The 55,943-nt window shown below is 72.6% G+C and carries 52 protein-coding genes (1 of these 52 running past the window's edge); 19 read left to right on the forward strand and 33 right to left on the reverse strand.

All coding sequences use genetic code 11. The features are described 5' to 3' along the window. Together ACFVGW_RS33840 and ACFVGW_RS33845 are read right to left on the reverse strand one after the other, a co-directional pair. Window positions 1-32, reverse strand: partial view of a carbohydrate ABC transporter permease gene (locus tag ACFVGW_RS33840; protein ID WP_385854662.1) — the beginning only. 868 nt of this gene lie to the left of the window's left edge; only the first 32 of its 900 coding nucleotides appear in the window; its start codon is at window positions 30-32; the stop codon falls past the left edge of the window. Next, entirely contained in the window at window positions 29-1,285 is a 1,257-nt protein-coding gene (locus tag ACFVGW_RS33845) for an extracellular solute-binding protein (protein WP_385854663.1), read from the reverse strand. Before ACFVGW_RS33845 ends, ACFVGW_RS33840 begins: the two co-directional genes overlap by 4 nt. A gap of 182 nt (window positions 1,286-1,467) precedes the next feature. Between ACFVGW_RS33845 and ACFVGW_RS33850 the strand changes: the two genes are divergently transcribed. The 3 genes from ACFVGW_RS33850 to ACFVGW_RS33860 are packed head-to-tail and all read left to right on the forward strand — an operon-like array spanning window position 1,468 to window position 3,275. Next, the gene (locus ACFVGW_RS33850; RefSeq protein WP_352189684.1) at window positions 1,468-2,235 is read left to right on the forward strand and encodes a GntR family transcriptional regulator; all 768 of its coding nucleotides are present in this window, start codon (window positions 1,468-1,470) and stop codon (window positions 2,233-2,235) included. A 30-nt stretch (window positions 2,236-2,265) separates the two neighbouring features. After that, entirely contained in the window at window positions 2,266-3,030 is a 765-nt protein-coding gene (locus tag ACFVGW_RS33855) for a GntR family transcriptional regulator (protein ID WP_352189685.1), read from the forward strand. A 26-nt stretch (window positions 3,031-3,056) separates the two neighbouring features. After that, the gene (locus ACFVGW_RS33860; protein ID WP_383220391.1) at window positions 3,057-3,275 is read left to right on the forward strand and encodes a dodecin; all 219 of its coding nucleotides are present in this window, start codon (window positions 3,057-3,059) and stop codon (window positions 3,273-3,275) included. 114 nt (window positions 3,276-3,389) lie between these two features. Here the strand turns inward: ACFVGW_RS33860 and ACFVGW_RS33865 are convergent, their stop codons facing one another. Continuing rightward, window positions 3,390-3,878, reverse strand: a complete 489-nt coding sequence (locus tag ACFVGW_RS33865) for a hypothetical protein (protein WP_385854664.1) — start codon at window positions 3,876-3,878, stop codon at window positions 3,390-3,392. Between the two features lie 192 nt (window positions 3,879-4,070). On the opposite strand from ACFVGW_RS33865, the gene ACFVGW_RS33870 reads away from it, so the two are divergent. Continuing rightward, window positions 4,071-5,090 carry an MsnO8 family LLM class oxidoreductase gene (locus ACFVGW_RS33870; RefSeq protein WP_385854665.1) on the forward strand — a complete coding sequence of 340 codons (1,020 nt, stop codon included), beginning with the start codon at window positions 4,071-4,073 and terminating at the stop codon, window positions 5,088-5,090. A 9-nt stretch (window positions 5,091-5,099) separates the two neighbouring features. After that, window positions 5,100-7,451, forward strand: coding sequence for an ATP-binding cassette domain-containing protein (locus tag ACFVGW_RS33875; RefSeq protein ID WP_385854666.1), 2,352 nt, complete (start codon window positions 5,100-5,102; stop codon window positions 7,449-7,451). A gap of 177 nt (window positions 7,452-7,628) precedes the next feature. Here the strand turns inward: ACFVGW_RS33875 and ACFVGW_RS33880 are convergent, their stop codons facing one another. Further along, a complete protein-coding gene (locus tag ACFVGW_RS33880; RefSeq protein WP_385854667.1) occupies window positions 7,629-8,180 on the reverse strand; it encodes a YceI family protein in 552 nt (183 codons plus the stop codon). 146 nt (window positions 8,181-8,326) lie between these two features. On the opposite strand from ACFVGW_RS33880, the gene ACFVGW_RS33885 reads away from it, so the two are divergent. After that, window positions 8,327-9,181: a helix-turn-helix domain-containing protein gene (locus ACFVGW_RS33885; protein ID WP_385854668.1), complete on the forward strand. Its 855-nt coding sequence runs from the start codon at window positions 8,327-8,329 to the stop codon at window positions 9,179-9,181. Between the two features lie 79 nt (window positions 9,182-9,260). Here the strand turns inward: ACFVGW_RS33885 and ACFVGW_RS33890 are convergent, their stop codons facing one another. Genes ACFVGW_RS33890 through ACFVGW_RS33900 form a run of 3 tightly spaced genes read right to left on the reverse strand, consistent with a single transcriptional unit; the run spans window position 9,261 to window position 12,578 of the window. Continuing rightward, window positions 9,261-10,010, reverse strand: coding sequence for a succinate dehydrogenase/fumarate reductase iron-sulfur subunit (locus ACFVGW_RS33890; RefSeq protein WP_385854669.1), 750 nt, complete (start codon window positions 10,008-10,010; stop codon window positions 9,261-9,263). Further along, window positions 10,007-11,950, reverse strand: a complete 1,944-nt coding sequence (locus ACFVGW_RS33895) for a fumarate reductase/succinate dehydrogenase flavoprotein subunit (RefSeq protein WP_385854670.1) — start codon at window positions 11,948-11,950, stop codon at window positions 10,007-10,009. Before ACFVGW_RS33895 ends, ACFVGW_RS33890 begins: the two co-directional genes overlap by 4 nt. Before the next feature lies 1 nt (window position 11,951). Further along, the gene (locus tag ACFVGW_RS33900; protein WP_383220990.1) at window positions 11,952-12,578 is read right to left on the reverse strand and encodes a succinate dehydrogenase; all 627 of its coding nucleotides are present in this window, start codon (window positions 12,576-12,578) and stop codon (window positions 11,952-11,954) included. 168 nt (window positions 12,579-12,746) lie between these two features. Between ACFVGW_RS33900 and ACFVGW_RS33905 the strand changes: the two genes are divergently transcribed. After that, on the forward strand, window positions 12,747-13,625 hold the full coding sequence (locus ACFVGW_RS33905; protein ID WP_352189695.1) for a LysR substrate-binding domain-containing protein: 879 nt from the start codon (window positions 12,747-12,749) through the stop codon (window positions 13,623-13,625). Between the two features lie 52 nt (window positions 13,626-13,677). Here ACFVGW_RS33905 and ACFVGW_RS33910 read toward each other — a convergent pair whose 3' ends face one another. From ACFVGW_RS33910 to ACFVGW_RS33920, 3 genes are all read right to left on the reverse strand, one after another. Next, the gene (locus ACFVGW_RS33910; protein ID WP_385854671.1) at window positions 13,678-15,843 is read right to left on the reverse strand and encodes a putative bifunctional diguanylate cyclase/phosphodiesterase; all 2,166 of its coding nucleotides are present in this window, start codon (window positions 15,841-15,843) and stop codon (window positions 13,678-13,680) included. Further along, window positions 15,840-16,652 (reverse strand): SAM-dependent methyltransferase, encoded by an 813-nt coding sequence (locus ACFVGW_RS33915; protein WP_385854672.1) that lies wholly within the window; start codon window positions 16,650-16,652, stop codon window positions 15,840-15,842. The genes ACFVGW_RS33910 and ACFVGW_RS33915 overlap by 4 nt, the downstream gene beginning before the upstream one ends. Before the next feature lie 270 nt (window positions 16,653-16,922). Next, window positions 16,923-17,906, reverse strand: coding sequence for an SCO0930 family lipoprotein (locus ACFVGW_RS33920; protein ID WP_383220381.1), 984 nt, complete (start codon window positions 17,904-17,906; stop codon window positions 16,923-16,925). A 794-nt stretch (window positions 17,907-18,700) separates the two neighbouring features. On the opposite strand from ACFVGW_RS33920, the gene ACFVGW_RS33925 reads away from it, so the two are divergent. Beyond that, window positions 18,701-19,465, forward strand: a complete 765-nt coding sequence (locus tag ACFVGW_RS33925; RefSeq protein WP_385854673.1) for a hypothetical protein — start codon at window positions 18,701-18,703, stop codon at window positions 19,463-19,465. A 186-nt stretch (window positions 19,466-19,651) separates the two neighbouring features. Then, a complete protein-coding gene (locus tag ACFVGW_RS33930) occupies window positions 19,652-20,209 on the forward strand; it encodes a hypothetical protein (RefSeq protein WP_383220378.1) in 558 nt (185 codons plus the stop codon). Window positions 20,210-20,347: 138 nt separating this feature from the next. Here ACFVGW_RS33930 and ACFVGW_RS33935 read toward each other — a convergent pair whose 3' ends face one another. Beyond that, the gene (locus ACFVGW_RS33935) at window positions 20,348-20,866 is read right to left on the reverse strand and encodes a hypothetical protein (RefSeq protein ID WP_385854674.1); all 519 of its coding nucleotides are present in this window, start codon (window positions 20,864-20,866) and stop codon (window positions 20,348-20,350) included. A 389-nt stretch (window positions 20,867-21,255) separates the two neighbouring features. Here ACFVGW_RS33935 and ACFVGW_RS33940 point away from each other — a divergent pair, with 389 nt between their 5' ends. After that, window positions 21,256-21,918: a class F sortase gene (locus ACFVGW_RS33940; RefSeq protein WP_383220376.1), complete on the forward strand. Its 663-nt coding sequence runs from the start codon at window positions 21,256-21,258 to the stop codon at window positions 21,916-21,918. A 66-nt stretch (window positions 21,919-21,984) separates the two neighbouring features. On the opposite strand, the gene ACFVGW_RS33945 is transcribed toward ACFVGW_RS33940, so the two are convergent. Then, window positions 21,985-22,854 (reverse strand): polysaccharide deacetylase family protein, encoded by an 870-nt coding sequence (locus ACFVGW_RS33945; RefSeq protein ID WP_385854675.1) that lies wholly within the window; start codon window positions 22,852-22,854, stop codon window positions 21,985-21,987. A gap of 102 nt (window positions 22,855-22,956) precedes the next feature. Continuing rightward, complete coding sequence (locus tag ACFVGW_RS33950) at window positions 22,957-24,144, reverse strand: CapA family protein (RefSeq protein WP_385854676.1); 1,188 nt, start codon at window positions 24,142-24,144, stop codon at window positions 22,957-22,959. A 275-nt stretch (window positions 24,145-24,419) separates the two neighbouring features. Between ACFVGW_RS33950 and ACFVGW_RS33955 the strand changes: the two genes are divergently transcribed. From ACFVGW_RS33955 to ACFVGW_RS33965, 3 genes are all read left to right on the forward strand, one after another. Then, window positions 24,420-24,983: a sigma-70 family RNA polymerase sigma factor gene (locus tag ACFVGW_RS33955; protein WP_385854706.1), complete on the forward strand. Its 564-nt coding sequence runs from the start codon at window positions 24,420-24,422 to the stop codon at window positions 24,981-24,983. A gap of 4 nt (window positions 24,984-24,987) precedes the next feature. Further along, window positions 24,988-25,407: a PaaI family thioesterase gene (locus ACFVGW_RS33960; RefSeq protein ID WP_352189442.1), complete on the forward strand. Its 420-nt coding sequence runs from the start codon at window positions 24,988-24,990 to the stop codon at window positions 25,405-25,407. Window positions 25,408-25,604: 197 nt separating this feature from the next. Beyond that, a complete protein-coding gene (locus ACFVGW_RS33965) occupies window positions 25,605-26,102 on the forward strand; it encodes a hypothetical protein (RefSeq protein WP_352189441.1) in 498 nt (165 codons plus the stop codon). Here the strand turns inward: ACFVGW_RS33965 and ACFVGW_RS33970 are convergent. The 8 genes from ACFVGW_RS33970 to ACFVGW_RS34005 all read right to left on the reverse strand — a co-directional run bounded on the left by ACFVGW_RS33970 (window position 26,096) and on the right by ACFVGW_RS34005 (window position 36,291). Beyond that, entirely contained in the window at window positions 26,096-27,319 is a 1,224-nt protein-coding gene (locus ACFVGW_RS33970; RefSeq protein ID WP_385854677.1) for a sensor histidine kinase, read from the reverse strand. The genes ACFVGW_RS33965 and ACFVGW_RS33970 overlap by 7 nt on opposite strands. Next, a complete protein-coding gene (locus ACFVGW_RS33975; protein WP_385854678.1) occupies window positions 27,316-29,082 on the reverse strand; it encodes a cation acetate symporter in 1,767 nt (588 codons plus the stop codon). Before ACFVGW_RS33975 ends, ACFVGW_RS33970 begins: the two co-directional genes overlap by 4 nt. Before the next feature lie 15 nt (window positions 29,083-29,097). Then, entirely contained in the window at window positions 29,098-29,451 is a 354-nt protein-coding gene (locus ACFVGW_RS33980; RefSeq protein WP_385854707.1) for a hypothetical protein, read from the reverse strand. Window positions 29,452-29,694: 243 nt separating this feature from the next. Further along, entirely contained in the window at window positions 29,695-30,447 is a 753-nt protein-coding gene (locus ACFVGW_RS33985; protein ID WP_385854679.1) for a LytR/AlgR family response regulator transcription factor, read from the reverse strand. A 23-nt stretch (window positions 30,448-30,470) separates the two neighbouring features. Next, window positions 30,471-31,343 (reverse strand): Fpg/Nei family DNA glycosylase, encoded by an 873-nt coding sequence (locus ACFVGW_RS33990; protein ID WP_385854680.1) that lies wholly within the window; start codon window positions 31,341-31,343, stop codon window positions 30,471-30,473. A gap of 37 nt (window positions 31,344-31,380) precedes the next feature. Then, window positions 31,381-32,847 carry a wax ester/triacylglycerol synthase family O-acyltransferase gene (locus ACFVGW_RS33995; RefSeq protein ID WP_385854681.1) on the reverse strand — a complete coding sequence of 489 codons (1,467 nt, stop codon included), beginning with the start codon at window positions 32,845-32,847 and terminating at the stop codon, window positions 31,381-31,383. 88 nt (window positions 32,848-32,935) lie between these two features. Beyond that, complete coding sequence (locus ACFVGW_RS34000) at window positions 32,936-35,041, reverse strand: SpoIIE family protein phosphatase (RefSeq protein WP_385854682.1); 2,106 nt, start codon at window positions 35,039-35,041, stop codon at window positions 32,936-32,938. Window positions 35,042-35,091: 50 nt separating this feature from the next. Next, window positions 35,092-36,291 (reverse strand): DUF6777 domain-containing protein, encoded by a 1,200-nt coding sequence (locus tag ACFVGW_RS34005; protein ID WP_385854683.1) that lies wholly within the window; start codon window positions 36,289-36,291, stop codon window positions 35,092-35,094. Between the two features lie 184 nt (window positions 36,292-36,475). Between ACFVGW_RS34005 and ACFVGW_RS34010 the strand changes: the two genes are divergently transcribed. Genes ACFVGW_RS34010 through ACFVGW_RS34025 form a run of 4 tightly spaced genes read left to right on the forward strand, consistent with a single transcriptional unit; the run spans window position 36,476 to window position 39,592 of the window. Continuing rightward, entirely contained in the window at window positions 36,476-37,372 is an 897-nt protein-coding gene (locus ACFVGW_RS34010; RefSeq protein WP_385854684.1) for a YndJ family protein, read from the forward strand. After that, window positions 37,360-37,914 carry a DUF1990 family protein gene (locus ACFVGW_RS34015; RefSeq protein WP_383220365.1) on the forward strand — a complete coding sequence of 185 codons (555 nt, stop codon included), beginning with the start codon at window positions 37,360-37,362 and terminating at the stop codon, window positions 37,912-37,914. Before ACFVGW_RS34010 ends, ACFVGW_RS34015 begins: the two co-directional genes overlap by 13 nt. Before the next feature lie 52 nt (window positions 37,915-37,966). Next, on the forward strand, window positions 37,967-38,137 hold the full coding sequence (locus ACFVGW_RS34020; RefSeq protein WP_352189451.1) for a hypothetical protein: 171 nt from the start codon (window positions 37,967-37,969) through the stop codon (window positions 38,135-38,137). 33 nt (window positions 38,138-38,170) lie between these two features. Continuing rightward, window positions 38,171-39,592 (forward strand): lipase maturation factor family protein, encoded by a 1,422-nt coding sequence (locus ACFVGW_RS34025; protein ID WP_385854685.1) that lies wholly within the window; start codon window positions 38,171-38,173, stop codon window positions 39,590-39,592. A gap of 102 nt (window positions 39,593-39,694) precedes the next feature. Here ACFVGW_RS34025 and ACFVGW_RS34030 read toward each other — a convergent pair whose 3' ends face one another. The 3 genes from ACFVGW_RS34030 to ACFVGW_RS34040 all read right to left on the reverse strand — a co-directional run bounded on the left by ACFVGW_RS34030 (window position 39,695) and on the right by ACFVGW_RS34040 (window position 42,391). Further along, on the reverse strand, window positions 39,695-39,865 hold the full coding sequence (locus ACFVGW_RS34030) for a hypothetical protein (protein ID WP_352189430.1): 171 nt from the start codon (window positions 39,863-39,865) through the stop codon (window positions 39,695-39,697). A gap of 270 nt (window positions 39,866-40,135) precedes the next feature. After that, the gene (locus tag ACFVGW_RS34035) at window positions 40,136-41,611 is read right to left on the reverse strand and encodes an SDR family NAD(P)-dependent oxidoreductase (RefSeq protein ID WP_385854686.1); all 1,476 of its coding nucleotides are present in this window, start codon (window positions 41,609-41,611) and stop codon (window positions 40,136-40,138) included. Window positions 41,612-41,665: 54 nt separating this feature from the next. Continuing rightward, window positions 41,666-42,391: a (2Fe-2S)-binding protein gene (locus ACFVGW_RS34040; RefSeq protein WP_385854687.1), complete on the reverse strand. Its 726-nt coding sequence runs from the start codon at window positions 42,389-42,391 to the stop codon at window positions 41,666-41,668. Window positions 42,392-42,792: 401 nt separating this feature from the next. Here ACFVGW_RS34040 and ACFVGW_RS34045 point away from each other — a divergent pair, with 401 nt between their 5' ends. Further along, window positions 42,793-43,821, forward strand: a complete 1,029-nt coding sequence (locus ACFVGW_RS34045) for a DMT family transporter (RefSeq protein WP_385854688.1) — start codon at window positions 42,793-42,795, stop codon at window positions 43,819-43,821. On the opposite strand, the gene ACFVGW_RS34050 is transcribed toward ACFVGW_RS34045, so the two are convergent. The 4 genes from ACFVGW_RS34050 to panD all read right to left on the reverse strand — a co-directional run bounded on the left by ACFVGW_RS34050 (window position 43,702) and on the right by panD (window position 46,787). Next, complete coding sequence (locus tag ACFVGW_RS34050) at window positions 43,702-45,012, reverse strand: transglycosylase family protein (RefSeq protein ID WP_385854689.1); 1,311 nt, start codon at window positions 45,010-45,012, stop codon at window positions 43,702-43,704. The genes ACFVGW_RS34045 and ACFVGW_RS34050 overlap by 120 nt on opposite strands. A 339-nt stretch (window positions 45,013-45,351) precedes the next feature. Then, window positions 45,352-45,993 carry an arylsulfatase gene (locus tag ACFVGW_RS34055; RefSeq protein ID WP_385854708.1) on the reverse strand — a complete coding sequence of 214 codons (642 nt, stop codon included), beginning with the start codon at window positions 45,991-45,993 and terminating at the stop codon, window positions 45,352-45,354. After that, a complete protein-coding gene (locus ACFVGW_RS34060; RefSeq protein ID WP_352189425.1) occupies window positions 45,990-46,334 on the reverse strand; it encodes a GNAT family N-acetyltransferase in 345 nt (114 codons plus the stop codon). The genes ACFVGW_RS34055 and ACFVGW_RS34060 overlap by 4 nt, the downstream gene beginning before the upstream one ends. Window positions 46,335-46,361: 27 nt before the next feature. Further along, on the reverse strand, window positions 46,362-46,787 hold the full coding sequence (panD, locus tag ACFVGW_RS34065; protein WP_385854690.1) for an aspartate 1-decarboxylase: 426 nt from the start codon (window positions 46,785-46,787) through the stop codon (window positions 46,362-46,364). 818 nt (window positions 46,788-47,605) lie between these two features. Between panD and ACFVGW_RS34070 the strand changes: the two genes are divergently transcribed. After that, the gene (locus ACFVGW_RS34070; RefSeq protein WP_385854691.1) at window positions 47,606-48,781 is read left to right on the forward strand and encodes a helix-turn-helix domain-containing protein; all 1,176 of its coding nucleotides are present in this window, start codon (window positions 47,606-47,608) and stop codon (window positions 48,779-48,781) included. 52 nt (window positions 48,782-48,833) lie between these two features. On the opposite strand, the gene ACFVGW_RS34075 is transcribed toward ACFVGW_RS34070, so the two are convergent. Genes ACFVGW_RS34075 through ACFVGW_RS34095 form a run of 5 tightly spaced genes read right to left on the reverse strand, consistent with a single transcriptional unit; the run spans window position 48,834 to window position 55,936 of the window. After that, the gene (locus ACFVGW_RS34075; RefSeq protein ID WP_385854692.1) at window positions 48,834-50,303 is read right to left on the reverse strand and encodes an aldehyde dehydrogenase family protein; all 1,470 of its coding nucleotides are present in this window, start codon (window positions 50,301-50,303) and stop codon (window positions 48,834-48,836) included. Beyond that, window positions 50,300-51,430 carry a Zn-dependent alcohol dehydrogenase gene (locus ACFVGW_RS34080; RefSeq protein ID WP_385854693.1) on the reverse strand — a complete coding sequence of 377 codons (1,131 nt, stop codon included), beginning with the start codon at window positions 51,428-51,430 and terminating at the stop codon, window positions 50,300-50,302. The genes ACFVGW_RS34075 and ACFVGW_RS34080 overlap by 4 nt, the downstream gene beginning before the upstream one ends. After that, the gene (locus tag ACFVGW_RS34085) at window positions 51,427-53,853 is read right to left on the reverse strand and encodes an AMP-binding protein (protein WP_385854694.1); all 2,427 of its coding nucleotides are present in this window, start codon (window positions 53,851-53,853) and stop codon (window positions 51,427-51,429) included. The genes ACFVGW_RS34080 and ACFVGW_RS34085 overlap by 4 nt, the downstream gene beginning before the upstream one ends. 2 nt (window positions 53,854-53,855) lie before the next feature. Further along, complete coding sequence (locus ACFVGW_RS34090) at window positions 53,856-54,632, reverse strand: gamma-glutamyl-gamma-aminobutyrate hydrolase family protein (RefSeq protein WP_385854695.1); 777 nt, start codon at window positions 54,630-54,632, stop codon at window positions 53,856-53,858. After that, a complete protein-coding gene (locus ACFVGW_RS34095) occupies window positions 54,629-55,936 on the reverse strand; it encodes a glutamine synthetase family protein (protein WP_385854696.1) in 1,308 nt (435 codons plus the stop codon). The genes ACFVGW_RS34090 and ACFVGW_RS34095 overlap by 4 nt, the downstream gene beginning before the upstream one ends. Window positions 55,937-55,943: the final 7 nt, after the last annotated feature.

Here is a 55,943-nt window from a genome sequence, read left to right on the forward strand (position 1 = left end):
GGCCAGAGAGCGGCCCGGCGCCGCCCGCTCACGAGCCGAGGGTCTTGGTGATGCTCTCCGACGCGTCCTTGGCGGCCTTCGCCGGATCGGTACCGGTGAGCACGGCGGTCAGGTACTGCTTGATCGGGTTGGTGGCCTCGACGGCCGCCCACTGGGGGGAGTTGGGCGTCGCACGGCCCTGCGCGGCCCCGGCGGCCATGGCGGCGGTGCCGGGGTCGTCCTGGATGACCCGGGCGAGCGAGGTGCGGTTGGGAACGTAGCTCATCGTCCTGGCCATCTCCGTCTGCCACTTCTCACCGGCCAGCGCCTTGATCACCTCGTAGGCGCCGTCGGGGTGGGCGGAGGCCTCGGGGACGATGAGATCCGAACCGCCGGTGAAGACGGCGCCGGGCCTGTCGGCCGACTTGCCGGGGATCGGGAAGAAGCCGAGCTTGCCCTTGAGCGCGGGGTTGGCCTCCTCGACGATCTTCGCGCCGCCCGGTACGGCGATGATCTGGGCGACGTCGCCCTTGGCGAAGACGTCGGCCTGCGGGGGCTTGGCCTCGTCGGAGTCCTTGGGCCCCTTGCCGAGGGCCTGGAGCTGCCGGTAGAAGTCCATGCCGGCGAGCGCCTCCGGGGTGTCGAGCGCGCCCTTCCACGTCTCGCCGTCGCGTACGGCGAGGTCGCCGCCGTCCTCCCAGACGAAGCCGGCGAGGGCGTACCAGTTCTGGCCGGGGAGGTAGATGCCCTGGGTCGGGCCCTTGTCCAGCTTGGCGGTGACGGCGAGCCACTCGTCGCGGGTCTTGGGCGGAGCGGTGATGCCGGCCTGCGCGAAGAGGTCCTTGTGATAGATGACGACCCGGCTGGCGGCGTACCAGGGGATGCCGTACTGCTTGCCGTCGATCCTGCCGGGCTCGGCGAGTCCGGGCAGCCAGTCGGCGCCGTTCAGCGCGTCGACCTTGTCGCTGAGGTCGCGGACGCCGCCGCTCGCCGCGTACTGGGCGATCTGTGTGTTGCCGACCTCGATGACGTCCGGGGCGTCGTTGCCGGCGAGGGCGGCGGTGACCTTCTCGCCGATGCCGTCCCACTCCTGGATCTGGATGTCGAGGGTGGTGCCCCGGTGCGTCGCCTCGAAGTCGGTACGGAAACGGGTGAGGAAGTCGTCGGTGACGCTGTCCTTCATGATCCACACGGTGACCTCGCGGGAGTCCGCGGCCTGCGGGTCGTCGGTCGAGCCGCAGGCGGTGGCGCAGAGGGCGAGGGTCGCCGCGACGGCGACGGGCGCTGCGAGGGATCTGGTCTTCACGGGCACCTCGGAGAAAGGGAATTGACCAATTGGTCAAGTGGTCAGCTGCGTGACCAGAAGGTGGCATGGACCAATGAGGCCGTCAACCCCTAGAAAAATATGCGTTGTTCACAGACCTCCCACCCGAGAGCCTGGCTAGGATGGGGCTTACCAGTTGACCAGTCAGGAGTCAGGGAGAGCGCATGAAGGACAGCCCCTCGGGCGGGGTGCTGAAGCGGGAGCGGGTACGGGAGCATCTGCTGGGCCTGATCGAGGCGGGCGGCCCGGGTGACCCGATCCCCTCGGAGCGCACCCTGTGCGCCGCCCTCGGCGTCTCGCGCCCCACCCTGCGCGCGGCCGTCGACGAGCTCGTGGCCACAGGGGCGCTCGTACGGGAACACGGGCGCGGCATGTTCGTCGCCCCCGCCAAGATCACCCAGCAACTCGCCCCGGACGACACGGCGTTCGCCGTGCCCCGGGCGGCCGGCAGCTGGTCGAGCACGGTGCTCGAGTCCGCCAGGACGCGGGCGGGGGCCCGGATCGGACGCAAGCTCCGGGTCTCCCCCGCCGCCGAACTGCTCTACATCGCCCGGCTCCGCCTGGTCGACGGCTCCCCCATGGCCATCGAGCACCTCCACATCCCGGCAGACCTGGTGCCCTCCGCACTCACCGCCGAGGAGCTGGAGGCCGGCGATCTCTACGACCATCTGCGCGAGCACCATCGCGTCCACGTCCGGGAGGCGACGCAGTCCATCGAACCGACCGTCGTCAGCGAGGCGGAGGCGCGCCTGCTCGACGTCCCCGTCCTCTCCCCCGCCCTGCTGATCGAGCGCCTCACCCTGGACACCTCGGCACGGCCCGTCGAGTACGTCCACTCCGTCTACCGGGGCGACCGCTACCGGATCGTCTCCCGCCTCGACTTCACCCGCGACGGCGTCGTGACCTCCTCGACGGAGGGCGATGCATACTGACCGCCGGAACCACGGCGGGGAGGGCACGGGATGGAACTCAAGCGGGAGCGGGTACGGGAGCATCTGCTGGCCGTGATCGACGGACGCCGCCCGGGCGACGCGATCCCCTCGGAGCGCACCCTGTGCGCGACCCTCGGCGTCTCGCGCCCCACCCTGCGCGCGGCCGTCGACGAGCTCGTGGCCACGGGAGCGCTCGTACGGGAACACGGGCGCGGCATGTTCGTCGCCCCCGCCAAGATCACCCAGGAGCTGGTGGCCGAGGACCACGCGGCGGGAGCGCCCCCGAGCCGGGGCAGCTGGACGAGCACGGTGCTCGAGTTCCGAACCGTGCGGGCGGGCGCACGGATCGGCCGGAAGCTGACGGTCTCCCCGGCGGCGGAGCTGGTCTACGTGGCGCGGCTGCGGCGCGTGGACGGCGCGCCGATCGCCCTGGAACACCTGCACGTCCCGGCCGAACTGGTCCCGGGTCTGACGCCGGCCGACATGGAGCGCGGCTTCTACGCGCATCTGAGGGAGAAGTGCGGCATCCGGACGGCGCGGGCCGTGCAGTCGATCGAGCCGACGGTCCTGAGCGAGGAGGAGGCCGCACTGCTCGACGTCCCCGTCCTCTCCCCCGCGCTGCTCTTCGACCGGATCACGTCGGACACGGGCGGGCGCCCGGTCGAACACGTCCGCTCGCTGTACCGGGGCGACCGCTACCGGATCGTCTCCCGCCTCGCGCTCACCGACGGCGCGCCCGACCACCCGGAGCCCGACGTGTCGCGGACCGGGGCGTGGTGGGGCACCGTGGAGTGACCCCCACCGAGAGGAGTTCGGCCGCCATGTCGAACCACACGTATCGCGTCACCGAGATCGTCGGCACCTCCCCGGACGGCGTCGACCAGGCCATCCGCAACGGCATCCAGCGTGCCGGGCAGAACCTCCGGGGTCTGGACTGGTTCGAGGTGACGCAGGTCCGCGGCCACATCGTCGACGGGCAGATCGGCCACTACCAGGTCGGTCTCAAGGTCGGCTTCCGGCTGGAGGAGGACGGGGCCTGACGGGGGCACGTCGTGAGGGCAGCCCCGTCGTGAGGGCAGCCACGTCGCGAGGGGTGCCACGTCGCCAGGGGGCAGCGCCCGGCGAGGGAGGGCGGCTGACGCGGCCTTCCGCGGTCAGGTACGGCCCTCCTTCTCCTGTGCGTCCTTCAGCGCCTCCGAAGCGGTCGCCCAGCGGGCCCGTACGACCGTGAAGCCGGCCTCCTCGGCCGCGTCGCAGACCAGCTCGTCGTCGTCGACGAGCATCCGGATCTCACGCTCGCGGCCGAGCCGGCGCAGGATCTCCAGCTTGGTGTGGCGCGCGGGGCGGAAGTCGCGGTCGCGCCGCATGTGGAGGGCGCCCTCCGGCAGCCCCTGTGCGGCCAGCCATGCGACGGTGTCCCGGCGGCAGCGCTCGGGGCGCCCGGTGAGATAGACGATCTCGCATTCCTCGGCGGCCTCGACGCACAGCGCGACGCCCTCCGCGAGCGGCGGGTCGTGCGGCGCCGCGGCGAAGAACGCCGCCCAGTCGCGCGGCCGGCGCTCCAGGAACCGCTGCCGGTGGGCGGTGCCGGCGAGGGTGTTGTCGAGGTCGAACACGGCGAGGGGGCTGCGGTTGCGCGTCACACGGACAGCGTAGGCAGTACGGGCCGGGCCAGGGCACACGGCCCGCCCGGAGCGCCGGGGGTCGCCGGGAGGCCGGCGGGCAACGCCGAGGTGCCGGCGGGCGGGAACGCCGAGGTGCCGGCACACGAGTCACCGAGTCTCCGAGCCTCACCCCTCCGGGAATCCTCCGCGCCCCCGCGCGTTGAACCCTGCGTGACCTCTTCTCTCGGCGGCATCCGCTTCTCCGTCCTCGACCGCTCCCGGACCCGGGAGGGTGAGGACGGGGCGCTCGCCCTGCGGGCGAGCGTGGAGCTCGCGCGGGAGGTGGAGGCGCTCGGGTACCACCGGTTCTGGGTCTCGGAGCACCACAGCGTGCCGGGCGTGGCCGGTTCCGCGCCGACCGTGCTCGCGGCCGCCGTGGCCGCCGCGACCTCGGCCATCCGGGTCGGGACCGGCGGGGTGATGCTCCCCAACCACCAGCCGATGGTCGTCGCCGAACAGTTCGGCGTCCTGGAGTCGCTGTTCCCCGGCCGGATCGACATGGGCCTCGGCCGCTCCGTCGGCTTCACCGACGGGATCCGGCGCGCGCTCGGCCGGGACAAGGAGGACGCGGACCGGTTCGGCGAGCAGCTGTCGGAACTGCTGGGCTGGTTCGAGGGCACCCAGACCGCCCACCCCCAGGTGCACGCCCGCCCGGCGGAGGGCCTGCGGGTTCCGCCGTACGTCCTCGCGACCGGCGCGGGCGCCTCGATCGCCGCCGAGGCGGGGCTGCCCCTGGTGATCGGCGATCTGCGCGGCAGGGAGCGGATGCTGGGCGCCGTCGACGCCTACCGGTCCGCGTTCCGGCCGTCGGCGTGGGCCGAGGAGCCGTACGTCGTGGTCGCGGGCACCGTCGCCGTCGCCGCGACCGAGGAGGAGGCGCGGAGCCTGCTGATACCGGAGGCGTGGTCGCTCGCCCACTCCCGCACCCAGGGCGTCTTCCCGCCCCTCAGGCCCGTGGAGGAGGTCCTGCGGCTCCCCATGACCGACAAGCAACGCGGCTTCTTCGAGTCGGGGCTGACGGGGCACGTGTACGGCACGGAGGAGCAGGTCGGCGACGCGCTGGAGCGGGTGGTGAAGGAGAGCGGGGCGCAGGAAGTGCTGGTGACGACCAGTACGTACGACCGCGCGGCGCTCCTCGACTCGTACCGCCGTCTGGCGCGCGTGGCGGGCCTGACCAGCGCAAACACCTAGAATTACGGAATGCCCGACACACGCAACGACGGCCACGACCCGTACGTCCGCGTCCGCGGCGCCCGCGAGCACAACCTCGCGGGCGTCGACGTGGACGTCCCGCGTGACGCGATCGCCGTCTTCACCGGGGTGTCCGGCTCCGGCAAGTCCTCGCTCGCGTTCGGGACGATCTACGCGGAGGCCCAGCGCCGCTACTTCGAGTCGGTCGCGCCTTACGCCCGGCGGCTGATCCATCAGGTGGGGGCGCCGAAGGTCGGCGAGATCACCGGGCTTCCCCCGGCGGTCTCCCTCGAACAGCGCCGTTCCTCGCCGAACACCCGCTCCTCGGTCGGCACGGTCACGACGCTCTCCAACTCGCTGCGCATGCTGTTCTCACGCACCGGGACGTATCCGAAGGGGGCCGCGCGGCTCGACTCCGACGCGTTCTCACCGAACACCGCCGTCGGCGCCTGCCCCGAGTGCCACGGTCTGGGGCTCGTCCACGAGACCAGCGAGGAACTCCTCGTACCGGACCCGGAGTTGTCGATCAGGGAGGGGGCGATCGCCGCGTGGCCCGGCGCCTGGCAGGGCAAGAACCTCCGCGATGTGCTGGACGCGCTCGGCCACGACGTCGACCGCCCGTGGCGGGAGCTCGACGCGAAGGACAGGGAGTGGATCCTCTTCACCCAGGAGCAGCCGGTCGTCACGGTCCACCCGGTACGGGAGGCCGACCGCATCCAACGCCCTTACCAGGGAACGTACATGAGCGCCCGGCGCTATGTGATGCACACGTTCTCCGACTCGAAGAGCGCCACCCTGCGGGCGAAGGCCGAGCGCTTCCTGACCAGCGCGCCGTGCCCGGTGTGCGGGGGCGGCCGGCTGCGTCCGGAGGCGCTCGCGGTGACCTTCGCGGGACGGACGATCGCCGAGCTGGCCGCTCTTCCGCTGACAGCACTTGCGGGGCTCCTGACGGAGCACGACGGATCGGAGACGGCGCGGTTCCTGACCGAGGACCTCGTCGCGCGGATCGGCACGGTGACCGAGCTGGGCCTCGGCTATCTCAGTCTGGACCGCACCACCCCGTCGCTCTCCAGCGGCGAGCTCCAACGGCTGCGCCTGGCGACCCAGTTGCGCTCGGGCCTCTTCGGTGTCGTGTACGTACTCGACGAGCCGTCCGCGGGCCTGCACCCGGCCGACACCGAGGCGCTGCTGGTCGTCCTCGACCGGCTCAAGGCCGCCGGCAACACGGTGTTCGTGGTGGAGCACCATCTCGACGTGATCCGCCATGCCGACTGGATCGTGGACGTCGGCCCGCGCGCGGGGGTGCACGGCGGCCGGGTGCTGCACAGCGGTCCGCCGAGGGAACTGGCAGGGGTGGAGGAGTCGGCGACCCGCCGCTTCCTCTTCGACCGCGCGCCCGCCCCCGGGCGTACGGTGCGCCGGCCCACCGGCTGGCTGCGCACCGGACCGGTCTCCCGGCACAACCTCAAGGCGGTCGAGGCGGCCTTCCCGACCGGTGTCCTCACAGCAGTGACCGGGGTCTCGGGATCGGGCAAGTCGACCCTGGTCGGCACGCTCGGCGAGGAACTGGAGGGTGTGGGACGGCTGGTGACGGTGGACCAGAAACCGATCGGGCGGACACCGCGTTCCAACCTCGCCACGTACACGGGTCTCTTCGACGTGGTGCGCAAACTGTTCACGGCCACCGAGGAGGCCCGGGAGCGTGGGTACAGGGCGGGGCGGTTCTCGTTCAACGTGCCCGGCGGGCGGTGCGAGACCTGTCAGGGCGAGGGCTTCGTCTCGGTCGAGCTGCTGTTCCTGCCGAGCACGTACGCCCCCTGCCCCGACTGCCGGGGCGCCCGCTACAACCCGGAGACCCTGGAGGTGCGGCTGCGGGGTCTGACGATCGCGGAGGTCCTGGATCTGACGGTCGAGTCGGCGGCCGGCTTCTTCGCCGGCATCCCGGCGGCCGCCCGCAGTCTGCGCACGCTGCTCGACGTCGGCCTCGGCTATCTGCGGCTCGGACAGCCGGCGACCGAGCTGTCCGGGGGCGAGGCCCAGCGCATCAAACTCGCCGCCGAGCTCCAGCGGCTGCGCCGCGGGCACACCCTCTACGTCCTGGACGAGCCGACGACCGGCCTCCACCCGGCCGACGTGGAGGTGCTGATGCGCCAGCTCCACGGACTGGTCGACGCCGGGCATTCGGTGGTCGTCGTGGAGCACGACATGGACGTGGTCGCCACGGCGGACTGGGTGCTCGACCTCGGTCCGGGCGGCGGCGAGGAGGGCGGCAGGATCGTGGCGCAGGGCCCGCCGCACACGGTGGCCGCCTCGCCAAAGAGCCGGACCGCGCGCTATCTCGCGGCCCGGCTCGGCGGCTAGGGTCTTTCGTTTGGATCAGGCCGGATCAGTGAGCGGGGTCTGGTGCCGTGGATCGCAAGGCGGAGGAGGGAGGCATGGCGGAGCCATGCCGACCGACGACAACGCGGCGAGGCGCGGCACCAGGGCACGCGAGCCCGGCAAGATCCAAACGAGAGGCCCTGAGGCCCCCTGCGAGTCCTACGCGGGCTCGACGAACTGGACCTCCAGGCTCACCTTGATCACGTCGCCGAGGAAGCCGGGGGCGAAGTCCAGGCCGAAGTCGCTGCGGCGGAACTCACCCGTGGCGTCGAAGCCCGCGTGCCGGCTGCCTTCCATCGGCACCTCCACGACTCCGCCGAACTCCACCTCGAAGGTGACGGGCCGGGTGACGTCCCCGATCGTGAGGTCGCCCTGGAGTGTCCATTCCTCGCCCGCACCGCCGATCCGGGTCGAGCGGAACGTCATCGTGGGGCGCTTCTCCACGTCGAGCATGTCCGCGGCCCGCACATGCGCGTCCCGGTCCGCGTTCCCCGTGTCGATGGAGGCCAGCGCGACGGTCGCGGTGATCGACGAGTCCGCCAGGCTCTCGCCGACGACGAGCTCCGCGTCGAGCTCGTTGAAACGGCCGCGCACCTTGGAGATACCGAGGTGGCGGACGGTGAAGCCGACGGCGGAGTGCAGCGGGTCGAAGGCCCAGCGGCCGGCGGTCAGCGGAAGTGCGGTCGGGCTGGTCTGCTGTTCAGTGGTCATGGCTCCACGCTGCGGCCTCGCCGTCCCGCGAGGAAGGCCGCGCCCGGACGGGTAGTGCGGAGCCTCGTAGCGCGGAGCCTGGTAGTGGCGGAGCCTGGTAGTGACAGGGCCACCCTCTCCCCGCCCCGCGCTCGTACGATCGTGGGGTGAGCGACAACGAACTGGGAGCGTTCCTGCGCGCCCGACGCGAGGCCCTGACCCCCGCCGAGGCCGGGCTGCCGTCCGGGACCCGCCGGCGGACCCCGGGGCTGCGGCGTACGGAGCTGGCGATGCTCGCCGGGATCAGCGTCGAGTACCTGGCCCGCCTGGAGCAGGGCCGGGACCGCAATCCGTCGGCGCAGGTCCTCGGCGCGCTGAGCGACGCCCTGCGGCTGCCGCTCGACGCCCGGGTCCACATGCGGCGGCTGCAGAAGCACGGGCAGGACCAGCACATGTGCTCGGTCGCCCCGGCCCCCGCCCGTGAGGTGCGGTCCACGGTGCGCGCTCTGGTCGACCGGCTCGGCGAGACGCCGGCCGCGGTGACGAACCTGCTGGGTGAGATCGTCGCGTACAGCGACGGCTTCGCGCGGCTCGCGGGGCCGGTGGGCCTGCTCGACGGCGATCCGCCGAGCATGCCGCGGTACGTGCTCACCGATCCGAGGGCCCGGGAGGTCTACCCGGACTGGGACCGGGTCGCCGACCAGCAGGTGGCGGGGCTGTACTTCGGCGTCACCGGCTCCGATCCCGCGATGGCCGAGCTGGCCAGGGAGCTGACGGTCACGGCCGGCGCGGCCTTCTCGGACCGGCTGGCCTCCGCCGGTGTGCTGCCGGAGCGCTCGGGGGTCGAGCGTCTGGTGCACCCCGAGGCCGGCGAGCTGAGGCTCGCGTACGAGGTCCTCGATCTGGCCGAGGCCGACGGGCAGCGGCTCGTGGTACGGCTGCCCGCCGACGAGGCGTCCTCCGCCGCCCTGGACCGGCTGGTCGGCCGCCGGCCGGGCACCTTGCGCGCGGTCGGCGACTGACCTGGGAGGCCGGGCCCTTGGTGGCCACTGACCGGGAAGGCCGCGTCCTCACCGGCGACCGACCGGGAGGGCCGTGCCTCTACCGGCGGCCGGACTTGCGCGTCGCGCGGAGCCACTCCTTGTTCATGGCCGCGATCGACGGGAGCGGGATCCCCTTCGGGCAGGCCGTGGCGCACTCCCCGGTGAGGGTGCAGCCGCCGAAGCCCTCGGCGTCCATCTGGCCGACCATGTCGAGGACTCGGGTCTCGCGCTCCGGGGAACCCTGGGGCAGCACGTTCAGATGGTTGACCTTCGCCGAGGTGAACAGCATCGCCGAGCCGTTCGGACAGGCGGCCACGCAGGCACCGCAGCCGATGCACTCGGCGTGCTCGAACGCGAAGTCGGCGTCGGCCTTCGGCACCGGCGTCGCGTGCGCCTCGGGGGCCGCGCCCGTGGGGGCGCTGATGTAGCCGCCGGCCTGGATGATGCGGTCGAAGGCGGAGCGGTCGACCACCAGGTCCTTGACCACGGGGAAGGCCGAGGCCCGCCACGGCTCGACGTCGATGGTGTCGCCGTCGCGGAACGACCGCATGTGGAGCTGGCAGGTGGTGGTGCGCTCGGGGCCGTGGGCGTCTCCGTCGATGACCAGGCTGCACGCGCCGCAGATTCCCTCGCGGCAGTCGTGGTCGAAGGCGACGGGGTCCTCCCCGCGCAGGATGAGCTCCTCGTTGAGGGTGTCGAGCATCTCCAGGAACGACATGTCGGAGGAGATGCCGTCGACGTCGTAGGTGGCCATGGCGCCGGGGGCGTCGGAGTTCTGCTGGCGCCAGATGCGCAGGGTGAGCTTCATGCGTAGCTCCGCTGGGTGGGGTGGACGTACTCGAAGACGAGGTCTTCCTTGTGCAGGACGGGGGCGCCGCCCTCGGTGAACTCCCAGGCCGCCGCGTACGAGAACTCCTCGTCGCGCCGCGCTGCCTCGCCGTCCGGCGTCTGGGACTCCTCGCGGAAGTGGCCGCCGCAGGACTCGGCGCGGTTCAGCGCGTCGAGGCACATCAGCTCGGCGAGCTCCAGGTAGTCGACGATCCGGTTGGCCTTCTCCAGCGACTGGTTGAACTCCTCGCCGGTGCCGGGGACCTTGATCCGGCGCCAGAACTCCTCGCGGATCTGCGGGATACGGTCGAGCGCCTTGCGCAGGCCCTCGTCGGTGCGGGCCATGCCGCAGAACTCCCACATCAGTTCGCCGAGTTCCCGGTGGAAGGAGTCCGGGGTCCGGTCCCCGTCCACGGCGAGCAGCAGGTTGAGCCGGTCCTCGGTCTCGGCCAGCACCTCGCGCACCACCGGGTGTTCGTCGGTGACGGGCTCGGCGCCCGGGTGGCGGGCGAGGTAGTCGTTGATGGTGGAGGGCAGCACGAAGTAGCCGTCGGCGAGGCCCTGCATCAGCGCGGAGGCGCCCAGCCGGTTGGCACCGTGGTCGGAGAAGTTGGCCTCGCCGATGGCGAACAGGCCCGGGACGGTGGTCTGGAGGTCGTAGTCGACCCAGAGGCCGCCCATCGTGTAGTGCACGGCGGGGTAGATCCGCATCGGGACCTCGTACGGGTTCTCGGCGGTGATCCGCTCGTACATGTCGAAGAGGTTGCCGTACTTCTCCTCGACGGCCTTGCGGCCCATCCGGCGGATGGCGTCGGCGAAGTCGAGGTACACGCCCTGCCCGCCGGGGCCGACGCCACGCCCTTCGTCGCAGACGTTCTTCGCGGCGCGGGAGGCGATGTCGCGCGGGACGAGGTTGCCGAAGGAGGGGTAGATGCGCTCCAGGTAGTAGTCGCGCTCGTCCTCGGGGATCTCGCCGGGCGGCCGGGTGTCGCCCTTCGCCCTGGGGACCCAGATGCGGCCGTCGTTGCGCAGCGACTCGCTCATCAGCGTCAGCTTGGACTGGTGGTCGCCGGTGCGCGGGATGCAGGTGGGGTGGATCTGGGTGAAACAGGGGTTGGCGAAGTACGCCCCACGCCGGTGGGCCCGCCAGACTGCGGTGGCGTTGGAGTTCATGGCGTTGGTCGACAGGTAGAAGACGTTGCCGTAGCCGCCGCTGGCGAGGACCACCGCGTCCGCGTAGTGGGTGGAGACCGCCCCGGTGATCAGGTCGCGGGCGACGATGCCGCGCGCCCGGCCGTCGACCACGATCAGGTCGAGCATCTCGGTGCGGGCGTGCATCTCGACGTTGCCCGCGGCGATCTGGCGGGAGAGCGCCTGGTACGCGCCGAGGAGCAGCTGCTGGCCCGTCTGGCCACGGGCGTAGAAGGTGCGGGAGACCTGGACGCCGCCGAAGGAGCGGGTGTCGAGGAGTCCGCCGTACTCGCGGGCGAAGGGGACGCCCTGGGCGACGCACTGGTCGATGATCTCGACCGAGATCTGCGCGAGGCGGTGGACGTTGGACTCGCGGGCGCGGAAGTCGCCGCCCTTGACGGTGTCGTAGAAGAGGCGGTGGACGGAGTCGCCGTCGTTTCGGTAGTTCTTGGCCGCGTTGATGCCGCCCTGGGCGGCGATGGAGTGGGCGCGCCGCGGGGAGTCCTGGTAGCAGAACTGGACGACGTGGTAGCCCTGTTCGGCGAGGGTCGCGCCGGCGGAGCCGCCGGCGAGGCCGGTGCCGACGACGATGACGGTGTGCTTGCGGCGGTTGGCGGGGTTGACCAGCTTGGCCTGGAAGCGGCGGGTGTCCCAGCGCTCCGCGATGGGTCCCGCGGGGGCCTTGTGGTCGACGACCGGCTCACCGGTCGTGAAGTCGAGGAAGCTCATGTCAGCTCACCACTCCGGTCATGACGGCTACGGGTACGGAGATGAAGCCCGCGGTCAGGACGAGCGCGAGGCCGTTCGCGAGGGCCTTGAGCAGCCGCTCGCGCCGGGCGTTGCCGACGCCGAGGGTCTGCGCGGCGCTCCAGAAGCCGTGGCGGACGTGGAGACCGACGGCGAGCATCGCGACGATGTAGACGGCGTTGCCGTACCACGTGGAGAAGGTGTCCACGACGTTCTGGTACGGGTGGCCCTCCTGGAAGCCGCCGGGGTGGACGGTGCCGGTGGTCAGGTCCAGGATGTGCCAGACGATGAAGAGGGCCAGGATGATCCCGCCCCAGCGCATGGTGCGCGTGGCGTACGACGACCCCTTGCGGCGGTGCACGTAGCCGGTGGGCCGGGCTTTGATGTCACGCCTGCTGAGCTGGTACGCGGAGACGGCGTGGCCGGCCACGGCGGCGAGCAGCACGATCCGGACGAGCCAGAGAGCCCAGGAGTAGTGCAGGACCGGTGCGCCCATGGTGCGCAGCCAGTGGCCGTAGGCGTTGAACTCCTCGGGGCCGAAGAAGACCTTGAGGTTGCCCATGACGTGCGCCACGAGGTAGCCGAGCATGATCAGACCGCTGACGGCCATGACGGTCTTCTTGCCGATGGTCGAGGACCAGAAGCCGCGGGAGCGGGTGGGCGACGGTGATCGTTCCTTCGATGCCGTCTTCGTTGCCAGAGCCATGCATCCGACGCTAGGGCCGAAGGACCCGAGAGGTCCAAGACATGGTCCGGCTCATCTCGATAGGCTGAGCCTATGCAGTTCCAGCAGCTCCAGTACTTCGTGGCCGTGGCCGAGACCCTGCATTTCACACGTGCCGCCGAGCGCGTGCACGTCTCTCAGCCCTCGCTCTCGCAGCAGATCCGGGCCCTGGAGAAGGAGCTGGGGGCGGAACTGTTCAGCCGGGCGCGAGGGAACATCACGCTGACCGACGCGGGCGAGGCCCTGCTGCCGCTGGCGCGCCGCATCCTGGCGGACACGGACACAGCGCGGCACGAGGTGCAGGAACTGGTGCAGCTGAGGCGCGGGCGGGTGCGGCTCGGTGCGACGCCCAGCCTGTGCACGGGTCTGCTGCCGGACGTGCTGCGTGCCTTCCACGATCTCCACCCGGGGATCCAGCTGCTCATCGAGGAGGGCGGCTCGCACGATCTCGTACGGGAGCTGGCGCGCGGCGCGCTCGATCTGGCGCTCGTGGTACTGCCGCTGCCGACGCCGTCCCCGGCCCTGACGACGGTGGAGCTGCTGCGCGAGGACCTGGTCGTGGTGTCGAGCGCGGCGGCCCGGGCGCCGGCCCGGCCGGTACGGATCGCGGATCTGCGCGACCAGCCGCTGGTGATGTTCCGGCACGGCTACGACCTGCGGGAGCTGACGGTGGCCGCATGCCGGGCGGAGGGCTTCGAGCCCACGTTCACGGTGGAGGGCGGCGAGATGGACGCGGTGCTCGGCTTCGTCCGGGCGGGACTCGGGGTGGCGGTGGTGCCCGCCATGGTCGCGGCCCGCGCGGGCCGCGACCTCCGGGTCACGGCCCTGGCCCGTCCCGGCCTGCGCCGTACGATCGCGCTGGCCCACCGCAGCGACGTGGCGCCGCCCCGGGCGGCGCGGGAGCTGCAGCGCCTGCTCCTCCGCTCCGCCTGACCGCTCCCCGGTCCAGGGCGGGCGCCGGCGGGACGCGTGCCCCCGGCGCGTACTACACCGCGTCCGCGAGGAGCAGCGAGTGGATGCGGTCCGGGGCGCCCGGGCGGGCGTAGTACCAGCCCTGGGCGGTGTCGCAGCCGAGCTCCCTGAGCTGCTGCGCCTGCGCGCCGGTCTCCACGCCCTCCACCGTCACGGCCAGTTCCAGGCTGTGCGCGAGCGAGACGATGCCCTCCACGATCTTGAGGTCGACCGGGTCCGCCGGGTGCTGCTGCATGCCCTGGGTGAAGGAACGGTCCAGCTTCAGGACGCTCACCGGCAGCCGCCGCAGGTTGGCCAGGTTCGAGTAGCCCGTGCCGAAGTCGTCCAGCGCGATGTCCACGCCCATCTCGGCGAGCTGACGCAGCGGCTTCAGCAGGTCGTCGTCCGCGCCGATCAGCGCCGACTCGGTGACCTCCAGGCAGAGCGCTCCCGGTTCGAGGCCCGAGCGCTCCAGGACGTCGACGGTGTCGGCGACCAGGCGCGGGTGGTGCAGCTGGGTCGGCGAGAGGTTGACGTTGATCCGCAGCGGGCCGCCGTCGGCGTGCCGGGCCTGCCAGAACCGGGCCTGGCGGACGGCCTCCTGGAGGACCCAGCGGCCCAGCGGCACGATCAGCCCGGTGTTCTCGGCGAGCGGGATGAACCGGTCGGGTCCCAGCACACCGTGCTGCGGATGGCACCACCGTACGAGCGCCTCGGCGCCGTGCACGCTGCCGTCGCCGAGGTGCACCAGCGGCTGGTACTCGATGAAGAACTCGCCGCGCTCCAGGGCCGCCGGAAGCGCGGTGGTCAGCCCGTGCCGGGTGATCGCCCGGGCGTCGGCCTCGGCGTCGGCGAACTCAAAGCGGTTCCCGCCGGCCGACTTGGCGCGGTACATGGTGATGTCGGCGCTGCGCAGCACCTCGGCCGGTGTCCGCTCCCCCGCCGGCCCCTCGACGACACCGACGCTGCCGCGGACCGTCAGCTCACGGCCGTCGATCCGGACGGGGGTGGCGAGCGTGGCGAGGATGCGGTTGGCCAGCTCGACCACCTCGCGCTCGGTGTGCGGGCCGGTGGTCAGCGCGACGAACTCGTCGCCGCCGAGGCGGGCCACCATCTCGCCCGGCGCGGTGGCGCAGCTCTGCAGCCGGTCGGCGACCTCGACGAGCAGCCGGTCGCCGGTCGCGTGGCCGAGGCTGTCGTTGATCGCCTTGAAGCCGTCCAGGTCGAGGTAGCAGAGGCCGAAGCGGCCGCCGTCGGCCGAGGTGAGCGCCTTCTCCAGGCGCTCGAAGAAGAGGGTCCGGTTGGGCAGCCCGGTGAGCGCGTCATGGGTCGCCTCGTACCGCAGGCGAAGGTTGAGCAGCCGGCGCTCGGTGGTGTCCTCCAGGAGGGCGAGCTGGTACTGCGGGAAGCCCTCGGCGTCGCGCAGCAGCGAGACCGTGAGGTTGGTCCACAGGACCGTGCCGTCGCCCCGGTAGTACGGCTTCTCCACGCGGTAGTGCTCGCGCTCGCCGCGCACGAGTTCGTCGTAGAGCTTCCAGACGTGCGGGCCGTCCTCGGGGTGGGCCCATTCCTTGACCTTGCGGGCACGGATCTGCCCGTCCAGACCGCCGAACATCCGGGTGAGGGTCTCGTTGACCTCCAGGACGTTCCCTTCGAGGTCGGCGATGCCGATCCCCACCGCCGCCCCGTCGAAGACCGCCCGGAAGCGGCTCTCGGTGGTGTGCAGGGCGACTTCGGCGGCGGTGCGGGCGCTGAGCGCGGAGCGGGCGATGGCCTCCTGCTCGGCGCGGGTCCGCTCGCGCAGGGCCTGGGCGAAGCCGGCCGCCATCGCGTGCTGCAGCCGTGAACAGCGGGCCCGCAGCTCCTCCGTGGAGGGGGCGTCCTCGTCGCCGCAGTAGAGCACCAGATACGCGTCGATGACCCCGAGGGTGCGGCTGAGCGCGTCGGGCTCCGTGCAGTGGATGCCGACCAGTGCGGCGCCGACACCGTGCGCGGGCGCCGTGTCCAGGGACCGGTCGTGCAGCGCGGCGCACAGCTCGCGGGCGAGCGGCATCAGCTGCTGCTCGAACTCGGCGCGGGTCATGGAGGTGGCCGTGACAGGGAAGGTGGCCCGGCTCCAGATGGTCACGAACCGCCGGAGTCTGTCCTCGAGGCTGTCCGGTTCCGCGCCGGAGGCCGACGGCTGCGACGGCACCTTCACGCCTTGCGCCCCACACCGGCGAAGCCCGAGAAGGCGTAGGGGTCCTCCTCCTCGACCGGGCTCTCGGGCCGCCACTCCGGCATGGAGACCAGGCCCGGCTCGACCGGCTCACAGCCGTCGAAGAAGCGGCTGATCTCGGCGTGCGAGCGCATCACGAGGGGGTTGCGGATCTGGCGGTACACGCCGACGGTGCCCGAGGCCTCGTCCTGGGTCAGCGGGATGCCCTCGTAGGAGGCGTGGGTCAGCACGAGCAGGCTGCCGGGGGCGAGGGCGTCGAGCAGTTCGGTGACCGCAGCGCGCGGCTCGTCCTCGTCCTCCAGGAAGTGCAGGACGGCCACGAGGAGCAGCGCCACGGGCCGCTCCAGGTCCAGGAGTTGGCGGACCTCGGGGCTCTCCAGGATCTCCCGGGGCTTGCGCAGGTCGGCCGCGACGACGGCGGCGCGCTCCTCGCCCTCCAGCACGGCGCGGCTGTGCGCGACGGCCACCGGGTCGTGGTCGACATACACCACGCGCGCGTCGGGCGAGGCGGCCATGGCGACCTCGTGGACGTTGCCGAACGTCGGTATGCCGGAGCCTATGTCGAGGAACTGGGTGACGCCCTCGGCGACGGCGTAGCGCACGGCGCGGCGCATGAAGGCACGGTTCGCCTGCATGACCTTGGGAAGCCCCGGCATGAACTCCATGGCCTTGCGGGCCGCTTCGCGGTCGACCTCGAAATTGTGTGAGCCGCCCAGATAGAAGTCGTACATTCGGGACACGCTCGGCACCGAAATATCGATGCCCGGCGGGGCCCAGGCGGGACGCTCCATCAATGTCTCCAACGAGTCAACCACGGGGGATACGGCCAGGTGTTCGCGGCCGGTGTTCGAGCAGAGGCTACTGATCGCCCGTCGCGAGAGCGAGTGGAAACGGAAATTCGCGGTCCGTTCTTCGTCACACGCCATTGGCACGTGCGAGCGGAAGAGGAAGAGTTCACGCCTTCAGCTCGTGCATTTTCACGTGCATATGGACGTGCGCCGGCCCGCCGTCACCGGAGAGGTGACGGCGGGCCGGCAGGCCGGAAGCGCGGCGCGGGGGACCTACTTGGGCGCTCCGACCAGCTTTCCCTCGGGGGACACGGCGTACCAGGTGCCGCCCACACCCTGGCCGTTGGTGTCTCCGGGCTCCTCGTCGCCCGCGAAGGTGTAGAGGGGCCAGCAGTCGATGGTCTGCTGCTTGATGCCGTCGGGCCGGGAGAAGGTGACGAAGCCCTTCTTCGTGATGCCCTCGATGTCGTTCTTGTCGACGGGGGCGACAACCGGCCACTTCTCCAGGCACGCACCGGTGCAGGCCGTCTTCATGGGCCAGGCGGAATCCTTCTTGAATCGGTAGACCGTCATCCCTCGCGAATCGACCACGATGTCACCGAGCTTGGGGTCCTTGTGCACCGAGAGGCCGGCCGCGTCCGTCACCGGCTCCTCCTCGGCGCCCTCCTCCGCGGCTCCGCCGTCGGCTCCCGCCGAGGCCTTCTTGCCGTCGGGGGCCGAGGCGAACCAGGTGCCGCCGACACCCTGGCCGTTGACGTCTCCGGGCTTGGTGTCCTTGGCGTACCGGTACATCGGCCAGCCGCCGAGCGTCAGTTGCTTGCTGCCGTCGGCGCGGGTGACCTCGCCCAGCAGTGAGGCGTCCACGCCCGCCGGGGCCTTGGCGCCCTCCGCGCTCACCACGGGCCACGCCTTGACGCAGTCGCCCTCGCAGGTGGCCTTCGGCGGGGAGGCGGAGTCCTTGTCGAAGCGGTAGAGCGTGAAGCCCTCGCTGTCGGTGACCACCTTGCCGAGCTGCTTGGTGGACGCCACCGCCATCTGCCCGGCGGGCTCGGCCTCGCCGCCGCCGCTGTCGCCGTAACCCCCGGAGGCGTATCCCCCGGAGCTGTAGCCGCTGTCGGCGGGGGCTCCGGCCGGGTTGGCGGCTCCCGCGGGCTGACCGCCCAGTGTCTGGTCACCCTGCTCCTGACCACACGCCGTCGTCAGTGCGAGCATCGTCGCCGCCGTCAGTGCGAGCGCCGCGTTCCCCCAGGTCTTCATGTCAACTCCCGTTGCTTCATTGCTTGTCGGCGCAGCCTCCGCGGCCGCTTCACGGCATTGGATACGGGGCTCGGCGGCGTCGCACTCAACGGCGGCGAAGAAAACTTTCGGAGATCGTCAAACCACCGACGGCGAAGATCCCCTCCATCCGGGGAATCCGCACCGGTTCCCGGCGTGCTGGGGCGGGGCTGTGATCATGCTCTTCGGCGTGTCTGTGTCTCTGTACGGATCTCTCCTCGCGCGGTCACTGGCGGCCGCCGCGCTGCTGTGGCTGCTCGCCGCCCCGGCGCCCGCAGCCGCCGACGCCTGCGCCTACGCCGTGACGGGGCCGGGGGGCTCGAACACATCGGTCGCGGGCCCCGGGCCCGGCGCGTGTCCTCCCACGCCGACTCCTCCGCCGCCGTGTCCGGAGCCCACTCCGGAGCCGACGCCTGAGCCCACCCCCGAACCGACGAAGGAACCGACGAAGGAACCACCGCCGCCGAAACCCGCGCCGCCGCCCCCGCCCGAGCGTGCGGACCCTCCGCCTCCGCCACGGCCGGCCCCGCCGCGCCGCGCCCCGGCCCCGCCGCCACCGCCACCCGCGCCCCCGAAGCCGACGCAGTCGCCGCGTGCGCGACCGCCGGCACCCGCGCCCGCGCCGGTCGCCCTGCCCGAGTACCGCCGGACGGCTCGGCCCCAACCCACGGGCGGCCCCTCGCTCGTCTCCCTGATGCTGCTGGTCACCGCCCCCGCGGTGCTCGCGACAGCGATCCTGCGCCCGCGCTCCCGCTGAGCCCGCCGAAGGGAACACCATGTCCGAATGGCTCGTCCTGACCATCGCGATGGCCGCCGCCTGCGCGGTCGTCCTCACCATCGTCGTCATCAACAACCGCAGGGTTCCCGACGACGACGATCCCAGCGAGACCCCCGACGTCATGGAGTACATGACCATGATGATCGGCGTGATCTACGCGATCGTGCTCGGCCTCGCGATCGCCGGCGTCTGGGAGGCACGCGGCGCGGCCCAGGAGACGGTGCGCCAGGAGGCCCAGGCGCTGCACGAGATCTCGGCCCGGGCCGAGGTGTACCCGGCAGACGTCCGGGACCGGATCCGCGCCGATGTCGACGCGTACGCCTCGTACGTGGTCGACGAGGAGTGGACCCACATGTCCGAGCACGGCGAACTCAGCGAGCAGGGCACCCGGCTGCTCGAACAGGTGCGCCGGAGCGTGACCGACTACCGGCCGGCCGACGACCACGAGGGGCAGGCGTACCAACCGCTCGTGGACCAGGTGGCCGTGGTGGACGACGCGCGCGGCGCCCGGGGGCAGAACGCGGGGGCCACCATGCCCGGGGTGGTCTGGTTCGGCCTGATCATCGGCGCGCTGGTGACGGTCGGACTGATCTTCACCCTGCAGATCCGGCGCACCGGCCGGGAGCTGCTGCTCGCGGGTCTGTTCAGCGCGCTCATCGCCTTCCTGCTCTTCCTGATCTGGGACTTCGACGCGCCGTTCGGGCGTGGCATCTCGGCGACGGCCACACCGTTCACCGACCTGTTCCCGCACCTCTCGCGGTAACGGCCGCGCGCCGCTGCTGCGCGCGACACGCCTCCAGAGCCGTACGGGGGACATCCGTCCCCCATTCGCCCGTCTGGGATCGCGGTTGTCGTAGTGCGCTCCTAGCGTCTCCGGTATCGAGGTGTATGCCCTGTCCTTGTGCGGAAACCGCTTCCGCGGCTGCTCCTCGGGGACCCGGAGGAACCCATGCGCGCGATACGTGCCGTGTCCACAGCCCTGCTGGGGGCGGCCACCCTCGCCCTGGCCGCTCCCGTCGCCTCCGCGGCGGACGGCGCACCCGCACCGCCCAAGGCCGCCGGAGCGAAGGCACCGGGCGATTTCGTCGTGACCCCCTCGCTGGTGGCGCCGGGCGGCCGGGTGACGCTCACCGCGCCCGGCTGCCGCAGTACGGCGATCGCGTCGGCGGGCATCTTCGACACGGTCACCATCGCCCCCGGATCCTCGGCCACCGCCGTGGTGGACGCGGACGCCCGCCGCGGTGCCGTCTACACCGTGGCGTTCAACTGCACCGGCGGCATCACGGACACCGTCAACCTGACGATCAGCGGCACCACCGCAACGCCGACCACCAGCTCGACCGTCCTCACGACACCGCGCGGTGTCCAGGGCGGACTCGGCGGCTCGGTCGACGAGGTCGACACGGTGATGCTGGCGGCCGGTGCGGGTCTCGTCCTCGCCGCCGCCACCGGAACCGTCTTCGCCGTACGACGCCGGTCGCAGCTCGACCGGGGCCGGCGGCACTGACGGCGGGCGGCGGTGTCCCCCACCGTCCCGCGGGAACGCCCACCGTCCCGCAGATCCCGGAATACGCCCGTCGCCCCCGAGTCCTGGTCCAGGACTCGGGGGCGACGGGCGTATGCGGCCGACCGGGAGGTTCGGCGGTCAGGCCCTTCCGCCGCTCATACGGCGCCGGGCGATGAAGAGACCACCGCCGAGCGCTGCCGCGGCGACGAGCGATCCGCCGACCGCCATCTCCGTGGAGCTGGGCGCGAGCGAGCCGCCGAGGCCACCCTGCGCGCCCTGGCCGGCCAGGACGCGGAACGTCTGGGTGAGCGTGCGGCCGTTGCACTGGACGGCCAGGTTGTACTGACCCGGCGTGGCGTGGTCGTGGATGCGGGCGGTGGCGGTGGACACCCCGTTGACGTTGCCGGAGAGGGTGACCGTCGGGAAGGCGTTGGACGTGACCCGGCCGCCGGGGCAGTTCCGGACGGAGATCGTGAGGATGCCGCCCTGGTGCACGGCGAACGGGGAGACCGTGACGCTGTTGGAGCCGTCACCGCCCCGGTCGACCTGGTGGGCGCTGACGTGGGTGGGCCCGTGGGTGGCGGCGGCGAGTGGGGCGGCGAGCCCGACCGCCGCGAACGCGGTGGCGGTCACCGCCAGAGTGCGTGCAGCACGCATGGTTGAACCTCCAGTGGAAGACGCCCCAAAGCGGTGCTCCGGGAAGTTCGACGAGTACGCCTTCCATGACGAACCCTCACAAGCAGCGGCGAAGCGCGCATTTCGGCACTGGTCCACCCCGGTGAGGCGACACGCCGGGGAAACGACCCCGAATCTGACGGACGCGCAGGTCACAGGCCGTCAGGGTGATTGTCCGATCAATACTCGGATGGGTCATCGTCCGCGTCACCCGGGCCGCCCCCGCGCGCGAAGGGTTGGGGGCCCGCCGGCCGCCTCCCGGCACCCGTCCGGCCCTCGTCCGCGGCCCGGCCGCCACCCGTTCGCCCCGCTCTGATCGCCGGTCCGGCCCGCCGCCCTTACCGTTCTGACGACGCCACGAAGGGAGAACCATGCGCCCCAAGGACTTCAGCGTCTTCGAGCCGAGAAGGAGGCGCCAGCCGTGGGGCGTCCTGACTCTCGTCATGCTGTCCGGTCTGGCGATGATGCGCAATGGAGTCGACGTCGAGCTCGGCCCGCCGCAGCCCGCGGCCGCCGCGGCGCTCGACACCCGTCTGACCGGGCCCGCGCCCCCCATGGCGGCCGGCGTGGAGGCCCTTCCCCACGCCCCCGCCTCGCGCATCAGGATCGCTTCGATCTCGGTCAACGCCCCGATCATGGACGTGGGTCTGGACGCCTCCGGGTGGATCGAGGCCCCGCCCCCGCAGGACCCCAACATGGCGGGCTGGTACCAGAACGGCATCGCGCCGGGGCAGCGCGGCACGGCCGTCGTCGTCGGACACGTCGACAACCAGGCGGGCCCCGCGGTCTTCTACGGCCTCGGCTCGCTGGAGAAGGGCCAGCACGTCGAGGTGGAGCGGTACGACGGCCGGACGGCGGTCTTCGAGATCTACGGCATCGAGGTGTACGCCAAGAACGACTTCCCCGGGGCCGCGGTCTACGGCGACACGGGAGCGCCCGAACTCCGGGTCATCACCTGCGGCGGCGGGTACTCGCGCGCGAACGGCTACGACGGCAACGTGGTGGTCTACGCCCGCATGATCGGATCCAACTGAGCGGTCGGCGCGTCCGCGCGAAGGCCCCCGGCGCCATGGAGCGCCGGGGGCCTTCGCCGTACGGACTCAAGACCGGGGCACGGTGATGCTGTAGCCGGCGTCGAGGAGTTCGGGCAGGTACCGCTTCAGCGCGGCGACGCTCTGGGAGCGGTTGCCGCCCGCGTCGTGCGAGAGGACGACGACGCCGGGCGCCGCCCCGTCCAGCACGGCGCGCACGATGCTGCCGGTGCCCGGCTCCTTCCAGTCGAGGGTGTCGACGGTCCAGGCGAGCGGCTCCATGCCCAGCTCGGCGCCGATCTCGAAGGAGTGCCGGTTCCACGCGCCGAACGGGGCGCGGTACCAGAGCGGAGCGGAGCCGAGGACCTTCTCGACCAGATCGCTGGTGGAGCCCAGTTCCTCCCGGATGCGGGAGGGCCGCAGTCTGGGGATCAGGGGATGGGACCACGAGTGGTTGCCGACCACGTGCCCGTCGGCGGCCATCTCCCGCACCAGGTCCTGGTTCTCGACCGCCATCTCGCCGCAGACGAAGAACATCGCCCGGCAGCCGTACCGGCGCAGGGTCGCGAGGATCTCCGGCGTGTAGCGGGGGTCGGGGCCGTCGTCGAAGGTGAGCACCATCGAGCGGCCGACGCCGGACATCTTGAGGAACGGCCGCTGCCGGACGGGTGGGAGGGCCCGCCGGAAGGCCGGGGGCGCGTACGCCGTCATCGGCTGGAGCCGGTACGCGGAGGGCTTCAGCCGCGCGCCCGCCTCCGGCCCCGCCGCCGGACCGCTTCCGGGAGCCGGCCGTCCCGCCGGTCCGGAGGCCTCCGGCGCGGTGCCCGGGGGCGCCGTGAGACGGTCCGCCGAGAGGACTCCGACCGTGGCCGTGGCACCGAGGGCGGCGGCGATGCGCAGGATCGTCCGTCGCCCGCTGGGCTTCTCATCCTTTTTCATGACTAATAGCTCGCACGGTCGAACGCCGGTGTGCCTCATCCACACCGTCGGCCCGCCCGAAAGCACCCGTTGGGCGCACACGGCGGAGGGGGCCGCGGGGCCCTACTCCCCCATCACCAGGCCGTCCTTCGCGGCTCCCCGGCCGAGGACGACGTCGCGGATGGAGTCGCGTACGGCGGTCACGGGTTCCCCCTTCCTGATGGCGGCGTTGAGGTTGACCACCCGGCCCCGGCCGGTGTCGAACCACTGGGGCAGGAACTCCGCCTTGGCGACCTCCCACCGCGCGCCGGTGGCGGTCGGCGGGGTGAAGGTGAAGCGCGCGAGGGTGCCCTGGTTGCCGCGGGGGTCGAAGGCGCCCTGGTGGTTGACCATGTCGCCGGCGATCTGGTCCCCCATCCCGTAGACGATCCAGGTGCCGTTGACCTTCTCGTACGCCTGCGGGACATGGGCGTGCGTGCCGAGGATCAGGTCGATGTCGGGCCGGCCGCCGCTCTTCGACGAGGTGAGGGACCGCCCGAGCGTGAGCTGCCGCCGGTCCGGGGCGGTCTGCCACTCCGTTCCCCAGTGGATGCTGACCACGACGACGTCGGCGCCGGCCCTCCGCGCGGCCCGGGCGTCGGCGACGATCTTCTCCTCGTCGATCAGGTTGACCGCCCACGGCTGCCCCGCGGGCAGGGGGTAGCCGTTGGTGTCGTACGTGTACGCGAGCTGGGCGACCGTCGCGTCGCCCGCGGTGAGCAGCGTCGGGCGCGCCGCCTCCTCTGCGGTGCGGGCCGAACCGGCGTGCCGCACCCCCGCCTTGTCGAGGGCGTCGAGGGTGCGGGCGAGACCGGCGGCACCGTCGTCCAGGGTGTGGTTGGAGGCGGTGGAGCAGGAGTCGTACCCGGTCTCCTTGAGGGCCGGGGCGATCTCGGGCGGGGAGGTGAAGGCCGGGTAGCCGGTGTAGGGCCCGCCCTCCGGTCCGTACACGGTCTCCATGTGGCAGATCGCCAGATCGGCCGCGGAGACGACGCTCCTGACGCCGGAGAGCATCGGCCGGAAGTCGTACCCCCGGCCGTTCGCGTCGGCGGCGGCGCGGCGGATGATCGAGTCGTGCGGCAGGACGTCGCCCGAGGCGACGAGGGTGAAGCCGGTCCTGGCGGAGGCCCCGCCGCCGACCGGCGAGGCGGCGGAGGGACTCCCGGGGTCGGGACGGGCGGCGGGGGCACCGGTGTCGCCCGCACAGCCGGTCGCCGCCGCGAGCAGGACCGCCGCGAAGGCCACCGGCCCGTGCTTCGTACGCTGGGTCATCTGCCGACTCCGCCCGATTCATAGGATAAACAGCTTTCCTGATGAATTGACCGTGGATGATTGCCCCAGTCAAGGGGAGAAGCCGCATGTGGCGTAAAGGCTGCTTAATCGGATGAAGCACCTCCGCCCGACCGCTCACCGCACCATTCGCCGCTCGGTGCGACCGCTCGTCGCAGACGCCTGTCCGTTCCCTGTCCCTTGCCGCCCGCATGCGTTCGTATACGCCCCGGGACGACGAGCCGGCAGAAGAGGTGGGGAGCATGACGACGGCGACCGTGACGACGGGGAAGGCGACGACGGACGAGCGGGCCCTCGCGGAGCTGCAGCGTGACCACGGTCAGGCCCTCCTGGGATTTCTGCTGGGGCTGACCTACGGCGACCAGCAGCGCGCGGAGGACCTGGTGCAGGAGACGCTGGTACGGGCCTGGCTCCACCCGGAGGCCTTCGACGGCCCCTACGAGTCGATGCGCCCCTGGCTCTTCACCGTGGCCCGGCGCCTCGCCATCGACGCCCGGCGCTCCCGGCTCGCCAGGCCCGCCGAGATCGGCGACGGGATGCTCGCCGCCACGCCCGACCCGGCGGACGCCACGGAGTCGGCGGTGGCCGCGCTCGACGTGCGCGAGGCCGTCCGGGGCCTCAGCCCGGAGCACCGCGCGGTCCTGGTCAGCCTCTACTTCCGCGGCCTGACCGTCAACGAGGCGGCGGCCGACCTCGGCATCCCTGCCGGAACGGTCAAGTCCCGCTCGCACTACGCGCTGCGGCAGCTCGGCCACCGGCTGCCCGACTACCGGCCGGGGCGACGCGCCGTTGCCCGCCGGCGGACCGCGGCGGCACAATGATCCCGTGACGCCGACGCTGACTCCCGCCGCCGCCGAGAAGGTACTCGCCGACAACTTCGCCCCCTGGGTGCTCGATCTGGGGCTCTCCGTGGTCTCGGTCGACGGCCAGGAGGCCGTGTTGCGCCTCCCCTGGTCCGACCGGCTCGCCCGGGAGGGCGGCGGTCTGTCCGGTCAGGCCCTGATGGCCGCCGCCGACACGGCGACGGTGATCGCGGTCGCGGCGGCACGCGGCGGCTTCGTGCCGATGACGACGGTGCAGCAGTCCATCAGCTTCCAGCGGGCCGTGCTCGGTACGGACGTACTCGTGCGCGCCCGGCTCACCAAGGCCGGCCGCCGGATGGCGTTCGCGGACATCACGATGACCGCCGACGGCACGGAGGAGACGGCCGCGCACGCGACGGCGGTGTACGCGCTCCTCGGCTGAGGCACCGGTCGTCGCACCGCCCCGAACGCCCCGGGCGTCACCCCGACCTCCTGGCGCCACACCGGCACCGATCCGGCAGAGAAACGTATCCGAAACCACACCGGCGAGTTGAGTAAAGAGCGACCCGCGCGCGTCTTCCTCGGTGGAGGCTCGTGTTCGGGATCGCCGACCGACATGTCCGGGAGAAGGTGGGAGCGTTGCTGCCCGAGAGTACGAACGGCACCAGCGGGGGCGGACTGGCCGTCCCGATGGCGTGGCTGTGTGCCGAGTTCATAGCCGACGACCTGCTGCGCGCCGGCTGTCTGGTCGCGCCCGGAACTCTGGAGTACCGGGCCGGGCGCCAGACGCTCGCGCTCACCATCCATCTCTGCGAGGGGGACGGGGCTTTGGGCGGAGCCCGGTCAGCGGGCCGGCTCGACGAATGGCTGTCCAGGACCGCCTACGACCATCCCTGGCCGCAGTGGGTCCGCGCACGGCTCGCCGAGCGGACGCACGCGGGCGACGAGGGCCCGGACCTCGCCATGGCCCGCGAGACCTGGCGCATCCTGGAGGCGACGACGGTGCGGGCGGCCGACCTCGGCGGTCTGCCGCCGGCCGGGCTCGGCCGCCTCCACGTCGACGAGTCGGCGCACGTGTGGCTGCCAGCCTGGCAGTTGGGGCTGCCGCTCGGCCATCTGGCCCTGCACCTCTACTGATCGGAGGGGTAGGGGGCCGTCGGATGCACCCCGGGGCGGTACTTGGGGATCCGAACCGTCACCTTCATCCCCGCGCCGACCCCGGTCTCGATGACGAGTCCGTGCTCCGCTCCGTACACCTGGCGCAGCCGCTCGTCGACGTTGGACAGGCCGATGCCCGAACCGGTGGGCCGCTCCCCCAGCAGGATCGCGCGCAGCACGTCCGGGTCCATGCCCACACCGTCGTCCTCGATCACGACCACCGCCTCCGCGCCCGCGTCACGGGCCGCGATCGTGACCCGGCAGATGTTCACGCTGTCCTCCAGGCCGTGCTTCACGGCGTTCTCCACGAGCGGCTGGAGGCAGAGGAACGGCAGCGCCACCGGAAGCACCTCGGGCGCGATCTGCAGGGTGACCTTGAGACGGTCGCCGAAACGGGCGCCGGCGAGCGCCAAGTACTGCTCGATCGCGCGCAGTTCGTCGGCGAGCTGGGCGAACTCGCCGTGCCTGCGGAAGGAGTACCGGGTGAAGTCGGCGAACTCCAGGAGCAGTTCCCGTGCGCGTTCGGGGTCGGTCCGTACGAACGAGGCGATGGCGGCGAGGGAGTTGAAGATGAAGTGCGGGGAGATCTGGGCGCGCAGAGCCCGGATCTCGGCCTCCACGATCCTGGTCCGCGACCGGTCGAGCTCGGCCAGTTCGAGCTGGACGGAGACCCAGCGCGCGACCTCCGTGGCGGCCCGTACCAGCACCGCCGACTCCCGCGAGCCGTAGGCGACGAGCGCGCCGAGGACGCCGTCCTCCCCGGTGAGCGGGGCGATCACCGTCCAGCGCAGCGGGCAGTCGGCATCGGCACAGCCGGTGTGCGCGGAGAGGCTGCGCCCCGAGCCCAGGATCCCGGCGACCTGCTCCATGACGTGCGCGCGGTGGTGGCTCTCGCCCGGCCCGTCCCAGGCCAGCACGTCGGACCGGTCGGTCAGGCAGAGCGCCTCCGTGCCGAGGAGCGAGCGCAGGTGCCGGGCGGCCCTGCGCGCGGTGTCCTCGGTGAGGCCGGCGCGCAGCGGCGGGGCGGCGAGTGAGGCGGTGTGCAGGGTGGTGAAGGTCGCCCGCTCGACGGGGGTGCCGAGATCGAGGTCGGCCGCCCGGTCTCCGCGGCGGGCGGCGAGCCGCCCGAGGGCGAAGCCGACGGCGAGGAGCACGGCTCCGACGGCGGCGGAGGCGGCGAGCGCGATCCCGCTCACCGCTCGGCACCCCTCGCCCCGCGCTCGGGGCGCGGCTCGTGACGCACCGGCTCGCGACGGGCCGTCAGCTCCTCCGGCAGGTGCAGCCGCGCCAGGAGCGCCGGGGTGCCCGCCGGGATGTGCCGGGCGGTGGCCAGCGACACCAGGATCATCGTGAGGAACCCCAACGGCACCGACCAGACCGCCGGCCAGGCCATCAGGGTGTGCGGCCAGCCCTCGTCCGGCAGGCCGGCGCGGGTCGCCATCACCGCCGTGAGCGCGGAGCCGCCGCCGAGCACGAGCCCGGCCATGGCTCCCGGCGGAGTGAGCCGGCGCCACCAGATGCCGAGGACGAGCAGCGGACAGAAGGAGGAGGCGGAGACCGCGAACGCGAGGCCGACCGCGTCCGCGACCGGAACCTTCGAGGCGAAGACCCCGGCGGTCAGCGGTACGGCGGTGGCGAGCAGGGTGGCGAGCCGGAAGTGCCGTACCCCCCGCGAGGGGAGCACGTCCTGGGTGAGGACCCCGGCGACCGCCATCGTCAGCCCGGAGGCGGTGGAGAGGAAGGCGGCGAAGGCCCCGCCCGCGAGCAGCGCGCCGAGGAGGTCGCCGAGCACTCCGCCGAGCATCCGCTCGGGCAGCACGAGGACGGCGGCGTCGGCGGCTCCGGTGAGCGCCAGTTCGGGGGCGTAGATCCGGCCGAGCGCGCCGTAGACCGGTGGCAGCAGGTAGAACGCGCCGACGAGTCCGAGGACGACGAGCGTGGTGCGGCGCGCCGCCCGGCCGTGGGGGCTGGTGTAGAAGCGGACCGCGACGTGCGGCAGTCCCATGGTGCCCAGGAAGGTGGCGAGGATCAGCCCGTACGTGGCGTAGAGCTGGTGGCCGTCGCGCCCGCCGGCCAGCGGCTGGGACCAGCCGAGGGGATCGGCTCCGGTGGAGGACCGGGCGGGGACGGGCGCGCCCTGGGGGAAGGCGAGTTCGGTGCCGCCGTCCACGCGGTGGGCGCCCTCGTCCAGGGTGACGGACCCGCCGTCGTACGGGAGGCCGTCGACACGTCCGGTGACGGTCAGCGTGAGCGGGGCGTCGAGCTCGATCCGTACGGTGTCGGCGACCTTCACGGTGGTGTGCTCGCGGAAGACGGCCGGGGCGTCGAAGCGGACGCGCGGCGCGTCGTCGCCGAACCAGGCCGCGGTCAGGAAGAGGGTGGGCACGAGCAGGGCGGTGAGCTTCAGCCAGTACTGGAAGGCCTGGACGAAGGTGATGCTGCGCATGCCGCCTGCGGCGACGATGCCGGTGACGACGAGGGCGACGAGGAGGCCGCCGACCCAGTCGGGTGCCCCGGTGAGGATCTCCAGGGTGAGGCCCGCGCCCTGGAGTTGCGGGAGCAGATAGAGCCAGCCGATGCCGACGACGAGCAGGCTCGCGAGCCGGCGGGCGGGCGGGGACTCGAGCCGGGCCTCGGCGAAGTCGGAGAGCGTGTACGCCCCCGAGCGGCGCAGCGGGGCGGCGACGAGGACGAGCAGGACCAGATAGCCGGCGGTGTAGCCGACGGGGTACCAGAGCATGTCCGGGCCCTGGACGAGGACGAGGCCCGCGATGCCGAGGAAGGAGGCGGCGGACAGGTACTCGCCGCTGATGGCGGCGGCGTTGAGACCGGGCCGTACGGTGCGCGAGGCGACGTAGAAGTCGGAGGTCGTACGGGATATCCGCAGGCCGAGGGCGCCGATGAGCACGGTCGCCAGGACGACGGCGGTGACGGCGGCCACCGCGTAGGTGTGGTTCACGTCCGGCCCCCGCGCTCAGCGGCCCTCGACGAGGCCGGTGAAGTCGCGTTCGTTGCGCTCGGCCCTGCGGACGTACCAGTGGGCGACGGCCCAGATGACCGGGTACACGCCGACGCCGAGGGCGATCCAGACGAAGGCCTCGGGCGCGGGGAGCGCGAGCAGCAGGGGGAGCGGTCCGACGCAGAGGGCCAGCGCACCGAGCGCGGTGAGGGCGGCCCGGAGCTGGCTCCGCATGAGGGAGCGGACGTACGTGTGCCCGAGGGTGGTCTGCTCCCTGATCTCCGAGCGAGCGGAGCGAGGTGGGGGTCCCCCCGGCCGGAGGCTGGGGGACGCGTGGCTGGGGACGCGCTGCCGGAGGCTGGGGGACACATGGCCGGGGACGCGCTGCCCGGGCGGTCCGCCGTCACGGAGCGCGGAGGCGCGTGTGACCGTCTCGCGCCGGGGCCGGCGCGGCGGTGGTTCCTCGGACGTCGGTGTCCGCTCCGGCATGGGTCGACCTCGCAGGGGCTGTGGAGTGCACGGAGTCTACGCAGCGGTGTTCACGCACGGTAGAGGCGGCGGCGCAGGCGGACGACGGAGGCCGGGCGCCCGCCCGCCGTGACGGCGCACGGGTCAGCCGCCGGCCCGGCGCATGAGGAGGTCGCGCAGCTGGCGGGCGTGGCGGCGGCTCACGGCGAGTTCGGTGGAGCCGAGCCGGACGGACGTGGCACCGCCGTCGAGCCGGAGTTCGTCGATGCGGGCGAGCGCGACGAGGTGGCTGCGGTGGATCCGGACGAAGCCACGGGCGGCCCAGCGCTCCTCCAGGGTGGAGAGCGGGATGCGGACGAGGTGGCTGCCCTCGTCGGTGTGCAGGCGCGCGTAGTCGCCCTGGGCCTCGGCATAGGCGATGTCGTCGACGGCCACGAACCGGGTGACCCCGCCGAGTTCGACGGGTATCTGCTCGGGGGCCGCGACGGCGGCGGGGGACGCGGGGGCGTGCACCAGCTCGCGGACGCGGCGGACCGCCTCGGCGAGCCGCTCGCGCCGCACCGGCTTGAGGACGTAGTCCACGGCCTTGAGGTCGAAGGCCTGCACCGCGAACCCCTCGTGCGCCGTGACGAAGACGATCAGCGGCGGCCGGGCGAAGCCGGCGAGCAGCCGGGCGAGGTCGAGGCCGGTGAGCCCCGCCATGTGGATGTCGAGGAAGACGACGTCGATGGCCTCGTCCCCGTCGGGCCCGGCCTCCAGCGCCCGCCCGATCCTGCGCAGGGCCCCGGTGGCGTCCGTCGCCCCCTCGGCGCTGCGGATCCGCGGGTCGGCACGGAGAAGGTAGAGCAGTTCCCCGAGGGCCGGCTCTTCGTCGTCGACGGCCAGTACGCGCAGCATGCGGCGGAGTCTAAGGGGTGTCGCTATTTGAGGAATCTGGACGTCCGGCGGTCGGCGAGAGGGGCGCCGCCGGTCTGGCAGGTGGGGCAGTACTGGAGCGAGGAGTCCCGGTACGAGACCTCGCGGATGGTGGCCCCGCAGACCGGGCACGGTTCGCCGGTCCTGCCGTGGACCCGGAGCCCGCTCTTCTTCTCGGCCTTGAGCTTGCCGGCCGCGACTCCGTGGGAGCGCTCGACGGCCTCGCGCAGCGTGGTCCGCATCGCCTCGTAGAGGGCGGCGGTCTCGTCCTCGGTCAGGTTCTGGGTCGGTTTGAAGGGCGACATCTTCGCCACGTGCAGGATCTCGTCGCTGTAGGCGTTGCCGATCCCGGCGATCAGGCTCTGGTCGCGCAGGGCGCCCTTGAGCCGGCGCCGCTCCCCGGTGATCAGGGCGGCGAAGGCGGCGAGGTCGAACTCGTCCGCGAGCGGGTCGGGGCCCAGCCGGGCGACGCCGGGCACGTCCTGGGGGTCCCTGACCAGGTGGACGGCGAGGCGCTTGGTGGTGCCCGCCTCGGTGAGGTCGAAGCCGTCGCCTCCGGTGAGCGCGGTCCGCAGGGCGAGCGGTCCCTTGCCGGGGCGGGGGACGCCTGAGGGCAGGGGGTCCTTCCACTGGAGCCAGCCCGCGCGCGCCAGATGGACCAGGAGGTGGAGCCGCCCCGCGGCGCCGTCGGTGGCGATGTCCAGGAACTTGCCGTGCCGGGCGACCCCGGTCACGGTGGCGCCCTCGACGGCGCTCAGGGGCGGGTCGTACGTCTTGAGCACGCTGATCGCGACGGGCAGGGCGCGGGCGATCTCCTTGCCCACCAGGTGCTCGTCGAGGAACTCTCGCAGGGCTTCCACCTCGGGCAGTTCGGGCATGGCTCCACCCTGCCGCAGCCACCGTCCGGCCGCGCGTTCAGCCGGCTCCGTCGAGAAGGCCGGGCCCGTCGGGGAGGCCGGGCCCGTCGGGATGGCCGGGCCCGTCGGGGACGCCGGCTCCGTCGAGGAGGTCGAGTTCGGCGGAGAGCGCGGTGGCCAGCGCGTCGAGGTCGGGGACGGCCTTGCCGTCGGCGACCAGGCCGACATGGACGCGGCCGCCGTACGGGGACATGGCGACGGCGAGCGCCTGGCCGCGGGCGAGCGGGGCCATCGGGAAGAGGGTGCGCAGGGGTGCTCCGCCGAGGGAGAGGGCCGAGCGGGGCAGCGGCACGTTGGTGACCAGGACGTCGAAGAGGAGCCGCGCCGCTCCGGAGGCCAGCGGCGCGCCGAAGCGGTGGGCGAGCGGAGGCAGTTGGTCGGCGAGGACGGCCACGGCACCGGCGCCCCGCAGTGGCCCGACGGCCTTGTTGCGGTCCATGGCCCGGCGCACCTCGGCGAGCCGGACGGAGGGGTCGGGCTCGGTGACCGGCAGGCTGAGGAGGTAGGCGGAGAGGCTGTTGCCGGAGGCGGCGGGGGATCCGGGCCGTCGGCGCGAGACGGGGACCAGGGCGCGCGGGTCGGCGCCGGGGAGCGGTTCGCCGCGCTCGTCGAGCCAGCGGCGCAGGGCTCCGGCGACCAGGGCGAGCAGGACGTCGTTGGCGGTGCCGCCCGAGGCCCGGCGGATCCGGTGGACGCGCTCCAGGTCGAGGACGGCCGTGGCGACCCGGCGGGTGCCGCTGGAGTCGGCGGCGAGGGCGGCCGTGGCAGGCGGGTCGAGCCGGCCGGCCCGGGCGACGGAGGCGCCTACGACGGAGGCGCCGACCTCGACGGCCCTGCCGAGGTCGCCGATGCGCTCGCGGGCGGCGCCCACGATCCTGCCGGGACCGGGGAGCCAGGAGCGCGGCGGTACGGCGGCGGGACGCCGCCGCCCGTCCGGGCTCTCGCCCCGGGTGCCTGCCCCCTTCCGTCCGGCACGGCGGGCGAGGGCGGCGATCTCGTCGAAGATCCCGGCGCCGATGGCGACGGCCCGCATGCCGTCGGCGAGGGCGTGGTGGAGCTTGACGAGGACGGCGAAGGAGCCGTCGGGCGCGCCGGTGAGCAGGTACATCTCCCAGGGCGGCAGCCCGCGTTCGACCGGCCGTTCCATCAGCTCGCCGGCCAGCCGGGCGGTCTCGGCGCCGAAGTCGGCGCCGGGGAGCGCGATCTCCCGCACGTGACGTCGTACGTCGAAGTGCTTGTCGGTGGCCCAGGCGGCGCCGCCGACGGGCAGCAGGACGTCGCGGACCCTCATCCGCAGACGCGGGATGGCGGCGGCGCGGTCCCCGAGGAGGTCGAGGACCGCGGACGGGTCGCCGTCGCCGGGGAGCGGGCCGAAGTGCGCGAGGGCGCCCAGGTGCATGGGGTGGTCGGCGGATTCGAGATGCCAGAAAGCCAGATCGAGAGGTGCCAGAAGCTGACTGCTCAAGAGATCCCCATGTCCTCATGTGGCGGAAACCGGGTGGCGGAAACCAGGGCGGCGGACACCGCAGTCAATCGCGTGCGGTCCGTTACGGTCAAGTACGATCTATGTACGCAGAGTTAACAATGAATTCGCACCAGACGCACTTGCCGCTGCCTCGCGATTCGACGCCCCAGACGTCCGAGATGCGGTCCACGAGCATCAGACCCCGCCCGGAGACGCCCGCCTCGCCGGCCTCCCGGCGCCGGGGCAGGGCGCTGGAACGGTCCTCCACCTCCACCCGCAGGCGCCGTTCCGGGCCCGCCAGCATGCGCAGGGTCACGATCGCTCCGCCGTCGGTGTGCATCAGCGCGTTGGTGATCAGCTCGTCGGCGGCCAGCTCGATCTCGTCCGAGCGCTCCCCCGCTCCCCAGGCCCGTACGGCCGCGCGGATCATGTGCCGGGCCGACCGCAGCGCCTCCGGGTCGCTCTGCGCCACGTGCTGCTGGAGCCGGCCGCCCGACTGCGGGAAGTACGCCCCCTGCCGCCGCAGCAGCAGAAGCGCCATGTCGTCCTCGCCGCCCCGCTCGTCCACGACCTCGCAGAGGTGGTCGGCGAGGGGCTGGAGGTCGCGCGGTCCCTCCTGGACCAGCGAGGACAGCCACCGCAGCCCGTCGTCGAGGTCGGAGCCGGGCTTCTCGACCATCCCGTCGGTGTACAGCAGCAGTGTCTGTCCCGGGGCCAGCCCCAGCGTCGTCGACGGGTAGTCGAGCCGGTCGAACTCGGCCGAGAGGCCCAGTGGCAGCCCGCCGTCGACGGGCAGCCGACGGCAGCTTCCGTCGGTGTCCTGGAGCAGCGGGTCGACATGGCCGGCGCGGACGACCTGCATGGCGCCGGTGGTGAGGTCCGCCTCCACGTACGTGCAGGTGGCGAAGCGGTCGGTGTCCAGCTCGTGGAGGAAGACCGAGGCCCTGGCCATCACGGTCGTGGGCGTGTGGCCCTCGGCCGCGTAGGCGCGCAGCACGATCCGCAGCTGCCCCATCACGGCGGCGGCGTGGGTGTCGTGCCCCTGGACGTCTCCGATCACGGCGCCGACCCGGCCGCCGGGCAGCGGGATGACGTCGTACCAGTCGCCGCCGATGTCCCGGCCGAGGCGTGCCGAGCGGTAGCGGACCTCTATCTGGGCACCGGGCACGTCGGGGATGCGGCGCGGCAGCATCGCCTGCTGGAGCCCCTCGGCCAGGTCGTGCTCCTGCTCGTAGAGCATGGCGCGCTGGAGGCTCTGCGCGATGCTGCTGCCGAGCGCCACCAGCAGGTTGCGTTCGTCGGGGCTGAAGCCGGTCCGGTCGCTGTAGAGCAGCCCCAGCGCGCCGATCGGCCGGGCCTGGGCGATCAGCGGGAGGTAGGCCGCCGAGGTGATGCCGAGCCCGCTGATGTGGGGCCACAGGATCGGGTACGACGCGGCGAAGTCCTCCGGCGACTCGATGAACCGGGGCCTGAGGGTCCGGATCACCTCGCCCATCGGGTACGGCTCGTCCACCCGGGTGAACCGGGTGCCGGGCACGAAGGCGCCCTGGGGACCCTCGGCGACGAGGTGGATCCGGCCGGCCTCCATGAGCCCCATGACCAGGCTGGTGGCACCGAAGGACTCCAGGCCGTGCGAGTCGTTGAGGAGGTCGATGACGTCCTGCACCGTCCGGGCGTGGGCGAGGGCGGCCGTGGTGGACTCCACGACGCTGGTGCGTTCGCGCCGGCCCTCGTCCAGACCGAGCCGGGCGGCCTGCTCGCTGACCTCCTCCGAGGCGTCCCGGACGATACCGACGATCCTGACGGGACGGCCGGTCCCGTCCCGCAGGATCTCCCCCTCGGTGTGCGTCCAGCGGGGCATGCCGTTCCGGGTGCGGACGCGGAAGTAGGCGCCGTAGTGGTCGCTTCCGTCCTTCAGCGCGTGGGAGACGAGGGTGTCGAGCAGCCTGCCCTCGTCGGGCCCCACGCGGGAGGAGAGGGTGGCGGGGTGGTCGTCGTACTCGTCGCGGCGTATGTCGAAGACCCGCAGGGCGCCCTCGTCCATGGTCATCAGGCCCGCGACGAGATCCCAGTCGAAGCTGCCCATACGGAACGCCCGGCCGTAGTCACGGAGGAAGCAGCACGTCACACCGCCCGTGCCCGATTCGCAGCGACAGGGCTCCGTCGGCTCGTCGCCCCCGCTACCCGCGCTCATGTGGCCACGCTAGGCGCAGCCCCGGCCGCTCGCACGGCGGAGATCACCCCTCAGCCCTCGAAGGTCTCCGGCTGCTGGGGCGCCGTCTCCACCGGGAACAGGTCCTCGAAGGAGGGCGCGTCGGACTCGGGATCCGGCTCGGGCTGCGGGTCCACGGGCGGTTCCGGCCGGGTCGGGGTCGGGCATCCGGGCGGGATCGACGGGTCCGGGGAGCCGGCGTCCGGGGAGCTGGCGTCGGGGGACGCCGTGTCCGGCGTGCCGTCCGGATACGGGTCCGGCGAGGGGCACTCGGTCGCCGGCGGCGCGGGCGGGGAGACGTCCCCGGGCGGGGTGGGGCCGTCGGGGCGCGTCGGCTCGCCGCGGTCGGGCTCCGGCGAGCCGTCCGTGACCGAGGGGGACGGCACGGGGGGCGGCGTTCCGGTGAGGTCGCACGCGGCGGGGTCGCAGGTCGGGACCACGGCCGGGTGGGTGTCCCGCTCGCCGTCGGTGCCTGTCTTCCGCTCGATCCAGGTGCTGTCGACGGTGTTCACGATGACCAGGCTGGTGACGACCGTCGTCGTCGGCCGGACGACCACAACGTGGTCGGGGTGGTAGCCCGGCCAGGGCTGCCCCCGGTGGGTGGCGCCCTGGGCGGCGACCGGCGAGCGCAGCGGGTTTCCGCAGGCGCAGCGCACGCGCGGCGCGCCGTATTGGTCGACGAGGACCGCGGTGCCGGCCTGGAGGACGGACTGGTACGCGACGGCGCCTCCGTCGCGGTAGCCGTGGTTGGTGACGCGGGTGTCGGCGCGCAGGACGACGGGGGTGAGGCCGCGCAGCCAGCCGGCGACACCGGCGTCGGGGACGCCCGCCGATTCGGCGAAGGCCCGGGTCCTTTCCCGGTCGCGGGCGAGGAGGACGACCTGCCGCTCGACGTCGCAGCTGGCGACCTGCCGGGTGCCGCCGTAGAGCCCGGGGGTGGATCCCGTGACCTCGCGGACCGTTCCGCCCGTGGAGGTGCCGGGCGGAGCCGTCGCGGCCGGGGACAGGACGCCTGCCCTGGCCGTGGAGGCGGTGAACGGTTCGGGGCCCTGGTCGGCGACCGGCTGCAGGAAGACCTCCTGGGAGGTGGCGGCGGTCCGCTCCGAAGCGGCACCGCCCTCGCCCGCGCCGCCGCCGGCCGAGCAGCCCGCGAGGACCAGCGCCGCGGCCAGCACGCCGACGGCCGGTGCGGTGACGTGGGGCCGTGACGACCGGCGTATGGGTGAGCGCACGTGGTTCTCCCGCCTCTTTCCACCCCGGGACATTCCTTCATGTCTGTCGCACGGGGGCATCGGCGGCAAGCGGGGCGGGGCCAAGCGGGGGAAGACGGCCGGAACAGGGACTTGAACGCGTTCAAGTTAGGCCCTAGTCTCTGGTCCAGCAGGTTTGAACGCGTTCAATCAGGGGGTTGAACCCATGTCCGTGCTGGTCGGCCTCATCGTGATGCTGGGCATGTTCGTCATCGTCCCGGCCGGTCTCGGACTCATCGACGGCCCCCGGCCACGCGGTCTCCTCCTGCTCCGGCGCGCCTGGCCCCTGCTCGCCCTGCCCGGAGCGGTGGCCCTCTGGCTCCCCCGCTCCCCCGCCGCCGCCGCGCTCGCCGCCGTCTACGCGCTGGCCACGCTCGCGCTGGCGCTCTGCGCCCCGGTCCGGCTCGCGGCGCTCCTCCGCCCGCCGTCCACCGGAGGTCCGCCGCCCGGCGCTCTCCGCCCCCTCGCCCCCTCGGAGGTCGCCGTGTCCACCGCGCTCGTGACCCCGTCGGTGGCCGGCCTCGCCCTCGTCGCCGAACGGGCGGGCCACGAGCTGCTGGGCTTCGACCTCGGCATCCTGGCCCTGACCGTGCCCCACTTCCACTTCGCGGGCTTCGCCGCCGCCCTCGTGGCCGGCCTGGTCTGCCGTACGTCCGACGGACCCGCCACGCGCTTCGCGGCGCTCAGCGTCCCGCTCGGCACCCTGCTGGTCCTGGCCGGCTACTTCGTCGACGACTGGGCCGAACTCGCCGGGGCCCTCGTCCTCACCGCCGGGATGTGGGCCGTCGCCCTGACCACCTGGCGTGACCTGCGGACCGGCGCCCCCGACCGGGTCACCCGCGGCCTCCTCGCCGTCTCTGCCGTCGTCCTGGTGGCGACCATGCTGCTCGCCCTCAGCTGGGCACTCGGCGAAGCCACCGGGCTCCCCCACCCGGACCTGACCTGGATGGCCGCGACCCACGGCCTGGGCAACGCCCTCGGTTTCGCACTCTGCTCGCTGCTCGCCTGGCGCCGCCTGCGGGCGACCGCCCCCTCGAAGGAGACCGCACCATGGCCCGTCTGATACGCGACCTCGCCACTCCGGCCGCCGCCCCCCTGAACTATCGCGAGGTCGGCGCCACCGCGCGCGACGTCCTCCCCGGCGGGTACCACCACCTTCACCACACGGTCCGCGTCGGCCGGGGCCGGGACGCCTTCGAGAGCGCCGGGGCCGCGGTCACGACCTGGCGGATGCACCGCGCCTCGGGCGCCCGGGTCCGCAGCCGCGCAGTCCGCGCCGAGCCCGGCGCCTTCGTCGAGGTCTCGGTCGGCGCCGGGCCCGTCCGCCTCGGCGCACCCTGCGAGGTGATCTGGACGGCGTACGAGCGGGACCGCATCGGCTTCGCGTACGGCACCCGCGCCGGACACCCCGAGAGCGGCGAGGAGTCCTTCGTCGTCGACCTCCATCCCGACGGGACGGTCTGGTTCACGGTCCTCGCCTTCAGCCGCCCAGCCGCCTGGTACACGCGCCTCGCCGGTCCCCTCGTCCCCGCCCTCCAGCGGGCCTACGCACGCCGTCTCGGCCGCACGCTCGAACGCGTCGTCGCGGGGCGCGCCACGGGATGACACCGGGGTTACGCTCCCCTTGTAGGCAGATGTTCCGACCCGGGAGGCTGCCGTGGGCCAGGACCAGTACGACATGTACAGCACTCCCTCGCAGGCCGAGGGCGAGCGGCTCGAAGAGGACATGGACGCGCTCCAGCGGGACCACCGGCACCCTGCGACGGCCCGCACCACTCCGTCCCAGGCGGAGGGCATGCGCAGCCAGGACGAGGACGAGAAGGGCTGACGTCCGCTCCGGACAGCGCCGATACTGGAAGCGATGGAGTGGTTCACCGCACCGGACTACTGGCTGAGCCGGATCGTCTTCCAGCGGGGGCTCGCGGGCCTCTACGTCGTGGCCTTCCTGTCGGCCGCTCTCCAGTTCCGTGCCCTCATCGGCGAGCGCGGCATGCTGCCCGTACCGGAGTATCTGCGCCGGGTGGAGCCGCGCCGGACCCCCAGCCTCTTCCACTGGCGCTACTCGGACCGGCTGTTCGCCGCGGTCGCCTGGACCGGCGCCGCCCTGGCCCTCGCCCTGGTGGCGGGCGCGGGCGACGCCGTACCGCTCGCCGTCTCCATGCTCTGCTGGGCGGTGCTCTGGGCCCTGTACCTCTCGATCGTCAACGTCGGTCAGACCTGGTACGGCTTCGGCTGGGAGTCGCTGCTCCTCGAAGCCGGCTTCCTCGCGGTCTTCCTGGGCAACGACGAGACCGCACCGCCCGTCCTCGTCCTGTTGCTGCTGCGCTGGCTGCTGTTCCGCGTCGAGTTCGGCGCGGGGCTCATCAAGATCCGCGGTGACCGCTGCTGGCGGAACCTGACCTGCCTCTACTTCCACCACGAGACCCAGCCGATGCCCGGTCCGCTGAGCTGGTTCTTCCACCGTCTGCCCCGCCCGCTGCACCGCGCCGAGGTGGCCGCCAACCACCTCGTCCAGCTGCTGGTCCCGGTGCTGCTCTTCACCCCGCAGCCGGTGGCGACGGTCGCCGCCGGCCTGATGGTGGCGACCCAGCTGTGGCTGGTGCTCTCGGGGAACTTCGCCTGGCTGAACTGGCTGACGATCGTCCTCGCGCTCTCCGCGGTGGACGGCTCGCTCCTGGTGGGCGACCACCCCCAGCCCGACCCGCCGGTCTGGTACGTGGCCGTGGTCGCCGCCGTGACCGCCCTGGTCCTGGTCCGCAGCTACCGGCCGGCGCGCAACCTGCTCTCCCGGCGCCAGGCGATGAACCGCTCGTACGACCCGTTCCACCTGGTCAACTCGTACGGCGCCTTCGGCACGGTCGGCCGGATCCGGGACGAGATCGTCGTCGAGGGCACCGACGAGCGAGTGCCGCACGCGGGCACGGTGTGGAAGGAGTACGGCTTCAAGGGCAAGCCCGGGGACCCACGGAGGGTGCCGCGCCAGTTCGCTCCGTACCATCTGCGGCTCGACTGGCTGATGTGGTTCGCGGCGCTCTCTCCCGTGTACGCCCGTGACTGGTTCGGGCCGTTCGTGGAGCGACTGCTCGAAGGGGACCGGGACACCCTGCGGCTGCTGCGGCACAACCCGTTCCCCGACGCGCCCCCGGCCCTCGTACGGGCCCGGCTCTACCGCTACCGGTTCACGACCTGGCGGGAGCTGCGGGAGACGGGGGCGTGGTGGCACCGCACGCTGGTACGGGAGTACCTGCCGCCGGTCGGGCTGGGGAGCACGGCCCGCCGGTGACCAGTCCCTGCCCACCGGGCAGGACGGGGCGGGCAGATTCGGCGGGCAGACCCGTGCCCCCGGGCGCGGAGGCGTCCGGGGGCACGGGTGAAGCGGTACGACTCAGTCGATACCGGGCAGGATGTGGGGCTCCGCGAGGTCGTCCTCGTAGCCCGCCAGCCGGATCGGTGCAGCATGCGCCCACACATCGAGGCTTCCCAGCTCGCCGGGGCGGTGGGCCCGCTCCGGGCGTTCGGCCGGTCGCTGTTCCTGCTTCGTCAGTTCTGGTGTCACCGCGCACTCCCTTGTGTCGCGTACCTATGAGGACATGGCCGTTTCGGTCGCGGTGGCGCCGGCTTTCGGGCGGGACCGCGGCCTTGGTGGCAGGCCAGTCCCCAGGCCGACCGTGAGGATTTGGTGAATCCCGGGTGGTCGACCGTGGGCATCAGACTAACCAAATGAGCGCGCCGGCGCTCCATGGGGCTGAGAAGTGTGACGCAATCGAGTGAATTTCGGACATTGGAGCGGTTTAACGCGGTGACGCGGGCCGGGTGGCCGGGCGGACTACCAGTTGCCGGGCGCGTAGTCCTTGAGGAAGCAGCCGTACAGGTCCTCGCCCGCCTCGCCGCGCACCACGGGGTCGTAGACGCGGGCGGCGCCGTCGATCAGGTCGAGCGGGGCGTGGAAGCCCTCCTCGGCGAGCCGCAGCTTGTCGAAGTGGGGACGCTCGTCGGTGATCCAGCCGGTGTCGACCGAGGTCATGAGGATGCCGTCGCTCTGGAACATCTCCTGGGCGCTGGTCCGCGTCACCATGTTCATCGCCGCCTTGGCGGCGTTGGTGTTCGGGTGCCCGGCACCCTTGTACCCGCGGCCGAAGACGCCCTCCATCGCGGAGACGTTGACGATGTAGGCGCGCCCGCTGGCCGCCTTCTTGGCGGCGTCGGCCATCACCGGCCGCAGCGCGCTGATCAGGATGAACGGCGAGGTGTAGTTGCAGAGCTGGGTCTCGAGCAGCTCCACCGGGGAGATCTGGTCGATCGTCTGCACCCAGGTGTTGGTCTCGACGACGTCCGGAACCAGGCCGCCCGCGTCGATGGCGCTGCCGTCACGGTGCCGCTCGACGCTCGCGTTGCCCGCGACCAGGGCCAGGTCGGCGACCTTCTGCGCGTCCAGGCCGCTGACGCCGAGGGGCAGCGCGGTCAGACCGTCCACCGCGCCGGAGTTGAAGGCGCCGATCACGTGGTGGGCGGGGAGCTCCCCGGCGGGCAGCGGCGCGCTCTCGCCCTCGACCAGGGCGGAGTAGGCGGAGGGCAGACGCCGCACGGTCTGCGTCGCGTTGTTGATGAGGATGTCCAGCGGGCCCTGCTCGGCGACCTGCTCGGCCAGGGCGACCGCCTGCGCGGGGTCGCGCAGGTCGATGCCGACGACCTCCAGCCGGTGCATCCACTCCGCCGAGTCCTCCATGGCCTTGAAACGGCGGATGGCGTCCTTGGGGAAGCGGGTCGTGATCGTGGTGTGGGCGCCGTCGCGCAGCAGGCGCAGGGCGATGTACATGCCGATCTTGGCCCGGCCGCCGGTGAGCAGCGCGCGCTTCCCCGAGAGGTCGGTGCGGGCGTCACGACGGGCGCGGTTCAGGGTCGCGCAGTCCTGGCAGAGCTGGTGGTAGAAGTAGTCGACCTCGACGTACCGCGTCTTGCAGGTGTAGCAGGAGCGAGGACGCTGGAGTATCCCGGCGATCGCGCCGGCCTCGGTGACGGAGGAGGGCAGCAGGCCCTCGGTCTCGTCGTCGATCCGCTGGGCGGAGCCTGTGGCGGTGGCCTCCGTGACGGCCTTGTCGTGCGCGGTCTTCGCGGCCCGGCGCTCCTGGCGGCGACGCTGCTTCACCGTGCGGTAGATGCCGGCGGTGGCGCGCCGGACGGCGATCGCGTCGGGGTGGTCGACCTCCAGCTTGTCGAGCTCGTCGAGCACGCTCAGGCAGACGGCCAGGCGATCGGGGTCGATGCCCGGCCCGTACCCCTGGGTTTCTTCGGTCACCGTCATGGCCTCTGCCGTTCCTCGATCGCGGGTCGTTCCAGTCGTTCCAAAAGATGAACTTTACGGAGCCGGTGGCCGTGTCTCCAAACCCGTGAGGCGTCCTCGCGCGGGAGGGTGGTCGAACACACAGTCTCCGCAGAGCCCGCCGCCGGGACAGCGGTAGTAGAGGCAGCAGCTGGAACGGCGGAGAGCAGGGCCCTGGACGGTCCCGGCCAGGTCGGGGTGGGCGAACAGGCCGGTGACGAGCGCGCCGGCGCGGGCGGCGACCTCGGGCCGGTCCTGGGCGCGGGCCCAGCGGGTGAGCTCCCGCAGCGCCCCGGCGAGGGCGGAACCGGCGTTTCCCCAGAGCAGCCGGGGCGAGATCCGTCCGTCGCGGCGGAGGGCCTCGTGCAGGGGAACGAGATGGGCGAGCTGAACGGCCTCGCGGAGATCGGCCACGGTGGCGGGGCGGGTGGCCGTGCCCGCCCACCACAGGTCGTCGGGCGAGGTCAGGGCGGAGTCCCAGTACAGCCGAGCCGGGTCGAGGTCCGGGAAGCGGCCGAAGAGCGCGGCCGGACCGAGGGCGGTCGACCAGAGCCGGGCCGCGAGCCCCAGGTGGGCGACGGAGGCCGCGACCCGCCGCTCGGGCGCCCCGAGGCGGCCGCCCACGCGGTCGACGCGGGCGGAGAGCGGGCCGTCCTCCCCCGCGTACAGGCGCGCGAGCGGCAGATGCGCGCCGCCCGTCTCCGGCACGGTCGTCCGCAGGGCGAAGAACCCGCCCACCCGTCCACTCTCGACGAGATCCACCGCGCCGCCTCCTGGCCGTGTCGTGCCCGGGCCACGTCTCGGCCGGTGACCACGGATCACCGTAGCGCTCGGGCCCCTCACCGTTCGAGCTGCCCTCACTCCCCCGGCACGGGCTAGGGACGGTCACGGCTCCGGGACGGCCACGGCTTCAGGGCGGCGCGGTACGGGCCAATGTGGCCCGGGTCCGGTGCCGACTGGCTCGGGATGAGGTACTCGACAAGGCGCGGATCACGGGCGCCCGCCTCGGCCGGGATGCCGGAAAGGTCGAATTCCACCCCTCCTGACCTGCGCGGGCGTACATCTCAGGCCGTACGTGACGGTCCCGTACTGCGACGGCAGTACGACCGAAGGCGTTCCCAGGTACGACGACGTGAACGCCCGGAAGAGAGATCGTTGTATGTATGAGCCCCCTCCTGCTGTCCGTGCTCCTGTCACTGGTCTCGGCGGTCGCCTACGCGGCCGCGGCGATCGTGCAGGAGCGGGTCGCGGCCTCCGCCGCAGGCCTCACGTACGCGCCGCTGCGCAGCCCGGCCTGGTGGGGGTCCGTGCTGCTCAACGGTCTCGGCGCGGTGCTGCACGTGGCCGCGCTCGCCTACGGTCCGCTCAGCCTGGTCCAGCCGTTGGGCGCCCTCACCATCGTCTTCGCGCTGCCCATGGCGGCGCTCTTCGTCGGACGGCGGGCGGGGCGCACGGCCTGGCGCGGCGCGCTGATGGCCACGGTGGGTCTGGCCGGGCTGCTCAGCCTGACGGGCGGCGCCGACACCCAGTCCCTGGCCGACGCCGAGCGCTGGCTGCTCGCCGCCGGGACCTTCGGCGTGGTGGGCGCGCTCTTCGCCCTCGCGCATCTGCTGGGCCGGCCGGTGCTGCGCAGCATCGTCCTGGCGGCAGCGGCGGGTGTCTCGTTCGGGATCGCCTCGGTCTTCACCAAGACCGTGGCGGTGGAGTGGACGTCGAGCGCGCCGCTCGCCCAGTGGCCCAGCGCGCTGGTCCTCTCGGCGCTCGCCGTGACCGGGCTGCTGCTCTCCCAGGCCTCGTACCGGGGTGCCGGGCTCGCGGCCCCGCTCGCGACGGTGACGGTGGTCAACCCGGTGGTGGCGGCGACGGTCGGTCTCACGCTGTTCGGCGAGACCTTCCGCTACGGCGCCGCCGGCACGGTCGCCGCGCTGATCTGCGGCGCCGTGGCGGCGCTCGGGATCGTCCAGCTCACCGTCGAGCGGCTGACGACGTCGTCCGACTCCCTGTCGGTGTCAGATCGACCGTCGCCCTGCGACCCGACGGCGGCGGATCGCCGGGGGGCGGTCCGGCAGGTGTCAGATCGAGACGCCGCGGGCGCGCAGGTAGGCGAGGGGATCGATGTCGGAGCCGTACCCGGGACCCGTCCGCACCTCGAAGTGCAGGTGCGGTCCCGAGCTGTTGCCGGTCGATCCTGAACGGGCGATGCGCTGCCCGCCGTTGACCCGCTGGCCCTCGCGCACGGCGAGCGCGGACAGGTGGGCGTACTGGCTGTAGCGGCCGTCGTCGTGCTTGATGACGATCTCGTAGCCGTACGCGCCGCCCCACCCGGCGGAGACGATCCGGCCGGGGGCGACGGCCTTGACGGAGGTGCCGGTCGGGACCGGGAAGTCGACGCCTGTGTGGTAGCCGCTGGACCAGGAGGAACCGGAGACGCGGTAGCGGGTGCCGATGGAGGCGGAGACGGGTGCCGAGAAGCTGTCGGCGCCGGTCGCGGGCCTGCTCGCGGGCTTGCCGGCCGGTTTGCTGACGGGCTTCGTCCTGGCCGGGGGCTTGGAAGCCGGTTTCGGGGCGGGCCTGGTGGTGGAGGCGGGCGCCTTGGTCGCGGGCGCCTGGGTCGCGGGCGTCTTGGTGGCCGGCGCCTGGGTCGCGGGCGCCTTCGCGGCCGGGGGCTTGGCGGTGGGCGGCTTCGTGGCCGGGGCCTTGCCCGTCGGGGGCTTCGCCGCCGGTCCGGGCTTCGCGGGCGCGGCGATCCGGAGGGTCAGCTTCTGGCCGGGGTGGATCAGGTCGGGATCGTCGCCGACCACCGTGCGGTTCGCCTCGTACAGCCGCTGCCAGCCACCCTTGACCCGCTCCTCGCGGGCGATGCGGGAGAGCGAGTCGCCGGGGGTGACCGTGTACATCTCGCGGACCGTCGGCACGGTCGTCGGCGTGGCGGGCGCGGGCGCGGCGGGGGCCTTCGCCTGCGCGGTCCGCTGCCGCGGGAGGGAGGCGGGCGTCACGGCCGTCTTCTCCGCGCCGAGTCCGGCGCGCGTGGAGCAGGTCGGCCAGGCTTCCGGGCCCTGTCCCTTCAGGACCTTCTCCGCGACGGCGATCTGCTGGTCCTTGGAGGCGAGGTCGGCGCGCGGCGCGTAGTGCGTGCCGCCGTAGCGCTCCCAGGTGGACTGGCTGAACTGGAGGCCGCCGAAGTAGCCGTTGCCGGTGTTGATGCGCCAGTTGGAGGAGGACTCACAGGCGGCGACCTTCTCCCAGACGTCGAGGGAGGCCGCCTGGGCCGTCCCGGCGCCGACCAGCGGGAGCGCCATGCCGACGCCGCTCGCCGTGACGGTGAGCGACGCGGCGTTGATCCGGCTCGGCTGCTGCCGGCGGTGTCGTCCCCGTAAGGCCATGGCCCCCCCTTGAACCCCTCGGCTGAACGCATCAGCAGTCGCCCACGGTAGGGGAAGGTCACAGGCCGTGACAAGGGCTCAGTGGCCGGCGGGCCCCGGTTCGGGCTGGGGCTCGGGACCCGGCACGGGGGCGGGGCCCGGCGGTTCCGGGACGGGGTTCGGCGGCGGCACGGGAGGCGGCTCGGGCACCGGGGCCGGCGGGGACGGCACCGGGCCGGGCGGCGGGATCGGCGACGGGGGCGCCGGTACGGGTGGCTGGGTCATGTCGGGCCTCTCGGTCGACGGGGCGGTACGGCCCCAGGCTCTCCTGGTGCGCATGCCCGCGCCCGCCGGGGCCATTCATCCGTGTCGGCGCACCGCCGTGGCCGCGGCGGCGAGACCGGGGCGAGGACTGGAGAGGACGGTCAGCGGGGTCGTGGTGCGCCCGGCGGCGTCGGCCATGGAGGCCTGGGCGAGGACGATCACGGGGTCGCCGGCCGTGGGGACCCCGTCCACGGCCGTCGCGACGGCGTCCAGATAGCCGTCGCGGTCACCGGCCAGGAACCGGTCCCACGCGCCGTCGACGACCAGGGTCGTGACGAAGGAGGTCCGCTCCCCCGACTCCTCCCGGAGCAGGTCGAGCGTGGGCGCGAGGGTGGACTCCACGGTCGCGACGACGACGATCCGTTCGGAGCGGACCGCCTCGGCCGCCATCGGCCGGTCGACCCGGAGCACGGGCACGCCGAGCGTCGCGGCGTGCCGCTCGGCGACCCCGCCGAGGGTCGAGCAGGTGCAGAGCACGGCGCCGGCGCCGTCCGCGACGGCCTCGGCGATGAGGTCGCGGACGGCGCCGGACACGGCGTCCGGCCCCTCGGCCCCGGCCCGTACGAGCAGCTCCTCGGCGACGAGGTGCCGCAGGCCGAGGCCGGGGTGATGGCGGTCGCGCAGCCCGTCGAAGACGGGGACGTGCGCCTCGGAGGTGTGCAGGAGGGCGAGCGTCACCACAGCTCGGGGGTGGCCTTGAGCTGTTCCTTGGCCGCGCGCACGACGTCCTCCGGGGGTACGGGGGCCTCGTCCGGGTGCTTCTCGGCCCACGCGGCGGCGTACGGGCAGAGGGGCACGACGGGGACGCCCTCGCGGTCGGCGATGGCGTAGAACTCCCGTACGAGGGAGCCGGCGATGCCCTTGCCCTCGTTGCCCTCCTCGACGACGGTGTGCACGGCCACGAGGGCGTGCGGCTCCGCGTCCAGGGTGAAGTAGACGACCACTCCGACGTAGCGGCCGTCCTCGAACGCCTCCAGGCGCCCCTTCTCCCTGTCGTCGCGGATCTCCCGTTCGGCCATGCGAATCGTCTCCCTCGGTTCGGGCGGTCAGGCGTGCGCGGCCACGGCGTGCGGGCTGCGCACGGTGTCGCCGCCGGGCACCGGCGCGGAGGCGTCGGCCCCGAGCTCGACGATCCGGTTGTCCGCGTCCACATGCACCACCCGCGGCACGAGAGCCCGTGCCTCGGCGTCCTCGACCTGGGCGTAGCTGATGAGAATCACCAGGTCCCCGGGGTGCACGAGATGCGCGGCGGCCCCGTTGATCCCGATCACCCCGGAGCCCCGCTCACCCTCGATGACGTACGTCTCGAGCCGGGCGCCGTTGTCGATGTCGACGATGTGGACGAGCTCCCCGGGCAGCAGATCGGCCGCCTCCATGAGCTCGGCGTCGACGGTGACGGAACCGACGTAGTGCAGGTCGGCCTGGGTCACGGTGGCGCGGTGGATCTTGGACTTGAACAGAGTGCGCAGCACTGTGGACTCCTCGAAGACGGCTCCCTGCCTGCTTTGTGCAGGTCAAGGGCGTTCTCGACCTTACACCGACACCCCCGTCCGATGTTTGTGAGGAACATCGCTCCGGTCAGGCTGGACGGCTTCCTACCTGGGCTTTCCCTTAGCACCGGCGCCTGTTGGGACGAAGGCCCCGGAACGCGTGGGGACTCATGCTGACCGAATGCTGACATACCTGGCGAGGCGTCAGGTCCTTGGGGCAGTGTCTTATGCGATGAGGCGAAGGATTCGCCTACGGCAGCAGATGGCTGCGGCGCGGCCGAGTAAAGCCAGGTGGTCGCGGGGGTGGCACTCGTAGCGGTGGCCTTCATGCTCATCGAGTCGATCGCGCAGCGGGACCAGTCCAGCCCACCGGGCACAGAAGCGGCCCCTTGCCGTCCAGTCCGCGCGGGCCTGCCGGATCCCCTCGCCCCTGCGGCGACGAAGTTCCACCACAACCCGCGCGGGCATCGCATCACCGCAGGTCAATCCCCCTTACTTCAGGCAGGGGTCAGCAAAAGGTCAGCATCGGCGCCCGAAGAGTCCGCAGACGTCCAGCCTGTGCGTGAGGGGGTGCGGTCATCCCTCGATCCCGGCCAAGGAGACCGGCTGGGCGCGTGCCGATCCAGGCTTGCCACCGGAGGACGACCCGGACCCGTACGCGCTCCGCCCAGCGGGCCTGACACAGCTCGGTAACATCCGGTCGAGCCCTCGCCGAGGACGACCCTGCCGGTGTCGTCCGACGCTATATTGCGAGGGTGGATTCCGGATGGCCGCGGCCGAGCCGACGTACTGCCGAACTGATGCGGGACGTCGCCGAATCCCTCCTGGCTTCGACGAGCGTGGCGGTCGACGGGGTCGTGGCCGCCGCCCACCGGGAGGCCGAGTATCGCGCCCTGTTGGACGACCCGCAGTTCGCGGCGGCCGACCGTCACATGGGTAAGGCATATTTCAGGCATTGGCTGTCGGCCACCCTGCAGGACCCCGGTATGCGGGTCGGGCCGTGTGTCGACCCCGAGGTTCTGCAGTTCGCTCGCGACCTGGTGCGACGCGGCCTGGACACGCACGACCTCGGTTCGTGGCGGGGCGCCCAGCACGGGGCGTGGGAGCTGTGGGTCGACGCCTGTTTCGCCGCGACCACTGTGATCGATGAGCTCCGTGACGTGATGAAGGTGTCCGAGCGGTCGATGGCGACCTTCGTCGACGACTCGATCGCGGCGCTCGACGAGTACACCGAGAAGGAACGTGCGGACCTCGCGCGGGGCGCCAGCGCCGAGCGGCACGCCACCGTCCAACTCTTGCTCGAAGGTGCGCCGATCGGTCGGGCGCTGGCCGAATCGCGGCTCGGGTACGCGCTGGCGGGCAGTCACCTCGCCGCGATCATCTGGAGCGACTCCGTCGACGAGGCCGCGGGTCTCGACGCGGCCGCCGAGGCGGTGATGAGGATGTGTGGAGCCTCGTGCCGGCTCACCCTGAACGCGAGCACGACCGCGCTGTGGGTGTGGGTTCCGGCGGACACGGTCCCGCCGGCCGAGACGGCGGTGGCCGCCCTGGCCGGCCACCCGGGAACCCATGTCGCGTTCGGACGTTGCGGGCGGGATGTCGACGGTTTCCGCCGGAGTCACCTGGACGCCTCCGCCGCGCAACGACTCCTGGCGCGCATGGGCTCGGCGCGCCCCGTCGTCCGGTACGAGGACGTCGCGCTGGTGTCGGTGCTCACGGCCGACATGGCGCAGGCCGATCAGTTCGTGACCGACACGCTGGGCGACCTCGCGACTGCCGACCCGGTGCTGCGGCAGACCGTGCTGACCTATGTCCGAGAGCGGTTCAACGGCTCCGCCGCCGCGGAGCGGATGTTCACGCACCGCAACACCATCGAGCGACGGCTGGCCCGCGCCGACCAACTGCTGCCGGTGCCGCTCGCCGACAACGCCGCGAGCGTGGTCGCAGCGCTCATGCTCGTGGAGTTGCGGCACTGAACCCCTCACGTCCGGCGGCGCCCGTGAGGGGCTCGGTCTCCTTCCGGGCCGGTCACAAGGGCAGATCCGGCGAGTCGACCCCGACGACCCGGTCTCCGCAGAACACCCGCACCGACTCCGCGGGCCCGTGGCCGCCGATGCCGGACGGGCCCCAGAAACTCTGGGCGGAGTCGTCGCCGAGATCGGCGAGCTTGGCGCCGTTGACCCGCACCTCGCCGGACACGATCCGGGCACCGACCGCGATCGCGCGGTCGGTGTCGGTGCCGAACACATAGGCGTCCAGGCCCGACGGGTGCGCGTTGGCGGCGCGCAGCGCGTCCTCGTCCGAGTCCACGCCGTGCAAGGAGACGACCGGCCCGAACAGCTCGGCGGTCGTGCGTTCCGGGTCGGACCCGGTGGCGAGCGTGGGAGACAGGAAGAAGCCCGCCAGGCCGGGCAGCTCCCCGGGCTGGTCGATCTCGGCACCGAGCCCGCGCAGACCCTCGATGCGCTGAAGCAGGTTCCGGTGATGCGGTTCGTTGGCGATGGGTCCGATGTCGGACTCCTCGTCGAGCGAGTGCCCGATCCGCAGCCGCGCGATGCGCTCCGCGAGGGCCTCCCGCAGGGGCTGCACCAGCCGGTGCGGTGCCAGGACCTTGCCCGGCCCCTCGCACCACTGGCCGTTCAGGTTCGTCATGCCGGTCAGGATGCCGTCGGCGGTCACGTCGAGGTCGGCGTCGTCGAGCACGAGCACGGGGTTGTTGCCACCGAGTTCGAGCTGGAGGACCTTGAAGTCCTCGGCGGCGGCGCGGGCGATGGCCCGCCCGGCGCCCGGGCCGCCGGTGAAGGACACCACCTTCACCCGGCGGTCGGCCGTGAGTGCGGCGCCGACGTCGCCCGTGCCGTGGACGAGCTGCAGCGCGCCCTCGGGCAGGCCGGCGTCAACGAAGCACTCGACGATCACCTGCGCGCTGGCGGGGGCGTGCTCGGACGGCTTGAGCAGCACCGGGCAGCCCGAAGCCACCGCGCTGGCGACCTTCGCCGCCGGGATGAAGCTGGGGCCGTTCCACGGTGTGAGGATGGCGGCGGGTCCCCAGGGCACCCGGTGCAGCCGGACGTCGCGCCCGCCGGCGGCGAGTGCGGTGACGCGGGGGATCCCACGGGCCTCGTCGGCGGCCCCCCGGATCCGGGCCGGGAGGAACGCGGCGAGCTTGCGGGTGGCGGTGATCGCCGTGCCGCTCGTGATCGCGTCGGTGCGGGCGATTTCCTCGAGCCGCTCCTCGACGTTCGCCGCGGCCCGTTCGAGCGCCTCGGCCCGCATGAGCCGGAAGTCGTCACCGGCCCAGTCCAGCGCATCGTAGGCGCGCTGCGCGTGCTGCAGCGCCCGCTCCAGGTCGGTGGGCGATGTGGTCACCGTGCGGTGGACCGGCTCGCCCGTGTTCGGGTCGACGTTCCACGCGTCGAGCTCTTGGCATCGCACCCACTCACTGGCGATGTAGCTCACCGGCTGCGCGAGAGACGTTGTCGGTGTCGTGGTCTTCATCGGGTCTCCTCCGCGGCGGGGTTGCCGGAACGTATCGGCATGGCGACGACGATGCGGGTCACCTCGCCGGACTTCATCGCCTCGAAGCCCTCGTTGATCCGGTCGAAGTCGATGACGTCGCTGACCATCTCGTCGAGCAGCAGCCGGCCCTGCTGGTACAGCCGGGCGAACTGGGCGATGTCCTCCCGCGCCTGTCCCGACCCCATGTACGAGCCGATCAGGCGCTTCTCGCCGAAGAAGAAGTCGGACGCGGGCAGGGTCAGCTCGGTGCCTTCGGGCGCGATGCCGACGAGGCAGGCCGTGCCGGTGGCGCGCACCACGTCGAGGGCGGTTGCCGCGGTGCGGGCGGACCCGACGGCCTCGAAGGAGTAGTCGACGCCGTCGCCCAGCAGGGCGCGCACCGCAGCGGCCACGTCGTCGACGCCGCCGTTCAGGGTGTGGGTCGCGCCGTAGCCGCGGGCGGCTCGCAGCCGCTGCTCATCGACGTCGATCGCGACGATCGCGGACGCGCCCGCGAGCCGCGCGCCCTGGATGATGGCCGAGCCGACGCCTCCGCAGCCGATCACGGCCACGGTGGAGCCGGGCCGCACCCGCGCCCCGCGGAACACGGCGCCGACGCCGGTGACGACGCAGCACGACAGCAGGCAGCCGACCCGGGTGGACACGCCGTCGGGCAGCTTCACGGCGGCGTTCGCGCGCAGCAGCATGTGCTCGGAGAACGCGCCCAGGTCGCCGAGTCGGGCGACCGCTGTCCCGTCGGGCAGGGTGTACGCGGGCCGCGGGCGGCGCCGGATCTCGTCGAGCCGCCGGCACTGTGTCGAACGGGCCGCGTTGCAGTTCGCGCACTGGCCGCACGACGGGGTGAGCGCGCCGGTGACGTGGTCGCCGGGACGCAGGTCCGTGACGGCCGAGCCGACGGATTCGACGACGCCCGCCACCTCGTGACCGACCACCACCGGCAGATCGGTCGAGACGGTGCCGGTGACGTAGTGCAGGTCGCTGTGGCACAGCCCGACGTGCGTGACGGCGATCCGCACCTCGTGCGGCTCGGGCTCGTCGACGTGGATGTCGGTCAGGTGCAGGGGTTCGCCCACCTTCGTGAGGACGGCCGCGCGGGTGGTGATCATTCGTTCTCTCCGGTCGTGGTGGCGGGCTTCTTCGCGTTCCAGAAGCCCGCGATGCCCGCGGTCAGCGCGCCGCTGTTCCACGACGCGTCGGCCGCGGCGTCCTCCAGCACGAAGGCGCGTTCGATCTCCTCGGACGAGGGGCGCAGCAGCGCGAGGTGCAGGGCGGTGTTGTTGCCGCCCTCCGGTGTCCAGGCGTGGACGAGGTCGATCGCGCGGTCCAGCAGGTCGTCCTGTTCGACGATCTGATCGATCAGACCGATCCGCAACGCTTCTTCGGCGCCGATGCGCTCCGAGCCCAGGACGATCCGCATCGCGTGATTGCGGACGATGCGGGTGAGGAGCACGCTGGACGCGTTCGAGATCGTGAGGCCGCGGGCGTTCTCCGGATGGAAGAACAAGGTCTGCGGCGTGCCCAGCCGCGCGTCGCAGCACAGCGTGATCTCCGAGGCGCCGCCCACCGCGATCCCGTTGATCGCCGCGACCACGGGGACCCGGGTCTCGATCACGGCGCGGGTGACGTCGTGGAAGCTCTCGAAGGTCTCGCGCATCTCGGCGAACGTGGTAGGCGGAGCGCTGAGGTCCTCGCCCGCGCTGAACGCGCGGCCCGTGCCCGTGATCACGATTCCCCGGGCCCGCTCACCGGTGCCGTGTTCGCGGATGAGCGCGGCGAGGCGCAGGCGCATTCCGACGGTGAGCGCGTTGAGCTTCGACGGGCGCCGCAGGGTGATCACGGCGACCTCGCGGATCACGTCGACGAGCACGTGTTCGGCCGCCATGTCCGACAGGGCCGCGTCCGACGGCGCCGCGGAGGTCGATGAGGTCCGGTCGCGCAGGTCGAAGGTGGTGCCGGGGACCTCGGTCGCCCGGGCCCTGAGCGCGGGCTTCGACACCCGCTCCGACGGGGTCCGGGGGAAGTCCGCGACGAATTCGACGTAGCGCGGCACTTTGAACCGCGCGAGCCGCTCCGCGACCCGGGCGATGATGGCCTCGGCCGTCGCCCGGCCGCCGGTGCCGCCCGCCGCGAGCTGGACGAATGCCTTGAGCTCCTCCCCGAGCACCTCGTCGGGCTCGGCGACGACCGCGGCCGCGACGACGCGGTCGTCGGTTTCGAGCGCTGCCTCCACCTCGGCGCTGGCGACGTTCTCGCCGCCGCGCCGCACCATGTCCTTGATGCGGCCCACCAGGCGGATCTCGCCCCCGTCGTCGGCGACCGCGAGATCACCGGTGTGCAGCCATCCGTCCCGTAGCGCCCGCGCGGTCTCCTCGGGACGGTTCCAGTAGCCGAGCATCATCGGCGCTCCGGACACGGTCAGTTCGCCGGGTGTGCCGGCGGGGACCTCGGCGCCGTCGGCGTCCACGATCCTGACGCGCTTGGTGGGCACGGGCCGCCCGATGCCGCCGCTCCCGACGACCGCGGGATCGGCGAGTGGGCTGATCAGGTCGATCCCGCTCTCGGTCATGCCGTACAGCTCTCGCCATGGTGCGCCCCAGCGGTCCTCCAGCTGGGCGTGCAGCGCCGCGGGGATCGCGGAGCAGAACACCGCGCGCAGGTGGTTGTCCCGGTCGTCGGCGGTGGGCGGCTGCTTGAACAGCAGGGTGGGCATCGCTCCGAGGACGTAGCAGAAGGTCACGCGGTGGCGCCGTACGTCGGCCATGAACCCCGACGCGGAGAACCGCGGGAGCACCACCAGTGGGGCGCCGGCGGTCAGGGCGAGGACCGTGTTCCACTGCGGGTCCATGTACGAGAAGGGCTGCGCCGTGAGCAGCACGTCGTCGTCGCCGAGGCCGGCGGCCGCGGCGCAGTCCCGAGCGATGCGGGTCCAGTAGTCGTGGGTCAGCATGCACGCCTTCGGGAATCCGGTGGTGCCCGAGGTGTACTGCAGGTTGGCCAGCGTGTCCGGGGTGATCGCGACATCCGGGGCGGTGGCCGGGAGGCCCGTGTCGGGGATGTCGGCGACGTCGACGACCTGGATGCCCGCGAGGGCGTCGTCGTCGGACACCACCTCGCGCACCAGCGGGAGGTGTTCGGTGTCGGTGACGATCACTCTCGCGCCGGAGTCGCAGAGCACGAATGCGAGGTCGGCCGCTCGGTACGCCGAGTTGACGGGCACGGTGACGGCGCCGGCCTTGAGCACCGCGAACCAGGTGAGCGGCCACTGCGGGACGTTCGGCAGCATGATCGCGACGCGGTCGCCCGGCGCCACTCCGTCGGCCTCAATGAGGCGGTGTGCCAGCCGCGACGACGATGCGTCGGCCTGCTCGTAGGTCCACGAGGCGTCGCCGAACCGCAGCAGCTCGGCGCCGGGAGTGCGGGCGGCGCCGTCCGCCAGCAGGCCGGTGACGGTACGTACCCGGGGCGTCTCTCCCATCAGGTCGAGGGCGACGGCGGGCCGCCCCGGTGTTCCGTCCCTGGGCGTGGTCACGGTTATCGGGTCAGCCGGCATGCTCCGGCCTCCTGTCGTTGTCTCGATTCGTCGACGATCCAGGCCATGGCCGGGTCGTCCCGTTCCATCCACTCGGGGTGCCACTGCACCCCGAGGATCGGCGCGCCGGGCGCCTCCACGGCCTCCGCCACCCCGTCGGGCGTGCGGCCCGTGACGACGAGCCCCGCGCCGCACCGGTCGACGGCCTGGTGGTGCCACGAGTTGGTGACGGCGCTGTCGCCGAAGAGCCGCGCGGCCGTCGAGCCGGGCTCGAAGGTCACGAGGTGCTCGGCGTCGCCGTCGGTGGGCGCGGCCAGCGGCGACAAGTGCGGCACGGGGTCGGGCGGCAGGTCCGCGATGAGCGTTCCGCCCAGCGCCACGTTGAGCAGCTGCATCCCTCGGCACACCCCCAGCACGGGGATGCCGCGGTCGATGGCGGCGCGAGTCAGGGTGAACTCGTAGTCGTCGCGTTCCGGATCGTGCGCATGGGGATCGAGCCGAGGGTCGACGTCGCGGACCACGGAGGTGTCGCCGCCCCACCGGGCCGGGTGCACGTCCTGCCCGCCGGTGATCACCACCCCGGACACCCACTCGCAGACGTCCAGCGGATCGGCGTCGTAGGGCAGGAACACGGGAACCCCGCCGGCCTGCGCCACCCGCGTCGCGAAGGCGGACATGAACGAGTCCACGCACGCCGTGGCGTGACGGTCGTCCGTTCCGGCGATCAGGCCCAGCTGGAACCGGCGGCCGGTGATACCGACCAGTGGCTTGCCGCTCACGGGAACTCGAAGTAGCGACGGGTCTCCCACGCGGAGAGCTCGGCGTACGGGTCACCACCCTTGGTGTGGAACTCCATCCATTCCCACCGGCGCGACGCCACCCAGAAGTCGACGAACTCCTCGCCCAGGTACTCGCGAAGGATCTCGTCGCCTTCCAGCGCGGCGATGGCCTTCGTGATCGTGTCCGGGATCCGCTCGACCCCGCTGTCGTCCGGCAGGCTCCACGCCATGTCGTCGACCTGCCGCGGTGCCGGCATCCGCCGTTCGATGCCGGCCACGACCCCGGCCAGCACACCGGCCAGCGCGTAGTACGGGTTGACGTCCGAGCCGGGAAGCCGGTACTCGAGCCGCGAGTACGTGGGGTGTCCGACGATGGCCCGCACCGCCGCGGTCTTGTTGTTGACGCCCCAGCTGATGGTGGTCGGTGGGCCGCTGATGTCGACCAGGCGCCGGTACGAGGTGATCTGCGGCAGCGCCAGCAGGGTGTTTCCCGCCATCGTGGCCATCAGCCCACCGACGGCCTGCAGCATCACCTCGGACGGTCCTTCGGGTGCGAAGAACTGGTTCTCGCCGTCCCGGTGCAGCGACAGGTTGATGTGCGCGCCCTGCCCGAATCCGGCGGTCGGCTTGGCCATGAAGGTCACCGACCGGTCCTGCTCGAACGCGACTTCGCGCATCACCTGCTTGGTGCGCACCCAGGCGTCCCCGAGCGACACCGGATCGCTGGGCGCGAGGTTCAACTCGGTCTGGCCGGGGGCGGCTTCGTCGGTCCACGCCTCCCAGGTGATGCCGAGCTCGTCGAGCCGGTCGGTGACCGCGTCCATGTAGTCGACCCAGTCCTTCGACCTCGCCAGGTGGTACGTGGCGCCGGTGTCTCCGCCGAGCGGGGTGAGATCGCTGTACCCACGGGCCCGCGCCTCCTGGACGGACTCCGCGAACAGCGTCGTTTCGATCTCCACCGCGACCTTGGCGGTGTAGCCGAGGGCTTGGAGGCGCTCGACCAGCCTGCGCACCATGTTCCGCGGACAGATCGGCACCGGCCGCCCGTCCCGTAGCCAGTAGTCACCGATGACGGCTTCGAGGCCGGGCTTCCACTGCACCAGCGTGGCCATGTCGGGGATCATCGAGATGTCGTAGAGGTTGCCGCGCCAGTCCGGGAACGCGTCGCCGTACACGAACGCGTTACCCAGGTCGATCGCGAACAGGATGTCGGCGAAGGCGAAGCCCGACTCCTTGCCGGACGCGAACTTCGCCGGCGTGATGGTCTTCCCCAGGAAGCTCCCGTCGTGGCCGGTGGCCTCCAAGCGGATG

Source organism: Streptomyces sp. NPDC127129 (assembly GCF_042671585.1).
Classification (GTDB): domain Bacteria; phylum Actinomycetota; class Actinomycetes; order Streptomycetales; family Streptomycetaceae; genus Streptomyces.

Coding starts and splice junctions, on each gene's coding strand:
- ACFVGW_RS33850 (WP_352189684.1), top strand. CDS start 1,468: ATGAAGGACAGCCCCTCGGGCGGGGTGCTGAAGCGGGAGCGGGTACGG.
- ACFVGW_RS33855 (WP_352189685.1), top strand. CDS start 2,266: ATGGAACTCAAGCGGGAGCGGGTACGGGAGCATCTGCTGGCCGTGATC.
- ACFVGW_RS33860 (WP_383220391.1), top strand. CDS start 3,057: ATGTCGAACCACACGTATCGCGTCACCGAGATCGTCGGCACCTCCCCG.
- ACFVGW_RS33875 (WP_385854666.1), top strand. CDS start 5,100: ATGCCCGACACACGCAACGACGGCCACGACCCGTACGTCCGCGTCCGC.
- ACFVGW_RS33880 (WP_385854667.1), bottom strand. CDS start 8,180: ATGACCACTGAACAGCAGACCAGCCCGACCGCACTTCCGCTGACCGCC.
- ACFVGW_RS33890 (WP_385854669.1), bottom strand. CDS start 10,010: ATGAAGCTCACCCTGCGCATCTGGCGCCAGCAGAACTCCGACGCCCCC.
- ACFVGW_RS33895 (WP_385854670.1), bottom strand. CDS start 11,950: ATGAGCTTCCTCGACTTCACGACCGGTGAGCCGGTCGTCGACCACAAG.
- ACFVGW_RS33900 (WP_383220990.1), bottom strand. CDS start 12,578: ATGGCCGTCAGCGGTCTGATCATGCTCGGCTACCTCGTGGCGCACGTC.
- ACFVGW_RS33905 (WP_352189695.1), top strand. CDS start 12,747: ATGCAGTTCCAGCAGCTCCAGTACTTCGTGGCCGTGGCCGAGACCCTG.
- ACFVGW_RS33915 (WP_385854672.1), bottom strand. CDS start 16,652: ATGGAGCGTCCCGCCTGGGCCCCGCCGGGCATCGATATTTCGGTGCCG.
- ACFVGW_RS33920 (WP_383220381.1), bottom strand. CDS start 17,906: ATGAAGACCTGGGGGAACGCGGCGCTCGCACTGACGGCGGCGACGATG.
- ACFVGW_RS33925 (WP_385854673.1), top strand. CDS start 18,701: ATGTCCGAATGGCTCGTCCTGACCATCGCGATGGCCGCCGCCTGCGCG.
- ACFVGW_RS33930 (WP_383220378.1), top strand. CDS start 19,652: ATGCGCGCGATACGTGCCGTGTCCACAGCCCTGCTGGGGGCGGCCACC.
- ACFVGW_RS33935 (WP_385854674.1), bottom strand. CDS start 20,866: ATGCGTGCTGCACGCACTCTGGCGGTGACCGCCACCGCGTTCGCGGCG.
- ACFVGW_RS33940 (WP_383220376.1), top strand. CDS start 21,256: ATGCGCCCCAAGGACTTCAGCGTCTTCGAGCCGAGAAGGAGGCGCCAG.
- ACFVGW_RS33945 (WP_385854675.1), bottom strand. CDS start 22,854: ATGAAAAAGGATGAGAAGCCCAGCGGGCGACGGACGATCCTGCGCATC.
- ACFVGW_RS33950 (WP_385854676.1), bottom strand. CDS start 24,144: ATGACCCAGCGTACGAAGCACGGGCCGGTGGCCTTCGCGGCGGTCCTG.
- ACFVGW_RS33985 (WP_385854679.1), bottom strand. CDS start 30,447: ATGCTGCGCGTACTGGCCGTCGACGACGAAGAGCCGGCCCTCGGGGAA.
- ACFVGW_RS33990 (WP_385854680.1), bottom strand. CDS start 31,343: ATGCCCGAACTGCCCGAGGTGGAAGCCCTGCGAGAGTTCCTCGACGAG.
- ACFVGW_RS34000 (WP_385854682.1), bottom strand. CDS start 35,041: ATGAGCGCGGGTAGCGGGGGCGACGAGCCGACGGAGCCCTGTCGCTGC.
- ACFVGW_RS34010 (WP_385854684.1), top strand. CDS start 36,476: ATGTCCGTGCTGGTCGGCCTCATCGTGATGCTGGGCATGTTCGTCATC.
- ACFVGW_RS34015 (WP_383220365.1), top strand. CDS start 37,360: ATGGCCCGTCTGATACGCGACCTCGCCACTCCGGCCGCCGCCCCCCTG.
- ACFVGW_RS34025 (WP_385854685.1), top strand. CDS start 38,171: ATGGAGTGGTTCACCGCACCGGACTACTGGCTGAGCCGGATCGTCTTC.
- ACFVGW_RS34035 (WP_385854686.1), bottom strand. CDS start 41,611: ATGACGGTGACCGAAGAAACCCAGGGGTACGGGCCGGGCATCGACCCC.
- ACFVGW_RS34045 (WP_385854688.1), top strand. CDS start 42,793: ATGAGCCCCCTCCTGCTGTCCGTGCTCCTGTCACTGGTCTCGGCGGTC.
- ACFVGW_RS34050 (WP_385854689.1), bottom strand. CDS start 45,012: ATGGCCTTACGGGGACGACACCGCCGGCAGCAGCCGAGCCGGATCAAC.
- ACFVGW_RS34060 (WP_352189425.1), bottom strand. CDS start 46,334: ATGGCCGAACGGGAGATCCGCGACGACAGGGAGAAGGGGCGCCTGGAG.
- ACFVGW_RS34070 (WP_385854691.1), top strand. CDS start 47,606: ATGCGGGACGTCGCCGAATCCCTCCTGGCTTCGACGAGCGTGGCGGTC.
- ACFVGW_RS34075 (WP_385854692.1), bottom strand. CDS start 50,303: ATGAAGACCACGACACCGACAACGTCTCTCGCGCAGCCGGTGAGCTAC.
- ACFVGW_RS34080 (WP_385854693.1), bottom strand. CDS start 51,430: ATGATCACCACCCGCGCGGCCGTCCTCACGAAGGTGGGCGAACCCCTG.